A 56,030-nucleotide genomic window follows, 5' to 3' on the forward strand; every position below is an offset into this window, starting at 1 on the left:
CGGCGGCAGCAGGAGCAGCCGGCTTCGGCGCGGGCGTCACCGGCGAATGAACCTGCTTCTCGTCTTCCGGACGCATGGGGCGACGCTTGCGTGTTTCCACGACAACCGCGTTCGTGCGACCTCGACCCATATCCTGCCGCACGGTGCCCTGATTCATCCCGCCCGGCTTGAGGGTGAGAGTCTTCTTAGGCTGTGCGTTAAGTGTCTTGTCGTCGTTGTTGTCGGTCATTCCGTTCCCGTTCCTTCGGACGAGAACCGGATGACGTCCATCAGGTCTCGTCGTTCAATTGCTGCATCGGAACGCGGCGACCGTACATTTCAGTCGACCGCGTCATTGTTCTGTCCGGGCAGCGTCGCGTTCCGCCTGAGGTTGGCCGCCAAGGCGGTACCGCTCAAGCATCGTTGCGCGCTTCACTACACCCTCACCCGCCTGCCCTGCAAGCGCGCAGGCATGGATAAAAGCATTCTGGCCCATCAACTCGTCCATTTCGGCTTCGCTAAAGAGCCGGAAGGACGGAATTTCGTTGCTGGCATCGCTGCCGAGTGCCCAGGCCTTGCGGGCCTGGTCCAATTTTCTGACGCCATCGGCCGCAGCATCGGTTGCGTGGAACACGGCGATCGCGTGTCCCGAACGGACAGCAGCATCGACCTTCGTCGCGCCGCTGATGAACTGGCCCGCCTTGCGCGCCATGTTCATCATACCAGCCACATGCTGCGCCATCAGCCGGTCGAGAAGAGCGAGAAGCTCCGGCCCGGCCTTGACGTCGCGTTTGAGAGCCCGCGCGAAGAGCTTCTTCGCGATGGCCTTCTCGATCAGGGCGCGCTCGGGTGTCACCCAGCAACCGCGCCCTGGCAATTGGCGTTTCAGGTCCGGAACGACGTTGCCGTCCGGGCCTGCGACGAAGCGGATCAGCTCATCCGGCGATCCGCTCTGCCGTGTCACAATGCACATACGTCCATTGACGTCGCCCTTGATCCGCCCGTCATCGTCAGTCTCGGGCAGATCGTCCGGCTCATGCGCCTGCGATGTCATTCCTGTTCGGCGGTATCCGCCTCCTCGGCAGCTTCCGCATGGGTTTCCTGTTCGGAAGCGAGCTCTTCGGCGGTGATCCAGCCTGCCAGAAGGCGAGCCTGCACCACCATATTCTCGGCCTCGACGCGCGAAACATCGAGCTTGGAGAAGATGCCTTCGAACTTCTTCGTCTCGCCGTCCTTGCGCTCGCTCCAGCCAACGAGATCGTCTGCTGCACAGCCGGCAAAGTCCTCGATGGTCTTGATGCCGTCTTCGCCCAGCGCAACCATCATCTGCGAGGTGAGGCCGTCGATCTGGCGCAGCTCGTCGGAAACGCCGAGTTCCTTGCGCTTGGCATCCATTTCGGCTTCCAGGCGTTCCAGATATTCGCGGGCGCGGGTCTGGATTTCATCGGCGGTGTCTTCGTCGAAGCCATCGATCGAGGAGATTTCGTCGAGATCGACATAGGCGAGTTCTTCAACCTGCGCGAAGCCTTCCGAAGCAAGAACCTGACCGACCATTTCGTCGACGTCGAGCGCTTCCATGAAGAGGGCCGTGCGCTCGTTGAATTCCTTCTGGCGACGCTCGGATTCTTCCTGCTCGGTCATGATGTCGATATCCCAGCCGGTCAGCTGCGATGCCAGACGCACGTTCTGACCGCGGCGGCCGATGGCGAGAGACAGCTGCTCGTCGGGAACAACCACTTCGATACGCTCGGATTCTTCATCCAGAACGACCTTGGCGACTTCCGCCGGCTGCAGGGCGTTGACGATGAAGGACGCCGGCTCCTGGCTCCACGGAATGATGTCGATCTTCTCGCCCTGCAATTCGCCGACAACGGCCTGCACGCGCGAACCGCGCATACCGACGCAGGCGCCGACCGGGTCGATCGAGCTGTCGTTCGAGATAACGGCGATCTTGGCGCGCGAACCGGGGTCACGCGCAACCGACTTGATCTGGATGATGCCGTCGTAAATTTCCGGAACTTCCATGGTGAACAGCTTCACCATGAACTGAGGATGGGTACGCGACAGGAAAATCTGCGGGCCACGCTGTTCGCGGCGAACGTCATAGACGTAGGCGCGCACGCGATCACCGTAACGCATGTTTTCGCGCGGGATCATCTCATCACGACGGATAATGCCTTCGCCACGGCCGAGATCGACGATGACATTGCCGTATTCGACGCGCTTGACGGTGCCGTTGACGATCTCGCCGATGCGGTCCTTGAACTCGTCATACTGGCGGTCACGCTCGGCTTCACGCACCTTCTGGACGATCACCTGCTTGGCGGACTGGGCGGCAATACGCCCGAAATCCATCGGCGGCAGTGGGTCGGCAATGAAATCGCCGAGCTTGGCGTCCGGGTTGCGGTCGCGGGCCAGCTCCAGCGGGATCTGGGTCGAATAGTCCTCAGCGGCCTCGACAACTTCCAGAAGACGCTGCAGGCGGATTTCGCCGGTCTTGGAGTTGATGTCGGCGCGGATGTTGGTCTCCGAACCATAGCGCGAGCGGGCGGCTTTCTGGATAGCGTCGGCCATTGCGGCAAGCACGATTTCGCGGTCGATGACCTTTTCGCGCGCCACAGCATCGGCGATCTGCAGAAGCTCAAGCCGGTTAGCACTCACTGCCATTTTTTTATCTCCGTAAGTCGCATAATTGCGGGGATCGCCCGTTTTCCGGGCTTTACGTTGGAATTAGTCTTCGTCTGCTTCGTTTTCGTCGTTCTGGTTTGCGGCAGCAGCCTTGGCCGCCTTGTCTGCCCGCAGCGCATCACGAATAAGGTCGTCCGTCAGAATGAGCTTCGCATCCGAAAGCGCAGTGAACGGAACGATGACTGTCGGCTCTTCGCCATAAGCGATCTGGTCGCGTTCCAGCTTGAAACCGTCAGCATCAACCTCAACGATCTTGCCGCGAAACCGCTTGCGGTTCTCGACCAGAATGGAGGTTTCGACCTTCACCAGATGGCCCTGCCAGCGGGTGAAATCCGATTTGCGAACCATCGGCCGGTCGATGCCGGGCGAGGAAACTTCGAGATGATACGCCTTATCGACGGGATCTTCCACATCAAGAACCGGTGAAATGGCCATGGAGATGGCTTCACAGTCCTCAACGGTCATCGTGCCGTCTTCCCGCTCCGCCATCACCTGCAGGGTCATGCCGTTCTGGTTGGAAAGCCGCACGCGTACCAGAACATAGCCCATACCTGCCAGAACAGGCTCGATGATTTCGGCAATACGCTGGTCGATGCCGGTTTCGGTTATCAGTCGCGGTTCATGTGCGGTGTCTGCCATATGGCCTTCCGGTCTCTCTTTTTCATCAGGCGATGCGCCCGCCGTTTCCGGCTCGCCTAACGAAAAAGAGCGGAGCCTTGCGGCCCCACTCTTCATCAAGCGATCAAGAATTTCAGGGGTCATATAGACCCATCGGGGCAGGATTGCAAGGTTTTCGCCAAAATCGACGACACTGGAGGCAATCGTCACATTTTCACCCCGACGATGGCGCAGGGGGTGGATTGATTTTCGGCACTGTCTATAGTTGCCGTTTGATAAATCGCAGTTGCATCAAGTGGACAGATCGTGCCTGACCGTAAATCGCCACTCGCGCCTTTAAGGCATTTGACCTACAGACGAATCTGGTTTGCGAGCATCGCCTCGAATTTCGGCGGGCTGATCCAGGCGGTGGGTGCGGCCTGGATGATGACCTCGCTGTCGAGTTCGGAAAACATGATCGCGTTGGTGCAGGCCTCCACCTCGCTGCCGATCATGCTGTTCTCGCTGATTTCAGGCGCGCTCGCCGACAGTTTCGACCGCCGACGCATCATGATTTCGGCGCAGATACTGATGCTGACGGCCTCCGTGCTGCTCACCGTCTTTGCCTGGTCGGGATGGCTCACGCCCTGGCTGCTGCTTTTTTTCACCTTCATGATCGGTTGCGGCACGGCGCTCAACAACCCATCGTGGCAGGCATCCGTCGGCGAAATGGTGCCGCGAGAGGATTTGCCGGCTGCGGTGACATTGAACAGCGTCGGCTTCAACATTACCCGCAGCGTCGGACCGGCCATTGGCGGTATCATCGTCGCCGCCGCCGGTGCCGCCGCCGCCTTTTTTGTCAATGCGCTGAGCTACTTCACGCTCATCTACGCCCTGTTTCGCTGGCAGCCGCCGAAATATGCCTCGAGCCTGCCGCGTGAGCAGCTGCTGGCGGCCATCTCGGCTGGCATGCGTTATGTGGCGATGTCGCCCAACATCGGCAAGGTGCTGGTGCGAGGCTTTCTTTTCGGCCTTTCCGCCAGCGCCATCCTTGCCCTGATGCCCATCGTCGCCCGCGATCTGGTGGAGGGCGGCCCCTTGACTTACGGCGTCATGCTGGGTGCATTCGGCGTTGGCGCCATCGGCGGCGCGCTGGTCAGCGCGCGCCTGCGGGAGATCATGTCGAGCGAATGGATCGTTCGCGTGGCTTTTCTCGGCTTTGCTTTCAGTGCCGGAGTGACTGCAATCAGCACCAATGCCATCATTACGTCCCTGGTGCTTACGATCGCCGGCGCCTGCTGGGTTCTGGCGTTGTCGCTCTTCAACACCATCGTTCAGCTTTCCACGCCGCGCTGGGTGGTGGGCCGGGCGCTTTCGCTTTACCAGACGCTGACCTTCGGCGGTATCGCCGTCGGCAGCTGGCTATGGGGTGAACTTGCCGAGGACTTCGGCATTTCCTATTCCCTGCTGGGCTCCTGTCTCCTGATGCTGCTCGGCGTTGTCGTGGGCTTCAAACTTGCCATGCCGGCCTTCGCCTCGCTCAATCTCGATCCGCTCAACCGGTTCGTGGAGCCGCCGCTCAGGCTCGATATCAAGCCGCGCAGTGGTCCCATCGCTATCCTTATCGACTATGAAATCCACGACGAGGACCTTGGTGAATTCCTGCCGCTGATGGCGGAGCGTCGCCGTATCCGTATCCGCGATGGCGCCCGCAACTGGAACCTGATGCGCGATCTCGAAAACCCTGATATCTGGACGGAAAGTTACCATGTGCCGACTTGGGTGGAATATGTCCGCCATAACCACCGCCGCACCCAGGCGGATGCGGAAGCCTGGGACCGGCTGCTGGAGCTTCATCGCGGTAAGACGCGCCCCCGGGTGCATCGGATGATCGAGCGGCAAACCATTCCACCGACCGACGACATCTTTCACAAGCCGCACACCGATCAGCATTGAGAGACAATGTTAAGTGAGTGGCGATGCCCTTCCCGCACTCTCCCGTCATCCTCGGGCCTGTCCCGAGGATCCAAACACCTGTCGTTCAATCAATCGGTTGCAGATGCTCGGGACGGGCGCGAGCATGACGGAGGAGAGGTTTTCACACGTTGCCAGCAACCGCTACTTCAGCTTCGTCTTCAGCGTGGCGTCTGGAAAACACGTTGGGGCCAAGCCGTTTTTCGCCTGCCAGTCGCCGAGTGAGCGACGCGTCTTGAAACCGGCCAGCCCGTCCGCCTTTCCCACATCGTAACCCTTGGCGACCAGCGCCTTCTGCATGGTGAGGACATCCGAGCGCAGCATAGAGCCGACATTGCCCCATTCCCCCTTGAACGGTCCTGCGCCATGGGCGATGCGGTCGGCGAGATTGCCGATGAAAAGGGCGTAGAGATCGGAATTGTTATATTCCTTGATGACGTAGAAATTCGGTGTCACCACGAATTCCGGCCCGTGTCTCCCGGCAGGCACCAGCATCATGCCGTCGGCAGTCAGGTCATTGGCAGGAAAGGCTTTTCCGGAGATGCGGGTAATGCCCATCTTCGCCCAGTCGGCCACCGGCCGGGCGAGGTCGGGGCCTTCCTGCGCGCAGGAGACATTGGCCGGGATGGATACTTCGAAACCCCAGTCACGACCGCGTTGCCAGCCGCGCGCAGAAAGATAGTTCGCTATGGATGCCAGAGCGTCGGGCACGGAGTTCCAGATGTCGCGCTGACCGTCGCCATCGAAGTCCACGGCATATTTCAGATAGCTCGACGGCATGAATTGCGGCTGGCCGAGCGCACCGGCCCAGGAACCCATCATGCGCGAGGCAGCGATATCACCGCTTTCGACGATCTTCAGCGCATCGAGCAGCTCGGTGCGGAACATCTCCCGGCGGGTCGACATATAGGCCTTCGTGGCCAAGACATCGATCACGGAATGGGGAAGTTTTGCCCGACCGAAACCGGATTCGCGGCCCCATATGGCAACGACGATATCGCCGGGCACACCATATTTGGCTTCTATCCGGCGTAGCGTCGCCGCGTGGGTGGAGGCAAGCGAACGCCCGGTGGCCGCCAGCCCCTGTAGCCGCTTTTCGGAGAAATAGGGGCCTGGAGAGGAAAATTCCGCCTGACTCTGGCTCTGTTCCTTCGGCGGTTTCTGGCCCGGAATGATGAGATCGGGCAGGTTCCAGTTGATGGACAGACCGCTCAGCGTGGCCTCAAGCGTCTTTTGCGAAATGCCGGCCTTGCGGGCTTCCGGCCAGATCTCTTTTTTCAGCCAGGCATGAAATTCGACATCATATCGGGCTGCCGCAGCTCCTGTCGGTGCCGATTGCGCCAACGCCGTCGTTGCTGAAAAAACGGAAAGAAGGCCAGCCAGTGCCTTCGTGGCAAAACGGTTTCGCATTCGGTCTCCTCTTTGAATGACGGGGAGGGAGGGGCGCTTTAGATTGTCGTGCGCGCCCGAAGCGCCGCCGTCAATGTCCCCTCATCGAGATAGTCAAGTTCGCCGCCCACCGGCACGCCGTGCGCAAGCCGGGTGATCTTGATGTCGAGACCGGAGAGGCGGTCAGTGATGTAATGGGCGGTTGCCTGCCCTTCCACAGTCGCATTGACGGCGATGATGAGTTCGCGAATGCCGCCGGCGCTCACACGGTCGATCAGGCCCTTGATGTTCAGGTCCTCCGGTCCAACGCCGTCCAGCGGCGACAGCGTGCCACCCAGAACATGATAGGCGGTGTTCATCGCGCCTGTCCGCTCCAGCGCCCACAAATCCGACACGTCTTCCACCACGATGATGACCGACTGATCGCGCCGGTCGTCGGTGCAGACGGTGCAGGGATCGATCGTGTCGACATTGCCGCAGCAGGAGCAGATCTTCACCTTGTCATAGGCTTCGCCCATGGCTTGTCCCAAAGGCCCGAGAAGCTGCTCCTTCTTCTTGATGAGATGCAGCGCCGCCCGGCGCGCAGAGCGGGGGCCAAGCCCCGGCACTTTTGCCAGAAGCTGGATCAGTTTTTCGATTTCGGGGCCAGTGACTCGTTTTGCCATGAGCGCTTTCTACTGCATAAATTAGGAAACGGGAATCATGAAGCGCGAAGGGCAGTCCATGAAAATACGGGCGGTGTGCCGGGGCGAGGCAAGAAGCCTGCCAGGAAAGACGACGAAGACGGGTATCTTCAAGCACGCGGTGCAGGGGCCGGTGATGGTCGATGCCCAGGGCATCGTCAGCGACGCCGTTTGCAATCGCAAACATCACGGCGGGCCGGACCAGGCGATCTACGTCATGGGTTCGGCCGATCTCGACTTCTGGTCCCATTCTCTTGGCTATGCGGTTGAACCGGGTTTTTTCGGCGAAAATCTGGTCATCGATGATGTCGACAGCGCAGAGCTGCATGTTGGCGACAGGTTCAAGGCAAATGAAGTCGTGCTGGAAGTGACCGCCGCGCGCATTCCCTGCGCCACGCTGTCGGCCCGGATCGGCGATACCGATTTCGCGCCTCGCTTCCGGCATGCGGGCCATCCGGGTTTTTATTGCCGCGTATTGAGCGGTGGAATGCTCGCTGCCGGGGAGGAGATCGCCTTTGAAGCCTATCAGGGAACGAAGCTGGCGATACCAACCATTTTGCAACGATTTCGTCCATTGCGGCTGAGCGTGTCGGAACGTGCGGCCTATCTCGAAACACCGCTTGCAAGCCGGTTTCGGGCGATGCTGGAAGTCTGAAAATAGGTGACCGCCAAACCGGCTGAAGGCCGGAATGGCGGACAGATCATCAAATCAGAATGGCAGCTTCATGCCGGGGGGCAGCGGCAGACCGGCGGTCAGGCCAGCCATCTTTTCCTGGGCCTGCGCCTCGCCCTTACCCTTCGCGTCCTTGTGGGCCGCAACGATGAGGTCTTCGAGGATTTCGACTTCGTCTTCCTTGAGCAGCGACGGATCGATCTTCAGACCACGCATTTCGCCCTTGCCGTTCAGAATAACGGTGACAAGACCGCCGCCGGCACGTCCTTCGATTTCAAGCGCAGCAATTTCTTCCTGCACCTTCTCCATCTTGGACTGCATTTCCTTGACCTTGCCCATCATGCCCATGATGTCGCGCATATGCCAATCTCCTGTTCTTCTTGTTTAAAACTCGATGTCGTCGCCGGGAAGGATGTCGCCTTCGCTCGATTCGGCAACCGATGGCGGGGTGATATCCTCCGCCTCATCCTGTAACGCGGCGCGGATGCGCACGTCGGTGATTTTAGCACCCGGAAACTGCGCCAGAATCGCGGCGACGTCGGGGTCCTGCCGTGCATCGACGAGACGCGCATCGCGGGCGTTGCCTTCCGCTTCGACAAGCGTCGGCTCGCCCTGCTCCTTGCTGAGGCTGACGATCCAGTGGATGCCGGTCCATTCCTTCAGCTTAACGCCCAGTTCGCCGGGAAGTGAGCCGGGTGCGCCCTCGCCGAGGCGCATATCAAGCCGGCCGGGCTCCAGCCGCACCAGCCGCACGAAGTTGCGAACCTTCGCCCGCATGACCGGATCGCGGTTTTTCTGGCAGAGATCGGCTATATCCTGCAGCGAATTAACGGGAACTTTCGGCTCCGGCCGTTCCTCGATCTTCGCGGATGCAACCTGCATTTCCTGCGGCCGACTGTCTGGAACGGCGCGCAGCATGGTGGAGGGCTGCGGACCTGCCTGCCTCTGGGCGGCAAATTCTGCGGGTCTTCCTGCTGCCACAGTCTGCCCCGACGAGTAGGCGCGAGCACCGCCACCATTGCCGCCGCCTGATGGCGCGCCATTGGCATAACCGCCGCCATCGCCATTCGAAAGTTCGAGCAGGCGACGTGCCGCATCCTCAGGTGCGGGTAGATTGGCGGCATGCGAAAGTCGGATCAGCACCATCTCGGCAGCACCGGCGGGGCGAGAAGCGTTTTCCGTTTCCGGAATTCCCTTCAGCAGCATCTGCCAGATGCGCGACAGCGCCGTCACGGCGATGGTGTCGGCAAACTCCGCGCCCCGCACGCGCTCCACTTCGGAGAGCGAGGGGTCTTCCGCCGCATCAGGCACGTATTTCATCCGAGTGACGAGGTGGGTGAAGTCGGCAAGATCGTTCAACACGACGACGGGGTTCGCGCCGGCCTCATATTGCCCGTTGAATTCCGCAAGGGCAGCGGCGACATCACCCTTCACGACATGCTGGAAAAGATCGACGATGCGCGCACGGTCGGCAAGACCCAGCATGCCGCGCACTGCTTCTGCCTCCACACGGCCGCCGCCATGGGCAATCGCCTGATCGAGCAGCGACAGGCCGTCGCGGGCGGAACCTTCGGCCGCACGCGCAATCATGGATAGAGCCTGCGGATCGGCCTCGAAGCCTTCCTTGCCGGCAATGGCGGTAAACAGCCCGACGAGATCAGCAGCGCTGATACGGCGCAGATCGAATCGCTGACAGCGTGACAGAACCGTGATCGGAACCTTGCGGATTTCCGTTGTCGCGAAGATGAACTTCACATGCTCCGGCGGCTCTTCCAGGGTCTTCAAAAGACCGTTGAAAGCCTGTGTCGAGAGCATGTGTACTTCGTCGATGATATAGACCTTGTAACGCGCCGAGACCGGGCGATAGCGCACCTGCTCGATAATCTCGCGAATATCGTCGATACCCGTATGGGAGGCGGCGTCCATCTCGATGACGTCGACATGCCGGCCTTCCATGATCGCCTGGCAATGTTCGCCGGGAATGCGCAGATCGATGGTCGGCTTGTCGATGGTGTCGGTCTTGTAGTTCAGCGCACGGGCGAGAATGCGGGCCGTGGTGGTTTTGCCCACACCGCGAACGCCCGTCAGCATATAGGCCTGCGCGATACGTCCGGTCTCAAACGCATTGGTCAGCGTGCGGACCATCGGCTCCTGGCCGACCATCAGATCGGAAAAATCCTTCGGGCGATATTTGCGTGCCAGTACCCGGTAGCCGGTCCCGACCTGGGATTCGCTCGATGTGGTGGGTACGGTATCGCTCATCGCCTCGCCAGTTTGTTTTGCCAGTTATCTTGGGGCGCAGTTGTCTTGGGGCGCGGAACTGGCCCGGCGAAAGCTGAGCACGGCATTTAAAAAAGGTGGGAGGCTGGCACGGCGACCCGTGCCGGGCTCGTTAGGGCTGCTTCCTTCCGGACCTGACCCGGTTGGCGAGTGGCTCGTCCACCACCAACCTCCCGGGGCCACATATCGGCAATATCGACAGCAAATGCAAGCCAAGCCTTCAAAAAACTGCTATCACGATGAAAACAAACATGGAGGACGCCTTGGAGACATTCCAGCTGGACGAAAGACTGGCGCGCGACAGCGTGCTTGTGACACGTTTGGGTCTTTGCGAGCTGCGCTTGCAAAACGACAGTCGCTGGCCCTGGCTGGTGCTGGTGCCGCAGCGGGATGGCGTCAGCGAATTGTTCGATCTCACTCCGCTCGATCAGGCCGTGCTGACATTCGAGACCAATCTCGTCGCATCCGCCTTGAAGGACATCACCGGAGCCACCAAGATTAATGTCGGCGCTTTGGGCAATATCGTCCGGCAGCTGCATGTCCACATTATCGCCCGCAATGAAGGCGACACCTGCTGGCCCGGTCCCATCTGGGGTCACGGAACGGCGGTACCGTATGCGGCGGGCGAAAAGGAAAGCCTCATGAAAAAAATCTCCGGCGCACTCTGATGATATCAATGAAAATTTTCGAAACCACGGCACCCCATCCAGAAGCAAGCCTGCTGACGGCTTTTTCCAAAAATGCTCTCGACCGTTTCGCCGAAAAGCGCGCCGAGGAGTGCGTTGCCGAGGCGCTGAAAGTCGACGGCACCCATATTTTCGCCTTTTCAGGTAACCGGCTGGTCCTCAAGCATGACGAGCAGGTGATCGACCCCCTGTTTGCCGCCTATGAACTGGCAGAGTTGCAGCCGGATTTCGACAATGCTGTGCTGCTCGGCTATCGCGAAACCGGCGAACCACGAATTGCGGTGCCTGTTGCCATCGCGGAGGACCAGCTGGCAAGCCACTACAAGCTGGCCGATGCCCGCACACTTTACCGCGATCATCTGCTGGATGAAGAGTTGTTGAGCGAGGTGGCCCAAGCCGTCAGCCTGACGCACTGGAACGGCGACAATCGTTTCTGCGGACGATGCGGCGGCACCATGGAGCTGCGGATCGGCGGCTATAAGCGCATCTGTTCGGCTTGCAACCACACGATTTTTCCCCGTACCGATCCCGTCGTCATCATGATGACGATCGACATCGAACGCGATCTTTGCCTGCTTGGCCGCGGCGCGCATTTTGCGCCGGGCATGTATTCATGCCTCGCCGGTTTCGTTGAGCCGGGAGAGACGATCGAACAGGCCGTGCGCCGGGAAACGCATGAGGAATCGGGCGTCGACGTCGGTCGTGTTCGCTACCACGCCTCCCAGCCATGGCCGATGCCGCACACGTTGATGATCGGCTGTTATGCCGAGGCGCTCTCATCCGAAATTGCGCGCGACGAGATAGAGCTTGAGGATTGCCGCTGGTTCACACGAGAAGAGGTGGCGAAGATGCTGGATGCACCGGCGGGGGAAGGTTTCTCGGCTCCGCCGATCGGCGCAATCGCGCATCGGCTGATGCGCGATTGGGTGGAGTGGCCAAAGTGACCTAACGGCCTGTGGCGGGCTCAGCTCTGGTTGAGCTTGCCGCGCATGGGGTGACCCTTGTAAACTCCGAGAATGCGGACCTTCTCGGAAAAGAAGCGCAGTTCATCCAGCGCGTGCCGCACGGATTCGTCTTCGGGATGCCCCTCGATGTCGGCATAAAACTGCGTCGCCACAAACTTGCCGCCCAGCTGATAGCTCTCAAGCTTGGTCATGTTGATGCCATTGGTCGCGAAACCGCCCATGGCTTTGTAAAGCGCGGCGGGAATGTTGCGGACGTTGAAGACAAAGGTCGTGACGAGAATCTCGTCGCTCGTCTGGCGCTTCGCCCAGTTTTCGTCGCGCGACAGCACCACGAATCGGGTGACGTTGTTCTCGGAATCCTCGACATTCTCGGCGAGAATATCGAGGCCGTAGAGGCTCGCGGCAAGGCGCGGCGCAAGGGCTGCCATGCTTCGGTCGCCCGTTTCGGAAACGAGCCTTGCCGAACCCGCGGTATCGCCGGCGATGACAGGCTTCCAGCCGTTGGAGCGAATGATCTTGCGGCACTGGCCAAGCGCATGGATATGGCTGTGCACGGTGCGGATTTCGTCCTTCGTCACACCCGGCATCACCATCAGCTGAAAACGGATCGGCATGAAATATTCGCCGATGATGTGCAGGCGTGATTCGGGCAGCAGATGGTGAATATCCGCCACCCGGCCGGCGAGCGTGTTTTCGATCGGGATCATGCCGAGGTCAGCTTCGCCGTTTTCGATGGCGTTGAAGGCATCCTCGAATGTCGGGCACGGCAGAGGTTCCATATCCGGAAACATGTCGCGGCAGGCCATGTCGGAATTCGCGCCGAATTCGCCCTGGAAGGCAATACGATTGGTGATCAGGCTCATGAAAACTGTCCGTTAATGGGTTCTGCTTGCGAGAATTTTGCGGGCTTTTTCGAGGTCATGCGGCGTGTCGACGCCGAGCGGTACGGAGTGGACGATTTCCGCGTCGATGCGCATGCCGGCCTCGAGTGCCCGCAACTGCTCCAGCCGTTCGCGCTTTTCCAGAGGGGACGGCGGCAGGCTTACGAATGTCTCCAGCGCTGCACGGCGATAGGTGTAGAGACCGATGTGATGATAAAGCGGGCCATCGCCATAGGGCGCGGTGGTGCGCGTAAAATAAAGCGCGCGCAGTCTCGTATCGGAAAGCGGGCTGCCGACGACTTTCACGACGTTGGGATTGGTCTTTTCCTGTTCGTCGGTGATTTCGACCGTCAGCGTCGCAATGTCGACGGCGGAATTTTCCAGTGGGCGCAGCGAGGCGCGAATTGTTTCCGCCTCGATGGTCGGGAGGTCACCCTGGACATTGATGATATAGTCGGCCTTGCCGTAGGGATCGGCCTTTTGCAGCGCTTCGAAAATCCGGTCCGAACCGGATTGATGGTCGTCGCGCGTCATCATCACGTCGAAACCGGCACTTTGAACGGCGGAAAACACCTGTTCGTCATCAACGGCAACAACGATTCGTTCCGCGCCTGCTTCCCGCGCGCGCAGTGCCACCTGCACGATCATCGGCTTGCCGCCGATGTCGGCGAGCGGCTTGCCAGGCAGGCGCGTGGATGCCATCCGCGCCGGTATGAGGACGACAGCTTTCTCGAATTCCCGATTCTTCATCCGACACCCTTCAAATCCCGACCGAAAAGTGTCAAAACGTCACGGTGTGGGGAACATTATTCAAGTTGCGCAGGCTGTGCAAAAGCCATAGCTTTCGAGCAATTTCAAGATGCCCGGTTATATGGAGCGGATGCGAGGGAGCGCATATAGATGAATTCTTATGTTAATATGGGCGTTGGGGCGTTGCTGGGCACGGTTTTCGTTCTGATGTCGGTGTCGATTGCCTCTGAGGGCATTTTCCATGCACCGGCGCCCGAGAAGGAAGGTTTCGCTATTGTTGCCGCCGAAAGCGGTGGCGAAGCCGGTGGCGGAGAAGCTGCTGCAGCCGCGACGCCGATTGCAAAACTGCTTGCGAGCGCCGACGCCGCCAAGGGCGAGGCGGTCTTCAAGAAGTGTACGAGCTGTCATACCGGAGAGAGTGGTGGTCCAAACAAGGTCGGCCCCAATCTCTTCGATGTCGTCAACCGGCCGATCGCCAGCCACGAAGGTTTCAGCTACTCCGCAGCGATGAAGGATTTTTCCAAGGGCGGCTCCGTCCACTGGGATTACGATCACCTCAACTACTTCCTGGAAGCTCCGAAGAAACATGTTCCCGGCACGGCCATGGGCTTTGCAGGCGTGAAGAAGGAAACGGAAAGAGCCGACCTCATCGCTTATCTGCGCTCGCTGTCGGCAAGCCCTGCGCCGCTTCCGGATCCGAATGCGCCGCCCGCACCGATGAACTGATTGTCTTCATGGTGCATGATGAAAGCCAGGCAGCGCTGCCGGGCTTATACATTAAAGGCCGGAACATCGTTATGATGTTCCGGCCTTTTTTGTCTTGAGGGCGATTGCAACACCGTCAAGACGACGCAAGGGCAATCGAAGCGGCGGACGTGAGAATCAGAAGCCCTTGCCGCCGCGCACCTCGGATATCACCGTGCCGACCATGATCTTGATATCCAGCCAAATCGAAAAATTCTCGACGTAATAAAGATCTGAGACGATCCGGGCGCGCGCCTTGTCGCTGCGGTCCGTCGGGCCGCGCAAACCTCGCATCTGCGCAAGGCCGGTAATGCCCGGCCGCACCCGGTGCCGCATGTGATAGTGCGGAACCAGTTCTTCGTAGAGGCGTCCTGCGGCCAGCATCCCGATGGCATGGCAACGCGGCCCGACCAGGGACATATCGCCCTTCAGCACATTCAGAAGCTGCGGCAGTTCATCGATATTGGTGCGGCGAAGAATAGCGCCGACGCGGGTAACGCGGGGATCGTCTTTAACCGTTTGCGCCACACCGGTCGCATCACACAGATCGCTTTTCATGGAGCGGAATTTATAGACACGGATCTTCCGTCCGTTCATGCCCCAACGCACCTGTGAAAACAGGACCGGTCCTTTGCTATCCAGTTTCACCAGCGCTGCTACCGTGATCAACACGGGGGCGAGCGCGACAAGGGCAATGGTTGCCCCCGCTATGTCCATCATTCTTTTCAGCGCGAACTGACTGCGCTTAGACGCCGAGATGCCTTTTTCAAAGGAAGGCTGCGCCTGTGCCGATTCAAAAGTCGCTAATGTAGAATTGGCGGCCCCGTAAAAAGCGGCGGACGACGAGCTTTCAGTACCCAGCATAATATCACGCCCTGAAAAGTTCTTTTGTTGGAAATATTAAAATATATTAATGGTTAACAATTTATTTACCATAGAATACTGCTGAAATGTAGCTTCTTTTTTAGAAAAATCAATCTAAGGTTAATGTGCATGCACGCTTATGTTGCGGACTGGCGCCAGGCATGCCCGGGACTGCGGATGCAGCCGTTTCAACGGGTCTTTGAGCTAAATGCTAAAGGATAAATGTGGCCAGTCCTGAGATCGGGGTTTGCTGCGGCTTTCTGCCGTCAATTCCCCATCAGAATGTCGAGCAGGGTCGTCTGCTTCGGCCTGGATGACGCCTGACCACCGATATCGGCGGGCGGGACGGGACCGTTCTCGGCTGAATAGCCGGGTTCGATATCGCGGGAGGGTAGAGTGGCGGGCGGCATCGGGGCGCCGGGCTGAGGTTGGTTCGCTGGAGCGGGAGCGTCGGGATAGACCCGACTGTCGGTCGATCCACCGCCGAGCGCATTGGAAATGAGGTCGCCAATGGAAGAGGGGGCGTTCTCAGGCGCCGGCTGCTGCATGTCGCCAAGCGGCGGTACACCGCCTGCACCGAGGCCAAATAGCGGCGCGGGCGAAAGTCCGGAGTGGGCAGCAGTCATGAAGTCTTTCCAGGCGCGGGCAGGAAGCCCGCCGCCCGTTACCTTTTTCATCGATGTGCCATCGTCGTTGCCGAACCAGACCCCGGTGGTAAGATTGCTGGTGTAGCCGACAAAAAGGGCGTCGCGGAAGGACTGCGTCGTGCCGGATTTTCCTGCCGCCTGCCAGCCTTGCAGGCGCGCGGCCTTGCCGGTGCCTTCAGTGATGACGCGGGACAACATGCCGTTCATGGTTGCGGCAATCTCTTCGCTCAGCACGCGCGGCGGATTGTCGTATTTGTTTTCATAAAGCACCTTGCCGTCGGCATCGGTGATGCGTTTGACGATGTGCGGCGTCGCCTTGTAACCGCCGTTCATGAAGGGGGCGTAAGAGGCGGTCAGCTCCATCAGCGATACTTCCGACGTGCCAAGCGCGATGGAGGCATTGTTCTGGAGCTCGGATTCAATGCCCATACGATGCGCCACCTGGGTTACCCGCTCGGGTCCGACTTCCATGACCAGTTGCGCGGCAATCGTGTTCAGTGAATTGGCGAGAGCGGTTGCGAGCGTGACTTCGCCTCGATATTTCTTCTCGTAATTTTCCGGTGTCCAGTTGCCGATGCGTACAGGCCCGTCGTTACGGATGGTGTATGGGGTCAACCCCGATTCGAGGGCTGCGACGTATACGAAGGGCTTGAAAGCCGAACCGGGCTGCCTTTTTGCTTTCACGGCGCGGTTAAACTGGCTTTGGGCGTAATCTGCCCCGCCAACGACGGCGCGGATCGCGCCCGTCCCGTCAATGGAAACCAGCGCTGCCTGTGAAGCGCCCTGTTTCTTGCCGTCACCCTGGAGGACGTGGGACAGCGCCTTTTCGGCATCGCGTTCGAGATTGGGATCGATCGTCGTGTCGACGACAATGTCCTGCTTGACGTCGCCGACGAGATTGCGAACCTCCTCCAGCACCATATCGGCGGCATAATGCTCGGCACCTGACCAGAAACGTTTCGCCTTGGTCGGCGGCTGCGACATGGCAGTCTTGATCTCGTCGTCGGTGATGAAACCGACATCGCGCATGGATTGCAGCACGACCTGCGCCCGTTCCTCCGCCGCCTGCGGATCGCGCGCGGGTGAAAGACGCGAGGGGGCTTTCAGAAGTCCGGCGAGCATGGCTGCCTCGCCCAGATTGACGTCCCGGGCCGACTTGTTGAAATACCGCCGCGAGGCCGCCTCGACGCCATAGGCATTGGAGCCAAAATAGACGCGGTTAAGATACATCGCCAGGATTTGGTCCTTGGTGAACTTGTGCTCCAGCCAGAAGGACAGCAGAACTTCCTGAACCTTTCGCTCCAGCGTGCGATCCGGGGAAAGGAAGAGATTTTTTGCCAGCTGTTGCGTCAGCGTCGAGCCACCCTGAACGGTGCGCCCCGTCAACAGGTTCGTAACGATGGCGCGTCCGAGGCCGAGCGGATCGACCCCGAAATGCGAATAGAACCGGCGGTCCTCGATCGCCATCACGGCCTGCGGGATGTAGGGCGACATGTCTTCCAGCGCCAGCGCCTCACCGCCGGTGGTGCCGCGATTGGCAAGTACACTGCCATCGACGGAAACGATCTTCACATTCGGCGGGCGTTCGGGAATGGACCAGCTGCTGGCGCTCGGCATCCGCGCGCCGTAATAAAGGACAAGCCCGGCAACGCCGATGCCGCCCCATATGCCGAGTACGATGCACCAGTAGAACAGTGAGCGGATGAACCCCGTGACGCCACGGCCTGAACTGCGGTTGCGGTTCTGGCTTTTTCCAGATTTTCTGCGGCTTGCTGGCGACTTTGCTTTTTTGGCTTCCTGCTTTGCGGTTCCGCTGATGCGCTCGCTGGCATCAAGACGCAGGTCATCACCGGACTCGTGGAAATCCCCGAAGGAAGGTTCTACCCGTTCGCGTGATTTTCCCTTGCCTGCCATACAGCCTAAATCGCTCCTTTTGCAAAACCGCACACCCGTCGGGGTTAAGCTTCTATGCCTGCGCGATCCTTAATCCAGGATGAAGAGTTTAAATGCGGCAATTTAAGGCGGGGTTAAGTCTTTAAGGGATCACATCGGCGTCATTGGCAGACGTCGATCCACGCGGCACCCGTCAGTTCGGCCATCACGTCGGGCGAAATCTTGACGGCAGCATTGGTGGCGCCGGCAGCAGGCACCACTTCGCCATATTGTTTCAGCGACAGGTCACAATAGACCGGCAGGGCCGAGGGCAGGCCGAATGGGCATACACCGCCTACCGGGTGACTGGTCACCGCAACAACTTCCTCTGGCCCAAGCATGCGCGGTTTCGTTCCAAAATGATCCCTGAATTTGCGGTTATCCAGCCGTTTTGTCCCGGCGGTAACGACGAGAAGAACGACGTCACCCGCCTTCAGGCAGATCGTTTTTGCAATCTGGTCGGGGTCAACGCCATGCGCCTCGGACGCGAGTGCGACGGTTGCCGAACTGGCTTCCGTCTCGATCACGGTGATTTCGGGCGACTTCTCGGCAAAAAAGGCTCTGACGGATTCAATAGACATGCGTATTTCTTAGGCGTTACGACGAGTCGCTTCAAGGTGCCGCGCGCAAGCTATGCGTTTTCCGCAATGCTGCGCTGCGATGAAGCGTCTGTTTTTTAAGCTGATATGCTGTATCTTCAAATCATCGAAGCGACGCACTCCTCCTCCCAGCGTCGCCCGATTGGACTGACAATACTCCTCCTCCCAATTGTCAGTCAGTTTCAAGAACCCGGCGCACCTCCTCCCGCGCCGGGTTTTTGCTGTCTGGAGCCTCCAATTCCTCTCGCCTGGCATAGCCTAACGTGATCGTTTCGTTCAAAGAAACTTGACTTTCTGCGACTTGCGACCTAGGTACTTCGCCATCGATATTTGTTTGACGACCAGAGCTTCGGCGTCTTTTTTGACGCTCACGACGATCTTTTCCTTCAAATTCGACCCAAGTCCGCACTGCTCGCAGTGCAAATACAAAATTGCCAACGGAAGGAAATCGTTATGGCGACTGGTACAGTAAAGTGGTTCAACGCAACCAAGGGCTACGGCTTCATTCAGCCGGACGACGGTTCGCAGGACGTATTCGTTCACATCTCTGCTGTTGAGCGTGCAGGCCTGACCGCCCTCAACGACGGCCAGAAGCTCTCCTACGAGCTGATGCAGGATCGTCGCTCGGGCAAGATGTCCGCAGGCAACCTCGTTGCTGCCTGATAAGCGCTTTGGCCCGAAAGGGTCACATGCATGAATGGGAAGGCCGGATTTTTCCGGCCTTTTTCCTTTGCGGGCAGCGCTTTTCGCAGTCGCCCTTGAAAAGGCAAGGCCGGATGACAATATAGGGTTCAACGGTGCTCCAGGCCCGAACCTCCGGGAATGGCGCTTTTATAGAGTGCCGCTGCTGTTGCGTTAGCCAAAGATTAACCAAAGCAGCCGATCCTGAGCCGGAAAGCAGCGTCGAGTCATTCGACGCGCTCTGGAGCATCAGACCGTTTGAACGCTTTGACCACGGATGTACTGGCATTGACGCAAAAACGGATAGAAAGGTCGGGCTCGCCCGGCCTTTTTGTTTTTATGGAATGAGAAGGCGCCGAGCTTCCGGCACCTTCTCATTTTTGCATCATTTCGAAGCCAGCGCGTCGAGGATGCGGACCCAGGAGCGGATGCCCTTGTGGAAGGACTGCAGGTCGTATTTCTCGTTCGGGGAGTGAATACGGTCATCGGTCAGTCCGAAGCCGACCAGCAGGGAGTCCATGCCCAGCATCTTCTGGAAATCACCAACGATCGGGATCGAGCCTCCCATGCCGATGACGACAGCCGGTTTTGGCCATTCCTCAGAAAGCGCGTTCCTGGCCTTGGTCAAAACGGGCGAATCATAAGACAGCTGAATAGCCGGAGAGCCGCCATGCTCGTGAAATTCCACCGAGCAATCGGCGGGAATCTTCGAGCGCACATAGGCCCGGAAGCTTTCGCGAATGGCTACGGGGTCCTGCTGGCCGACGAGGCGGAAAGACACCTTGGCAGAGGCCTTCGCGGCAATCACGGTTTTGAAACCATCGCCGGTATAGCCGCCGATGATGCCGTTGACTTCGGCCGTGGGTCGCGCCCAGGTCTGCTCCAGCACGGAGCGACCTTTTTCGCCTGATGGGATCGAGAGACCGACTTCGCCGAGAAAGGCTTCCGCAGTCCGGCCCAGCGTTTCCCAGGAGGCCTTGATGTTGGCTGGCGTCTCTTCCACGCCATCGTAAAAGCCGGGAAGCGTAACGCGACCGGTCTCATCGTGAAGGCCGGCAAGAATATCGGTGAGGATGTGGATCGGGTTCGCAGCCGCACCACCAAACAGACCGGAATGCAGGTCGCGGTCGGCGGCGGTGATGACGATCTCTTCGCCGACGAGACCACGAAGCGCGGCAGCAATGGCAGGTGTGTCACGGTCCCACATGCCGGTATCGCAGACCAGCGCGTAATCGGCTTTCAGCTCCTCTGCATTAGCCTCGAGGAAAGGCTTGAGCGATGGCGAGCCGGACTCCTCTTCGCCTTCGAAAAGAATGGTGACACGCACCGGCAGGCCGCCATTCACCGCCTTATAGGCGCGGCATGCCTCCACGAAGGTCATCAGCTGACCTTTGTCGTCTGCCGTGCCGCGCCCCGTGATCACCTGCCGGCCGGCACCGATATCCTTGACGCCGGGCTCGAAGGGATCGTTTTCCCAGAGATCGAGCGGATCAACCGGCTGCACGTCATAATGGCCGTAGAAAAGGACGTGCGGGGCGTCCTCGGTGGCTGCGTCATGATGCGCCACCACCATGGGATGGCCGGCCGTATCGCGCACGGATGCCGTGAAGCCGAGCGAGGTAAGCGTTCTTACCAGCCACTCGGCCGCCTTGCGGCACTCCGCCTTGTAGGCTGGGTCTGTGGAAATTGAGGGAATGCGCACCAGCTCAAACAGCCGCTCCAGGCTGGATGTGAGATTATCGTCGGCGGTGGAAAGAATGGGGGAAACGTCTGTCATCGCTGATCCTGTCATGTCTGTCGTGACCCGGCGAGAAACAAAACATCCGGGCATCGCGCATCGCGGGAAACATGCCCGGGTCGTCGTGAATCGACGAGCCCGCGGCGGCCGGAACGATAGAGCAGATCATGGAAACTGCGAAGCGCTTTCGCCCTGCAATGACTATTTTGCTTTTTTAGCGCTGTCGATCGCCCGGCGCATATATTCCAGCAGGAGTTGCCGTTCGAAGCGCCGGAAATCGGCAAGCAGACTGTCTTCGGTTGCCTCCGATGCGGCAATCGCATTGGCTTCCAGATCACGCCCGCGCTGAGTCAGTTCGATAATCTGGGCGCGGCGATCATTGGGGTGAGCCTTTCGAACGATCAACCCGTCTCGCTCCATCCGCGACAGCGTGTTGGCAAGGGTCGCCTGTTCAATGTCTATCCTATCCAGCAACTGCCGCTGGGTCAGACCCTCTTCGTGCCATAGCTCGATGAGGATAGGGAACTGGCCGGGCGAGAAGCCAAGCGCAGCTGCCCTTTTCTGCAACGCCATGGTGAATTCGCGCGCCATCCGCGAGGCAAGATAGATCACTGATTCATCGCGGGAAAAGCTCATTCGTCCGTGCCTGAGAGATAGCTGCCGACAACCCGGCAATATTGATAGCACGATATATATCGCAGGATATGTTTAAGCCAAGTACGAACGGGGCGCAAAATAAAACCGCCACGGCCGGGAGGGGTCGGCCATGGCGGTCATATTGGAGGACAAAGGCCCGGAGAGGGGGAAAGGCCTTTGTCCGGTCTGACGCGGCGGGGGACGAGCCAGCTATCAGACTACGGCGTGATCAGGCGCCGTCCTCTAAGAAATGTGTCTGCAAATGCGGCTTTTCAAGGGAAGCCTGGATTACAAATCGGTAAGGTGCGTCGACCGTTTACCGTGGTGCCTGATTTTGCGTTTCGCTCGCATGGCGAGGAGGAATTTCGCACTCCCCACCAGTAAAACAAAGACTGCAAAGAAAGTCAGTTGCTGCCCTAGGTCACCCAGAGGGTGGAGCACCAGCAATAGGAACGCCGCGAGCACCGCGGCTTCGAGAAGGTGAAATTCAGCAGTTGCGAGGGTGCCGCGCGTCGCGTCAAAACGCTCAGGAAAAAAGGCACGCAAGCCCGTGCCCGCCAGCAGAAAAAGCGGCGCCACGAGAGATTTCTGAAAGATTGTCGTTGCCGGCTCGTGCTGAAGCCATGAGGCGATGACAACGATAGCGGTGAGAAGAACGGCTCCGAAATAGGCATTGACTATGGAACTTTTTGACATCGGCTTTTCCCTAGAAATCATCAAAGATATAGCCTCGCATCTGATCTCCACGATAGACCTTTCGCCTCTGGCACGCTATCCATGCTACCCATGAAAAAAGGCGATCATCTCTTCCTCGTTGACGGTTCCGGTTTCATTTTCCGGGCCTTCCATGCCATCCCGCCGCTGAACCGCAAGTCGGACGGGCTGCCGGTCAACGCCGTCTCGGGCTTCTGCAACATGTTGTGGAAGCTTCTGAAGGATGCCCGTAACACCGATGTCGGTGTGACGCCGACGCACTTCGCGGTGATTTTCGATTATTCGTCGAAGACATTCCGCAACGAGCTCTACGACCTCTACAAGGCAAATCGCACTGCGCCGCCGGAAGATCTGGTGCCGCAATTCGGACTGATCCGGGAGGCGACGCGCGCCTTTAATCTTCCCTGCATCGAAACCGAGGGGTTCGAGGCCGACGATATCATCGCCACCTACGCCCGGCAGGCCGAGGCGATCGGCGCTGACGTCACCATCATCTCTTCCGACAAGGATCTGATGCAACTCGTGACAGCCAATGTGCATATGTACGATGCCATGAAGGACAAGCAGATCGGCGTTCCCGATGTCATCGAAAAATGGGGCGTCGGCCCCGAAAAGATGATCGATCTGCAGGCGATGACGGGCGATTCCACCGACAATGTTCCGGGTATCCCCGGCATTGGCCCGAAGACGGCGGCGCAGTTGCTGGAAGAATATGGCGACCTTGAAACGCTTCTGGCGCGCGCCGGCGAGATCAAGCAGCAGAAACGTCGCGAGAACATCATTGCCAATGCCGATCTGGCCCGCATTTCGAGGCAGCTCGTGGCGCTGAGGACCGACGTGCCGTTGCAGCAGTCGCTTGAGGAGCTGGTGCTGGAGCCGCAGAACGGCCCGAAGCTGATCGCCTTCCTGAAGGCAATGGAATTCACGACCCTGACCCGCCGCGTTGCGGAAGCGACGGATACCGATGCCTCCGCCGTCGATGCCGCCACCGTGCCGGTGCAATGGGGCGCCGATGCCCATGGGCCGGACCTTGACCTGCCGGCCGATACTGTCAGCGCAGGCGGTACGATAGCTGCCGGAACGAATGCTGCGGTTACCGGGGCTGCGCCTGCAAGAAAGGCATCTGGCGAAGGCAACGCCCCCGCCGATCTTGCGGCAGCACGACAGGCGCTTTTCGCCGCCGCCAAGATCGATACGACTGCGTATACGACGATCCGTGATCTTCAGACCCTTGACCTCTGGATTGCCGCGGCCCGCGAAACCGGCATTGTCGCCTTCGACACGGAGACAACCTCGCTCGACCCGATGCTTGCGGAACTTGTCGGCTTTTCGCTTGCCATCGCGGATAACAGCAAGGATGCCTCGGGGACCGATATCCGTGCCGCTTACATTCCCCTGACCCACAAAACGGGCTCGGGCGGCGATCTCTTCAGCGATGGTATCAGGCTTGCGGAAGGCCAGATTCCCTTTGCCGAGGCCTTGGCCCGACTTAAGGACCTGCTGGAAGACCCAACTGTCCTCAAGGTCGCGCAAAACCTCAAATACGATTATCTGTTAATGAAACGCCACGGCGTCGTCATGCAGAGTTTTGACGACACGATGCTGATTTCCTACGTGCTCGAGGCCGGCAAGGCGACGCACGGCATGGATTCCCTCTCGGAGCGCTGGCTCGGCCACACGCCGATCCCCTATAAGGACGTGGCGGGCTCAGGCAAGTCGAGCGTTACCTTCGATTTCGTCGATATCGACAGGGCAACCGCCTATGCTGCCGAAGATGCCGATGTGACCCTCCGGCTCTGGACGGCCTTGAAGCCAAGGCTTGTTTCGGAGCGTTTGACCCGGGTTTACGAGCGGCTGGAGCGCCCCCTTGTCCCGGTTCTGGCGCATATGGAAGAGCGCGGTATCACTGTCGACCGGCAAATCCTCTCACGGCTTTCCGGCGAGCTCGCACAGAAGGCAGCCGCGTTCGAAGAGGAAATCTACGAACTGGCGGGCGAACGTTTCAACATCGGATCGCCTAAACAGCTTGGCGATATCCTGTTCGGCAAGATGGGCCTGCCAGGCGGGTCAAAAACCAAGACCGGCCAGTGGTCGACGTCGGCGCAGGTTCTCGAAGATCTCGCGGCAGAAGGTGTCGAACTCCCGCGCAAGATTGTCGACTGGCGACAGCTGACAAAGCTCAAATCCACCTATACGGATGCGCTGCCCGGCTATATCCATCCCGAGACGAAACGGGTGCACACCTCCTATGCGCTCGCCTCGACAACGACAGGTCGCCTGTCATCGTCGGAGCCGAACCTACAGAATATTCCGGTGCGCACGGCTGAAGGCCGCAAGATCCGCACGGCTTTCATTTCCACGCCCGGCCACAAGCTTCTGTCGGCAGATTATAGCCAGATCGAACTGCGCGTGCTTGCCCATGTCGCCGACATTCCGCAGCTTCGAAACGCCTTTGAAAATGGTATCGACATTCATGCGATGACGGCATCGGAAATGTTCGGTGTGCCAGTTGAAGGCATGCCGTCGGAAGTACGCCGCCGCGCCAAGGCGATCAATTTCGGCATCATCTACGGCATATCGGCCTTCGGTCTCGCTAACCAGCTCGGCATCGCCCGGTCGGAGGCTGGGGACTATATCAAGAAATATTTCGAGCGTTTTCCCGGCATCCGCGACTATATGGAGGCGACCAAGGCCTTCGCCCGTGAGAATGGCTATGTCGAAACCATATTTGGTCGCCGTTCCCATTATCCAGAAATCCGCTCCTCCAATCCCTCGGTGAAGGCCTTCAACGAGCGTGCCGCCATCAATGCGCCCATTCAGGGGTCGGCTGCCGATATCATCCGGCGCGCCATGATCCGCATCGAGCCGGTGCTGGAGGCCGAAAAGCTTTCCGCCCGCATGCTTTTGCAGGTGCACGACGAACTCATCTTCGAAGTCGAGGAAGCGGAGATCGAAAAGACACTGCCGGTCGTCGTCTCTGTCATGGAAAATGCGGCCATGCCGGCGATCTCCATGAGAGTGCCGCTGAAAGTGGATGCGCGCGCGGCCGACAATTGGGATGAGGCACATTGACCCCCTCTTGAGCCGGCGGCGTCATGATCCTGTCGCGTGCAGAGCCTAGGGAAAACTTCTGACAAGGAGTTTCCCCATGCACGCCCCGCTCGTCTCGAATGATCTCGACTATATTTCCGCCGCCACGCACGATCAGCCGCCGCGCCATCTGGGCACGCGCTTCAATGCGGGCGGCGAGTTTCTGCCAGAGCCTGGCAATACTGTCGTAAGCCATCTTGTCAGTGGCTCGCAGACGGAGAAAGCCATCAACGCGACTCGCCAGCGCTTTATGGACATGGCCGAAGCGTCGCAACTTGCCTTCACGCCCGTTTCCAGCCTCCATATGACCGTGTTTCAGGGCATCATCGAGTTTCGTCGTGGTTTGCCCTATTGGCCGGAAAACATGCCTCTCGATACGCCGATAGACGCGATGACGGACTATTATCGTGATCGGCTCTCCGCGTTTCCGGCCCTGCCGGCATTCAACATGCAGGTGACGGGTCTGCGTCCGACAGGCCTTGTCATGAAGGGTGCAACGGTAGAGGATGACCGGATCGTGGCTGTCTGGCGGGATGAATTTGCCAAGCTGTTCGGCTATCGCCACCCGGATCATGACACCTACGAATTTCACATCACGCTGTCTTACATCATCCGCTGGTTCGAGCCGGAATCCTTGCCGCGCTGGCAGGCCATGCTGGATGAGGAACTTGAAAAACTGCGCGCCGCCGCGCCTGTCATCGAGATGCGCCCCCCAGCTTTCTGTGAATTCAAGGATATGAACCACTTCAAGGAACTCCTTGTCTTCGATAAACCCGCGCCTGTGATTCCGATTTCTGAGACAGGCCCGCGGCGCTGATTTCCCTGAATCGGAAAAAATGCGCATCAGGGCTGGTCAAAGCCCGTTTGGGCATGTATAAGCGCGCCAAATTTCCGATATCGAGACATCCGACATTCGGCCTTTGGTTCTGGCCGGTTCCGTTGTTTCGCCGCTTAAGTGGAGTAACAAAAATGGCTGTACCAAAAAGAAAAACAAGCCCGTCCAAGCGTGGCATGCGCCGCTCGGCTGACGGTCTCAAGTCTGCGACCTATGTTGAAGACAAGAACTCCGGCGAACTGCGCCGTCCGCACCATATCGATCTGAAGACCGGTATGTATCGCGGCCGCCAGGTTCTGACGCCGAAGGAAAGCGCATAAGCTTTTCTGGCATGACTTTGCGAAAACCGGCCCTCGTGGCCGGTTTTTTGTTTTAAGCGATCTCTAACGGTGTCCAGCGCTCACTTGGAAAATGTTCTCACTCCTCCTACACTCGCTTCGGGAGAGCGGGTTAGCTGCCTGCGGCGTGAGGGGAGTTTCGGTGAAATATCGCTTTATTTTGTTGATGATGCTCTGTCTGGGCCTCGGTTATGGCGCCGTGACGAGAGGAAGCGGCATCATTGCAGAGAGCTATTTCGGTGAAATGTCCGAGCAGGGGCGAACGACGCTCCGGCTTGCCGTCTCCGCCCTGGGCGGCCTTCTGAACCGCTACGAGCCGCTTCCGGCCTTGATTGCAGATCATGATGACATTGAGGAACTGGTGGCCCATCCCAAAGATGAAGCCCTGCGCCAGCGCGCCAATGTCTACCTCAAATCCATCAACACTCTGCTGGAATCTTCCGATATCTACATCATCACGCTGGATGGCGAGACTATCGCGGCCAGCAACTACGATGGTCCGACAAGCTTTGTCGGCGAGAACTTCAGCTACCGTCCCTATTTTCAGGATGCGGCGAAGGGCCTGCAGTCGCGATTCTTCGCGCTCGGCACGACCTCGCACAAGCGCGGATATTATTTCTCCGCGCCCATTCTCTTCAATGCGGAAATAAAGGGGGTTATCGTCTTCAAGGTCGATATCGAAGGCATCGAGGCCTCTTTCGGCGATGGGGAGAACCGTATTCTCGTATCGGACCCCGAGGGCATCATCTTCATGACGGGAACACCGCAATGGCTTTATTCCAGCCTGATGCCGCTGACGCCGGAGAGGCTGGCCCGCACCGAGGCCTCACGCCGTTACGCCAATGCCACGCTGAAGGAACTGCCGCTGAAACACGGCAATTTCGGCTCGCATCAGTTGATGACGATTAGCCAAAACGAGGGGGACAGGGAATATATGGTTCTGTCGCAGCCGATGGCGGATGCGGGATGGACCGTCAGCGTGCTCATGGACACGGGTTCGCTTCGGACGCAGGTGAAGACGGCGATGATTGCGATCATACTCTGCCTGTGTCTTGCGGCAGCGTTGATTGCCGCCATGTTGCAGAGGCGGCGGCGGCTGCGTGAACGCCTGATCCATCAGGCCGAAGCCCAGGCAGAACTGGAGCGTCGGGTCGAGGAACGCACGGCGGACCTTGCCCGCGTCAATCGGGAGATCGAACACGAGATCGCCGAACGTCGCCAGACGGAAAAACAGTTGCGCAAGATGCAGAACGATCTGGTGCAGGCCGGAAAGCTGGCGGCTCTCGGGCAGATGTCGGCGGCCCTGTCGCACGAGTTCAACCAGCCGCTGGCCGCCGCCAAGAATTACGCCGAAAATGCCTCGCTTCTGGTGGAGCGCGGGCGCTTGGAGGACGTGACGGAAAACCTCAGGCGCATATCGGGGCTGATCGATCGTATGGCGTCAATCAGCAAGCACCTGCGCAACTTTGCCCGCAAGCCGAATGAGAAGATGGCGGCAGTGGGCCTGGAAACGGTGCTTCGCGATACGCTTGAAATCGTCGGGCCGCGGCTCAAGGCCGCCAATGCGGTGCTGGAGGTTGATCTTGGCCCGGTCCCGCTCGCCGTAAAGGCAGGGCCGGTGCGGCTGCAGCAGGTGCTCGTCAACATCATCTCCAATGCCGCTGATGCCGTCGAAGGGCGGGAGGACCGCCGGATTGCGCTTCAGGCGGCGCAGCAAGGCCAGATCGTTTCCGTCATCATCCGCGACCGCGGTCCGGGCGTACCGGCGGCGATTTCGGAGCGCATTTTCGATCCCTTCTTCACCACCAAGGGTGTGGGCCGCGGTCTGGGCCTCGGCCTCTCGATCTCCTATAACATCATCAAGGACTTCGGCGGCCAGCTCCGCGTCAGAAATCATGAAGACGGCGGAGCGGAGTTCGCAATTGAATTGCCGGCTGCTGTCTGGCGCATGGAGGTGGCGGCGGAATGACCACTTCGCGGGTGCTTTTGATCGACGACGAAGAGGAGCTGCGCTTTTCGACCGCGCAGGCGCTCGAGCTTTCGGGTTTCGCCGTCACCATGCTGGCGAGCGCCGAACATGCGCTGGAGCTCATCGGTTATAGTTTTGACGGTGTTGTGGTCAGCGATATCCGCATGCCCGGCATGGACGGCATGACGCTGCTGCAAAAAGTGCGGGAGCTTGACCCGGAAATACCGGTCATCCTGATGACCGGCCACGGTGATGTGCAGCTTGCCGTCAACGCCATGCGCAACGGCGCTTATGACTTCATCGAGAAGCCCTTCACCCCGCAATATCTCGCCGGCATCATCAAGAGAGCCAATGACCGGCGGGCGCTGGTGCTGGAAAACCGCCGCCTGAAAGCAGTAGCCGGCAAGCACGATGATCTCGAAACGCGTCTGCCCGGCCGAACACCGGTCATGGTCGATCTGCGATACCGCATCCGCGCGATCGGTGCGACCGATGCCGACACGCTGATCGTCGGCGATACGGGGGCGGGAAAGGAGGTCGTCGCGCGGGCGCTGCATGATATCAGCGCCAGGGCCAACCGGCCCTTCGTCGCGATCAATTGCGCCGCCCTTCCGCAGACGTTGATCGAGAGTGAATTGTTTGGGCATGAGGCTGGTGCGTTTCCGGGTGCGCTTCGTGCGCGTTATGGCAAGTTCGAACATGCACGTGGCGGCACCATTCTTCTGGACGAGATCGGCTCCATGCCATCAGAATTGCAGGGACGTTTCCTGCGGGTATTGCAGGAGCGGGTGATTACCCGCCTCGGCTCCAACGAAACCGTCGAGCTTGATGTCCGCTTCATCGCCACCAGCAAGGTTGATCTTGAGCAGGAGGTTGCGGCAGGCCGGTTCCGAGCCGATCTCCTGTATCGGCTGAACGTGGCGACACTCCTCGTCCCCGCTTTGGCGCAACGCAGTGCTGACATTCCCTTGCTGTTCCTGCATCTGGTTAGGGAGGCCGCGGCCCGCTACGGCCGCGACGATATGGACGTGCCGCAGCAACTGCTCGCCTCCATCGCACTTCGCGAATGGCCGGGCAATGTGCGCGAATTGCGCAATGCCGCAGACCGATTCGTTCTCGGACTGGAGGACGAGCCATCAGAAACGTCGTTGATCGCCGGAGAAGAGGCCAGGTCGCCTCTCGCTGCTCGCGTGGGCGCCTATGAAAAAAATCTGATCGCTCGCGCCATCGCGGCCAATGGCGGCAATCTCAAATCGGTGTACGAGAACCTCGGTATCTCCCGCAAAACTCTGTATGAAAAAATGCAGAAATATGGCCTGCAAAAGCATATGACGGATGTCTGATGTGTGGATTTCCACCCATGGTTTTCTCGTCATGGGTTGAAATCCACACATCGGAAAGGACAATGGTGACAAAAGTCGACGTGGCTTGGCGAAGCGCGTTGCCGAACAGCAATCCCGGATCGCAAATATGATCACCCCGGCCGCCATGGAGGAGCATGCGCGGCTGAAGTGGCGATCATTTTCATCCGGGAGGAATCGATGAAAATACTGAAGACAGTTTCCGGCCTTGCTGCCGCCGCTGCCGTTTCCCTTTTCGCGCTGGCCGCATCTGCTCAGACCTATCCCGAGCGCAACATCACCATGGTCGTGCCTTTCTCGGCTGGCGGCCCAACGGACACGGTCGCGCGTCTTGTGGCTGAATCCATGTCGAAGGATCTCGGCCAGCAGATCATCGTGGAAAATGTCGGCGGCGCCGGCGGGACGCTTGGCGCCGGCCGCGTCGCCTCCGCTGATCCCGATGGTTACACCATCCTTCTCCACCATATCGGCATGGCAACCAGCGCCACGCTCTATCGTAAGCTTGCTTACGATACGACCAACGCCTTCGAATATGTCGGTCTGGTCACCGAAGTGCCGATGACCATCCTGTCGCGCAAGAACCTCGAGACCACGGACCTCAAGGGGCTGATCGATTACGCCAAGGCGAACAAGGACAAGGTCACCGTTGCCAATGCCGGCATCGGCGCCGCTTCGCATCTGTGCGGCATGCTGTTCATGAGCGCCATCGAGACCCCACTGGTCACCGTTCCCTACAAGGGCACAGGTCCTGCCATGACCGATCTGCTCGGCGGCCAGGTCGATATCATGTGCGACCAGACCACCAACACCACCAAGCAGATCCAGGGCGGCACTGTCAAAGCTTACGCCGTAACGTCGCCGAAGCGGCTCGATGTGCTGAAGGACGTACCGACGGTCGCCGAAGCAGGCTTGCCCAAACTCGAAGTTGGCATCTGGCACGGTATCTACACGCCGAAGGGTACGCCGGCCGAAATCAACGAGAAGCTCTCCAAGTCGCTGCAGGTGGCGCTGAAGGACAAGAACGTCGCGGCCCGCTTTGCCGAGCTCGGCACCACGCCGTCGCCGGAAAGCGATGCGACACCGGCGGCGCTGAAGGCCAAGCTTGAGAGCGAAATAGCTCGCTGGAAGCCGGTTATCGAGTCCGCTGGCCAATATGCCGACTGATGAACGCGGATGGACCGGCGGCGTTTCGTCGCCGGTTGACTGCGATCGTTTCAACCGGTTGGCCGGTCTGGCGCCGGCCGCGATGAAGGGGCATCTTTCATGAAATCGTTATTTAATGACCCTGCCGAAGCCGTCTGCGGGGCAATTTTTATGGGGCTTGGGGTCTTTTTTGCCTTGCAGTCCTACGGTCTGGAAATTGGAACCGCCTTTCGCATGGGGCCGGGCTACTTTCCGCTCGTTCTCGCCATCATCCTGATCCTGCTTGGCGGCGTCATATTCCTTCGCGCAACACGGCCGGCTGGTGAGGGCATCGGCGCAATTGCCTGGCGTGGCATATTTTTCATTCTGCCCGCGCCGATCTTTTTCGGTTTCACTGTTCGGGGTCTTGGCTTTGTGCCGGCACTGTTTTTCAGCGCGCTCATTGCGGCCTTCGCCTCACACAAGATGAGCCCATTGATGGCGGTCGTTCTTTCCGCGGCCATCACGGTCTTTTCCGTCGCAGTTTTCAACTACGGTCTTGGCCTGCCTTTCCAGCGCTTCGGCCCCTGGCTCAACTTCTGAGGTGTAGCGATGGATTTGCTCGATAACCTTGCGCTCGGTTTCGTCACCGCCTCGTCGCTGGCAAACCTCTTTTTCTGCCTTATCGGCGTGCTGCTTGGCACCCTCATCGGCGTTTTGCCCGGCATCGGCGCAACGGCGACCATCGCCATGCTGCTGCCAATCACCTTTCAGCTCGAACCGGTCTCGTCCCTGATCATGCTCGCCGGCATTTATTACGGCGCGCAATATGGCGGCTCGACCACGGCGATCCTGATCAACATGCCCGGTGAATCGTCCTCAGCCGTCACCGCTATCGATGGTTACCAGATGGCACGCAAGGGCAAGGCCGGTGCTGCTCTCGCTATTGCCGCCATCGGCTCGTTCTTCGCCGGCACGGTGTCGACCTTCCTCGTCGCAATCTTCGCGCCGCCGCTCACGGCAATCGCGCTGGAATTCGGCGCAGCCGAATATTTCTCGCTGATGGTCGTTGGCCTCGTCTCGTCCATTGCGCTCGCCCATGGCTCCATCGTCAAGGCGTTGGCCATGGTCGTGCTCGGCCTGCTGCTCGGTCTGGTCGGCACGGATATTTACAGCGGTACCCCGCGCTTCACCCTCGGCATTCGCGAATATGCCGATGGCCTGAATTTCGTGGCCGTCGCTGTGGGTGTGTTCGGCATTGCCGAAATCCTGCGCAATCTTGAGAACGAGCGGACCCGCTCGGTGCTGATCGCCAAGGTCAGCGGCCTGATGCCGACCAAGGATGATTTCAAGCGCATGGTCGGCCCGGTTCTGCGCGGCACGGCGATCGGTTCGGCCCTCGGCATCCTGCCGGGTGGCGGGGCGATCCTTGCCGCCTTTGCCTCCTACACCGTGGAGAAACGTGTCTCCAAGAACCCGGAAGAATTCGGGCACGGCGCGGTTGCCGGTGTGGCCGGTCCGGAATCAGCCAACAATGCCGGCGCCCAGACGTCGTTCATTCCGCTGCTCACGCTCGGCATTCCGGCCAATCCGGTGATGGCGCTGATGATCGGCGCGATGATCATTCAGGGCATCGTTCCCGGTCCGAACGTGGCGACTGAACAGCCCGCGCTGTTCTGGGGCATCATCGCCTCCATGTGGATCGGCAACCTGATGCTGGTCATCCTCAACCTGCCTTTGATCGGGCTGTGGGTGAAGCTGCTGACGGTGCCCTACTATGTGCTCTTCCCGATCATCATGGCCTTCTGCGCCATCGGAGTCTACAGCGTCAATTCCAACGTCTTCGATCTCTATGCCGTCGCCTTCTTTGGCTTCATCGGCTACGTGCTGGTGAAACTGCGCTGCGAGCCTGCGCCGTTGCTACTGGGCTTCGTGCTGGGCCCGCTGCTGGAGGAGAACCTGCGGCGTGCCATGATCCTGTCACGTGGCGATCCGTCGACCTTCGTGACCCGGCCAATCAGCGCCACCCTGCTTTTCATCGCGCTCGCCGTGCTGATCATCGTCTTCCTGCCCAGCGTGAAGAAGAAACGCGAAGAGGTTTTCGTAGAAGAAGACTGAGCGATATCAAACTTCAGATGCCGGCGATGGTGACATCGCCGGTTTTTTTGTGCCGGGATCGACGCACGAATTCTCTTCACGAAGGTGACATATGGTTGACTCACACACTTTTAAGCCCAAGGAAGGGCGGGAAAGAGAGGTCACCATGACGTCGGAAACCGAAAATCGGATCATTGCGCTAGAGGAGACGGTCGCCCATCAGGTGAAGGTGATAGAGGAACTGTCGGACCAGCTGGCGGAACAGTGGAAGGTTGTGGAACAGACCCGCGCCAAGCTCGACCGCCTGACGGAGCGGTTCCTGAGCCTTGAGGAGCAATCGCTGGACGCGCCTGCCATCACAAGGCCGCCGCACTACTGACGGGAGCACACGATGAAGAACGACACCGCCGAGCTTGCCGCTGAGATCGTCGATTTCTGGAAGAAGGCTGGCCCCGACAAATGGTTTGATAAGGATGCCGCCTTCGACAGTGATTTTCACGACCGTTTCCGTAACGCTCATTTCGCTGCCGCAAGGCGGGAACTGGATAGCTGGCTGGAGGGTGCTGAAAGCAGCCTCGCCTTGATGCTGCTGCTGGATCAGTTTCCGCGCAACTGCTTTCGCGACACGGCGCACATGTATGCGACAGATCCTCTGGCGCGTCTTTTGGCCGATGAAGCCATCCGGCGCGGGCATGATCAGGCGGTGAGTGAGGATTTGCGGGTCTTCTTCTATCTGCCCTTTTCTCACGCAGAGGATATGGAGGCGCAGCACCGGGCGTGCCGTCTCAACCTGCCGCTTGGTGGGCTTTATCTGCATCACGCCGAACAACATCGCGAGATCGTCGAACGTTTCGGCCGCTTTCCGCATCGCAATGACATCTTGCTGCGGGAAACGACGCCGGAGGAACGGCAGTATCTTGATGAAGGCGGCTTTTCCGGCTAAGCCCGAAATGAAAACGCCGCCAGTCCCAGAGGATGGCGGCGTTTCTGACGTTGGAGAGCGGCGGCGGTCAGCCGTCGAAGAATTCCTTCATCCGGGCAAAGAAGCCCGTCGATTCCGGATTGTTCTCCTTGGAAGACAGCTGCTCGAATTCCTGCAACAGCTCGCGCTGACGCTTGCTGAGCTTCTGCGGCGTCTCGATCTGAATCTGGATGTAGAGATCACCAGTCTGCGCCGAACGCAGAACCGGCATGCCCTTGCCCTTCAGACGGAACTGCTTGCCCGGTTGGGTGCCTTCGGGAACCGTGACGCGGGATTTGCTGCCGTCGAGCGTCGTAACATCGAAGGTGCCGCCAAGTGCAGCCGTCGTCATCGAGATCGGCACGGTGCAATAAAGATCGGCACCGTCGCGCTGGAAGAACTCATGCGGACGCACGGACAGGAAGATATAAAGATCGCCCGCCGGCCCGCCACGCATGCCGGCTTCGCCTTCGCCCTGCAGGCGAATGCGGGTGCCGTCCTCGATGCCCGAGGGAATGTTGACCGAGAGCGAACGCTCTTCCGTCACGCGGCCCTGGCCATGGCACTTGCCGCACGGGTCGGAAATCGTCTGGCCGCGACCATGGCAAGTGGGGCAGGTACGCTCCACCGAGAAGAAGCCCTGCGCGGCGCGCACGCGGCCTGAACCCTGGCAGGTGGCGCATGTCTTCGGCTGCGTGCCGGGCTTAGCGCCCGAGCCGGAACAGACGTCGCAGGTGATCGAGGTCGGAACCCTGATCTGCGCCGTCTTGCCGGTGAAGGCTTCTTCCAGCGTGATTTCCATGTTGTAGCGAAGATCGGCGCCGCGCTCGCGTCCGCCTGAGGAACGGCGCGCACGGCCGCCACCCATCATCTCGCCGAAGATGTCTTCGAAAATATCCGAGAAGCCGCCATTGGCGAAACCGCCGCCGCCAAAGCCACCGCCGCCGCCCATGCCGCCATTTTCAAAGGCTGCATGGCCGAAACGGTCATAGGCCGCACGCTTCTGCGGGTCCTTCAACGTCTCGTATGCTTCGTTGATTTCTTTGAATTTCCGTTCGGAATCGGCATCATCAGGGTTTTTGTCCGGATGGTACTTCATCGCGAGTTTGCGGAAGGCGCTTTTCAGCTCTTTTTCGTCCGCAGTCTTGCTGACGCCGAGTGTTTCGTAAAAGTCTGCTTTCGCCATTCAGTTAACAAGCCCCGCAAATGGATTTCCGGCTGCACGCGGCAGCCGGATGTCTTGCATAAATTGTCAGGAGACAGAAAGTCACGCGGTTATGCGGACTTCTTGTCGTCCTTGATTTCTTCATAGTCGGCGTCGACAACGTCATCCTTGCCGCCTTCGGAAGCGTCGCCAGCCTCGGCCTGCTGCGCTTCATAGATGGCCTGACCGAGCTTCATGGAGACTTCCATGAGGGTCTGGGTCTTCGCCTGGATGTCGTCGGCGTCAGGCTCGGAGGCCTCAACCGCAGTTTTCAGGCTGGCAATGGCGTCCTCGATCGCCTTGCGGTCGGTTTCGGAAACCTTGTCACCATATTCCTTCACCGACTTCTCGGTGGAGTGGATGAGGCTTTCGGCCTGGTTCTTGGCTTCCACGCCCGCACGACGCTTCTTGTCGGCCTCGGCATTGGCTTCTGCGTCCTTGACCATCTTTTCGATGTCGGCGTCAGAAAGACCACCGGAGGCCTGGATGCGGATCTGCTGTTCCTTGCCGGTGCCCTTGTCCTTTGCCGAAACCTGCACGATACCGTTCGCGTCGATATCGAATGTGACTTCGATCTGCGGAACACCGCGCGGTGCCGGCGGCAGGCCAACGAGGTCGAACTGACCAAGCAGCTTGTTGTCCTGCGCCATTTCGCGCTCGCCCTGCGAGACACGGATCGTCACGGCCGACTGATTGTCCTCAGCGGTCGAGAAGGTCTGGCTCTTCTTCGTCGGGATCGTCGTGTTGCGATCGATCAGACGCGTGAAGACACCACCCAGCGTTTCGATGCCGAGCGACAGCGGGGTCACGTCGAGCAGCAGAACGTCCTTGACGTCGCCCTGCAGAACGCCAGCCTGGATGGCTGCGCCCATGGCAACAACTTCATCCGGGTTCACGCCCTTGTGCGGCTCCTTGCCGAACAGCTGCTTGACGACTTCCTGCACCTTGGGCATGCGGCTCATGCCACCGACCAGAACGACTTCGTCGATCTCGGAAGCGGAGACGCCGGCATCCTTGAGCGCTGCCTTGCAAGGCGCAACGGTGCGCTGCACGAGGTCGTCGACCAGGCTTTCGAATTTTGCACGGGTCAGCTTCAGCGTCAGGTGCTTCGGACCGGAAGCATCGGCCGTGATGAACGGCAGGTTGATTTCGGTCTGCTGCGAGGACGACAGTTCGATCTTCGCCTTTTCGGCAGCTTCCTTGAGGCGCTGCAGAGCGAGCTTGTCGTTCTTCAGGTCAATGCCCTGATCCTTTTTGAACTCGCCAGCCAGATATTCGACCAGACGCATGTCGAAGTCTTCACCGCCAAGGAAGGTATCGCCATTGGTGGACTTCACTTCGAAGACGCCGTCGCCGATTTCCAGAACGGAAATATCGAAGGTACCGCCGCCAAGGTCATAAACGGCGATCGTCTTGCCGTCCTTCTTGTCGAGGCCGTAAGCAAGCGCTGCCGCAGTGGGCTCGTTGATGATGCGCAGAACGTCAAGACCGGCGATGCGGCCGGCATCCTTGGTTGCCTGGCGCTGCGCGTCGTTGAAGTAAGCCGGAACGGTGATGACGGCCTTTTCGACCTTTTCGCCGAGATAGGCTTCAGCCGTTTCCTTCATCTTCTGAAGGATCATCGCGGAAATCTGCGATGGCGAATAATTCTTGTCCTGCGCCTTCACCCAGGCGTCGCCATTGTCGCCCTTGACGATCTCGAACGGAACAAGAGCCTTGTCCTTCTCGACGGTCGGGTCTTCATAACGGCGGCCGATCAGGCGCTTGACCGCAAACAGGGTGTTGGTCGGGTTGGTGACCGCCTGGCGCTTGGCCGGCTGACCGACAAGGCGTTCGCCATCGTCGGAAAATGCCACCATGGACGGCGTCGTGCGTGCGCCTTCCGCGTTCTCAATAACTTTCGTGTCCTTGCCATCCATCACTGCAACGCAGGAGTTGGTCGTGCCAAGGTCGATACCGATTACTTTTGCCATGCTCTTCTCTCCTTGAAGCGCGCTGTCTGAACCCCGTGAGGCATTCCTGTGACAGCACCTTGACTTGGATTTGCAGCCTTCGCTGCTGTTATGCGGCGTATATAAGGAGCGATTTTTGCCGCTGCAAGGCGCAAGAGAGGGGGAAGCGCAGCAAAAATCACGAGAAAGCCTGGAGTGGGCAGAAGCGGAGCCGTCACCGCGCACGGATACCCTTACACGGCGTCCTGTGACGTTAAAAGCCGTCGTTCAGCGCTGGCTTAAATCGAACGATCCACTGACATTAAGGGCGAAATGGCGGACAGGGTGGGATTCGAACCCACGGTACGCTTTCACGCACACACGCGTTCCAGGCGTGCGCCTTAAACCACTCGGCCACCTGTCCTTTTTCAAGTCTGCATGTCATGAAGAATGCAAATCACTGGAACGGCGCGATATATACCGATGAATTCGCAGGGATCAACACGAATCTGACAGTTTTTTGAAATGTCGGCAATTTCCTTGCATCCGGTACGATTGCAAACCCGTTTTGCGGCCTTTATCCATGCATTATTGTTTTTTATAATGTGCTGTCTGACTGGCAGGGCCTGAGCGAGGTACATCCGATGAAAGCTTTTATGCGGTTCTTGAGCTTTCTTTTCCTCGTTGTGGCGGTTTGTCTGGGCGTTTTCGATTCGATCCGCTCGGTTTCCACGTCCTCTGTCAGCATTACCGGCATCCTGTCAGCATGGAACTACCTTCTTCCTGCCTCGCGGACCATGGCAGAAGCGGCTATGGCTCACTATATTCACCCTGAAGCGTGGCGCTTCGTTGAAAATGCCCTGTCGGCGGTGCCTGCATCTGCCATTTGCCTGGCAATCTCTCTCCTCTGCTGGATGGCGGGGTACAGGAAACGCCGGGTTATGCGGCGTCTGTCAGTTTAACATCCTGTCTTTCAAATTGCGCCCGCGGATGTGAACCCTGAACAGCGGCGGAGCTCGCCGCATGGAGGACTGAATGTTCCTGTTCGATACGCTTTCAAAAAAGACAACGATGCCGACGCCGGAGACCGCTTTGCCCGGTCGCGAAGAAGCGCTCTTCGTGCCGGAGGCCCACTTCGTCAACGGCCGGCCTTTGAAAGGGCCATACCCCGAAGGTCTTGAAGTCATTTATCTGGGCATGGGCTGCTTCTGGGGTGCGGAGCGCCTCTTCTGGAAAACGCCGGGCGTGTGGGTCACGGCGGTGGGGTATGCCGGCGGTTTCACCCGCAACCCCACCTATCACGAGACGACGACCGGCCAGACTGGCCACGCCGAGGTGGTGAAGGTCGTCTATGATCCTGCCATCATATCGCTCTCGGGCCTCCTGAAGATTTTCTTTGAGGAGCACGATCCGACGCAGGGTATGCGCCAGGGCAACGATGTCGGCACGACCTATCGTTCCGCGATTTACGCGACGACGGAAGGGCAACTGCAGCAGGCGCAGAAAGCGCGGGATGCGTTTCAAGACGCTTTGAAAGATGCTGGCCATGGTGCTGCCATCACCACCGAGATCGGGCCGCTCGAAACATTTTATTACGCTGAGGACTATCACCAGCAATATCTTGCCAAGAATCCGGGCGGGTACTGCGGCCTCAGGGGAACCGGCGTAAGCTGCAATATCGACTAGTTTTTTTGCAGTTCTGCCCGGTGGAAAGACTAAAAAATCGTCAGATCAAAGTTTTTCCACCGGGTCAAAAAAACCGGATGAATTTTTCATTGAGCCATGCAAGGATATGAGGCAAGCACAGCCGGTATAACGGCTGGCGGTTCCGCAGACATTCCCGGAAAACGGGATTGCGGGAGGACCCTTACAATATCAATTGCAACAACAGGGCTGCACAATGAAAAAATCCCTTCTGACGCTTTTTGCGCTTGCCGCAATGTCGGCTTCCGCGCTTGCCGCGGATATCAAGCCTGCGCTGGTCTATGGCACGGGCGGCAAGTTCGACAAGTCGTTCAACGAGGCCGCTGCGGCCGGCGCTGAAAAGTTCAAGGCGGAAACGGGCATCGAGTTCCGCGACTTCGAGCCGACCAGCGACACGCAGGGCGAACAGGCCATCCGCAACTTCGCCAGCAAGGGTTTCAACCCCGTCGTCGCCGTGTCCTTTGCCTGGACCTCGGCCATGGAAAAGGTTGCCGCCGAATTCCCTGACACCAAATTTGTGATCGTCGATTCCGTCGTTGAACTGCCGAACGTTCGCTCGGTCGTCTACAAGGAGCACGAAGGGTCTTACCTCGTCGGTCTGCTGGCCGGCATGGCCTCCAAGACGGGCAAGGTTGGCTTCATCGGCGGTATGGATATTCCGCTGATCCGCAAATTCGCCTGTGGCTATGCGCAGGGCGCGAAGGCCGCCAACGACAAGATCGAAGTCTTCCAGAACATGACCGGCACCACGGGTGCGGCCTGGAATGATCCGGTGCGCGGTGGCGAACTCACCAAGAACCAGATCGACCAGGGCGCTGACGTGATCTACGCGGCAGCCGGTGCGACAGGTATCGGCGTGCTCCAGACTGCCGCCGACAACAAGAAGTATTCGATCGGCGTCGACTCCAACCAGAACCACCTGCATCCGGGTTCGGTGTTGACCTCGATGGTCAAGCGCGTCGATCTGGCTGTCTACAATGCCTACAAGGACGCCAAGGACGACAAGTTCACTCCTGGCATCGTCGCTCTCGGCGTCAAGGAAGATGGCGTCGCCTATGCGCTCGACGATAACAACAAGGCGCTTATCACGCCTGAAATGATCGCGGCGGTAGACAAGGCAAAGGCCGACATCATTGCCGGCACCGTCAAGGTCCATGACTATATGGCGGATAATTCCTGCCCGAAATGATATGATATCTGACTGGGGCGCATGGTGATTTTCACCTTGCGCCCTTTTCATATCCAGCCTTCGGAAAGGTTTCGGTTTGAGTATGGACCCAGCAATCGAGCTCGTGGGCATCGACAAGAAATTCGGTGCCGTTCACGCCAATAAAAATATCAATCTGACCGTTGCCAAGGGCACGATCCACGGCATCATCGGCGAAAACGGTGCCGGAAAATCGACGCTCATGTCGATCCTTTACGGGTTTTACCAGGCGGATGCCGGAGAAATCCGGGTGAATGGTTCGCCCGTTGCGATCCGGGACAGTCAGGCGGCCATCAATGCCGGCATCGGCATGGTGCATCAGCACTTCATGCTGGTCGAAAACTTCTCCGTGCTGGAAAATGTCATGCTCGGGGCCGAAGGCGGTGCGCTGCTGGCCAATGGCCGGGCCGGTGCACGCAAGGAGCTGAAGCGCCTGGAAGACGATTATGGGCTGGAAGTAGATCCAGACGCGATTATCGAGGAATTGCCTGTCGGCCTGCAGCAGCGCGTCGAAATTCTCAAAGCCATGTATCGTGGAGCGGAAATCCTGATCCTCGATGAGCCCACCGGCGTTCTGACGCCGGCAGAGGCCGATCATCTGTTCAAGATCCTCGGCGTTCTGCGCGATCAGGGCAAGACAGTCATTCTCATTACCCACAAGCTGCGCGAGATCATGGCGATCACGGACTCCGTCTCCGTCATGCGCCGCGGCGAAATGGTGGCGACCCGGAAAACCTCCGAAACCAGCGTCGAGGAGTTGGCCGAACTGATGGTTGGCCGCCGGGTACTGCTGCGGGTGGAAAAGGGCGAAACGACGCCTGGCGACATTCTTCTGTCGATCCGCAATCTCACCGTTAAGGATAGCCGCGGCGTCACCATGGTTGACGACGTTTCGCTTGATGTCCGGGCCGGTGAAATCGTCGGCATAGCCGGTGTCGCAGGCAACGGCCAGTCGGAGCTGCTGGAAGCCATCGCCGGCATCCGCAAACCCTATTCCGGCGAAATCTGGGTGGATGGTCAGAAGGTGGATCGCCCGGATCCCGCTATTTTACGCAGGCTTGGCCTCGCCCATATCCCGGAAGACCGCCACCATATGGGGCTGGTGCTGAAATTCGAGGAGTATGAAAATTCCATCCTCGGATATCATCACGATGAACGGTATGGCAAAGGGCCGTTCCTCAACCCCGAGGCCATCCGCAAGGATGCGGTCGAAAAGATCGAGAAATACGATATCCGCCCGCCGAACCCGCAGCTGAAGACCGCCAATTTTTCCGGCGGCAACCAGCAGAAGATCGTTGTCGCCCGCGAAATCGAGCGTGACCCCAAGATGCTGATCATCGGCCAGCCGACCCGCGGCGTGGACATTGGTGCCATCGAATTCATTCATCGCCGCATCATCGAAATGCGCGATGCTGGCAAGGCGATTTTGCTGGTTTCGGTCGAACTCGATGAAATCCGTTCCCTTTCGGACCGGATCATGGTCATGTTCGCAGGCCGTGTCGTTGGAGAGAAAACGGCGGAAGCCGAAGAACAGACGCTGGGCCTTATGATGGCCGGCATCGCCGCATGAGGCATGAATGAGCACCGCTTCCGTACCGCTGCCAAACTGGATTACCTACGGCCTCCTGCCGTTTCTCAATGTCGTTACCGCCTTTCTGATTTCCGGCCTCGTTGTCTGGTCCATCGGTGAAAACCCGCTGGCGGCGTTGCGCCTGCTGATCGAAGGGGCGCTCGGACGAGGTGACGCCATCGGCTTCACGCTGTTCTATACGACGAGTTTCATCTTCACTGGCCTTTCTGTCGCCGTCGCCTTCCATGCCGGGCTCTTCAACATCGGCTCCGAAGGTCAGGCCTATGTCGGTGGCCTTGGCGCGGCGCTGGTGGCGCTGGCGCTCGATCGTTATGTGCCATGGTATGTGACGATGCCCTTCGCCGTCATCGGCGCTGCTGTTTTTGGCGCCGCCTGGGCCTTTATTCCGGCATGGCTGCAGGCAAAACGCGGCAGTCACGTGGTCATCACCACCATCATGTTCAACTTCATTGCCGCGGCCCTGATGGTTTATCTGCTGGTGAACGTGCTGATCGTGCCCGGCAAGATGGCGCCGGAAACCCGCACCTTTCTGCCTGGTGGCCAATTGCCAAAACTCGACTGGTTGATGGCACTCTTTGGCCTCAAGCTCGGTCCGGCACCGTTCAACGTCTCCTTCCTGATTGCACTGGTGATGTGTTTCCTGGTCTGGGTCCTGATCTGGCGCACCAAGCTCGGTTATGAGATGCGTACGCTCGGCATCAGCCCCTCCGCCGCCATTTATGCCGGCATTCCCTATGCGCGCACCGTCATCATCGCCATGCTCATATCGGGCGGTCTGGCGGGCATGATGGCGCTGAACCCTGTCATGGGCGCGTCGGCCCGCCTGCAGGTGGAATTCGTCGCGGGTGCGGGCTTCGTCGGCATCGCCGTGTCGCTGATGGGCCGAAGTCATCCGCTCGGCATCATCTTCTCCGCCTTGCTGTTCGGTATTCTTTATCAGGGCGGCGCAGACCTTTCCTTCGAGATGCCCAACATTACCCGCGAGATGATCGTGGTCATCCAGGGCCTGGTGATCCTCTTCGCCGGCGCGCTGGAATACATGTACCGGCCCGCGATCGTCCGCATTTACCAGCGTCTGGCTAAGGGGTGAGCTGATATGGATTTCTTCGATATGCTGGTCAGCATTCTTGGCTCGACCGTCCGTCTCACCATCCCGTTGCTCTTCACCGCCCTTGCGGGGCTTTTTTCCGAGCGCGCCGGTGTGTTCGACATCGGACTTGAAGGCAAGATGCTGGCAGCGGCCTTTGCCTCGGCCTGCGTTGCCTATCTCACGGCGAACCCGTGGGCGGGCCTTATGGCCGGTATTGCGGTCTCCATCCTTTTTTCGCTGGTCCATGGCTTTGCCGTCATTACCAATCGCGGCAATCAGATCGTATCGGGCGTGGCACTGAACTTCATTGCCGCGGGCCTGACCGTGGTGCTGGGGCAGGCCTGGTTCGGCCAAGGCGGCCGCACGCCCCAGCTTCCGGGTGAGGGGCGTTTCGCTCCCATCATTCTGCCCGGCGCGGATGCGATGCGGGAGGTGCCCTACATCGGTCCGCTTTATGCGAACGTCATTTCCGGCAACAATATCCTCACCTATCTCGCCTTTCTGGCGGTGCCGCTGTCCTGGTGGGTGCTTTATCGCACCCGCTTCGGCCTACGCCTGCGCGCCGTTGGCGAAAATCCGGGCGCCGTCGATACCGCCGGTATTTCGGTGACGTGGATGCGTTACCGGGCTGTCATCGTCGCCGGTTTTCTCTGCGGCTTTTCCGGCGCCTATCTTGCCGTCGCGCAGTCTGCCGCCTTCATTGCAAACATGTCGGCCGGTAAGGGCTATATCGCGCTTGCCGCCCTGATCTTCGCAAAATGGAAGCCGGTGCCGGTCATGTTCGCCTGCCTGCTGTTCGGTTTTCTGGACGCTGTCGCGAACTTCATGCAGGGCAAGTCCGTGCCTGGCATCGGCGAGGTTCCGGTGCAGATCTTCCAAGCCATGCCCTATATCCTGACCTGCATTCTGCTTGCCGGTTTCATCGGCGTCGCCAAGCCACCGAAGGCCGGCGGCGTTGCCTATGCCAAGGAGCGTTAAGCCCATGTCTTCCGATCCGAAATCTCACGCCCTGTTTGAGGCGGCGGTGGAGGCCATGGCCTTTGCCCATGCTCCCTATTCGAAATTCCCGGTTGGTGCTGCTATCCGCGCGGAAGACGGCAAGATCTACAAGGGCGCCAATATCGAGAACCTCTCTTTTCCGCAGGGTTGGTGCGCCGAACCTTCGGCGATCAGCGCCATGATCATGGGCGGCGCAAAGAAAATCAGCGAGATCGCCGTCATTGCGGAAAAGCTGGCTCTCTGCCCGCCTTGCGGTGGCTGCCGGCAGAAGATTGCCGAATTTGCCACGCCGGATACGAAAATCTTTCTCTGCGATGAGACAGGCGTTCAGAAAGTGATGACGATGGAAGAGCTGTTGCCCTTCAGCTTCAACACAGAGCTGCCCTGATGACGGAAGCCCTGATCGATATCCTGGTGGAGCGCCTGAGCGGCCTGATGCCGCGCGTCGCCATCGTTCTCGGCTCTGGCCTCGGCTCTCTGGTGGATGAGGTTAGCGATCCGATCCGGGTTCCCTATGCCGATCTTCCGGGCTTCCCGGCCAGTGGTGTTTCCGGCCACGCGGGCGAGCTTGTTGCCGGATATATGGGTGGCGAGCCTGTCATGATGCTGTCGGGCCGGGTGCATTATTACGAGAAGGGCGATCCGGCGGCCATGCGCGCGGTCATCGAGGCGCTTGCCGGCCTCGGCGTACAGTCGCTTATCCTCACAAACTCGGCTGGCTCGGTCAGGCAGGACATGCCGCCCGGCTCGGTCATGCAGATCACCGATCACATCAATTATTCCGGCTTGAACCCGCTGATCGGCGAGGAAAGTGACCGCCGTTTCGTCGGCATGACCACCGCTTACGATCCTGAGTTGATGCTTGCCATGCGCAACGCCGCCATCCGCGCGACGGTGCCTTTGTTTGGCGGTGTCTATATGTGGTTCTCCGGTCCCAGCTTCGAAACGCCGGCGGAAATTCGCATGGCGCGGGTTCTGGGGGCCGATGCGGTCGGCATGTCCACGGTACCGGAAGTCATTCTTGCCCGCTTTTTCGGGATGCGTGTTGCCGCTGCATCGGTTATTACGAACTACGGTGCCGGCATGACTGGTGCGGAACTGAGCCATGAAGAGACCAAGGATATGGCTCCCGTGGGTGGCAAAAGGCTTGCCGCCATCTTGAAGGAAATGATCGCAGGAGGAGCGTGACCATGGAACTCCAGCGTCCGCGCGAAGCGGCTGCCCTCACTTTGTCCTTGCTGGACCTCACCAACCTCAAGGAAGACTGCACGCCACAGCAGATCGCCGCGCTCTGCCAGCGGGCGCATACGGAGTTTGGCAATACGGCCGCAATCTGCATCTGGCCGCGCTTCGTGGCGCAGGCGCGCGCCGCGTTCGGAAAAGACCATGCGATCCGCATTGCAACGGTCGTCAATTTTCCGTCGGGCGATCTCGACGTGGCAACCGTTGTTGCGGAAACCGAAGCGGCGATCCGTGATGGCGCCGACGAAATCGACCTCGTCATTCCCTATCGCAAATTCATAGCCGGCGATGAAACCGCCGTTTCGCAGATGGTCGCTGCCGTGCGCAAGGTCTGCGTTGCTCCCGTTCTTCTCAAGGTCATCCTCGAAACCGGCGAGTTGAAGGACAAGGCGCTGATCCGCCGTGCATCGGAACTCGCCATTGCCGAAGGGGCCGATTTCATCAAAACTTCGACCGGAAAGGTTGCCGTGAATGCCACGCTGGAGGCGGCTGACATCATGTTGCAGGCGATCCGTGACAGCCGCCAAAAGGTGGGTTTCAAACCCGCCGGGGGCATAGGCACCGTGGAGGATGCGACACTATATCTGCGGCTGGCCGAAACCATCATGGCGCCGAACTGGGCCATGCCTTCCACCTTCCGTTTTGGAGCCTCCGGCATTCTTGATGATGTCTTGAATGTGCTGGCCGGTGGTGAACCGGCCAAGGCCGCCAGCGGGTATTGAGCTTGATCCCGCAGGAAATCATCCGCCGTAAACGCGATGGACTGCCGCTGGAACCGCAGGAGATCGCCGCTTTCATCGAAGCGCTGTCGAAAAACGGCATCTCTGAAGGGCAGGCGGCTGCTTTTGCCATGGCGGTGTTCTTTCGCGGCATGAGCCGGGATGAGATGGTGGCGCTGACGCTCGCGATGCGCGACAGCGGTGATGTCCTGTCTTGGACCGATCTCGCCAAGCCTGTCGCGGATAAGCATTCGACTGGCGGCGTCGGCGACAATGTGTCTCTGATGCTTGCCCCCATCGTTGCCGCCTGTGGTCTCGCTGTCCCGATGATATCAGGCCGGGGGCTCGGTCATACCGGGGGCACGCTCGACAAGCTTGAAGCGATTCCCGGTTATAATGTCATGCCGGACGAGACGTTGCTTCGCCGGACGGTGCGGTCCGTCGGCTGCGCCATTATCGGCCAGACGGGCGATCTTGCGCCCGCCGACAGACGTCTTTATGCCATCAGGGACGTAACTGCGACGGTGGATTCCATTCCCCTGATTACTGCTTCCATCCTCTCGAAAAAACTGGCCGCGGGACTGCAGACACTCGTTCTCGACGTGAAGGTCGGCAACGGTGCATTCATGCAAAGTCTCGATGAGGCGCGCAGCCTGGCCCATGCGCTGGTCGAAGTGGCAAACGGCGCAGGCCTGCCGACCACGGCGCTGATCACCGACATGAACGAACCGCTAGGCGATGCCGCAGGCAACGCCGTGGAAATCGTCAACTGTCTCGACTTCCTTGCCGGCAGAAAAGCTGGCACACGTCTCGAAAAGGTCGTGCTTTGCTTTGCAGCAGAGATGCTGGTGCAGACGCAAAAAGCGTCAACACTTGAGGAAGGACACGCCCTGGCGTCGTCCGCTTTGACGTCGGGCAAGGCGCTTGAAACCTTCGCGCGGATGGTTTCTGCTCTCGGTGGTCCGTCAGACTTTGTCGAACATCCGTCCCGCTACCTGCAGTCCGCACCGTTCATTTTTCCGGTGCTGGCGGAGCGGAACGGCACGCTTGCCGCCTGCGCCACCCGCGACCTTGGGATGGTTGTCGTTGAACTCGGCGGCGGCAGAAGAACGCCGGCGGACAGGATCAATCCTGCCGTGGGTATTGCGGATATGATGCCGCTCGGCACGCCCGTCGAAAAGGGCCAGCCGATTGCCACGATTCATGCGTCTTCAAGGGAAGATGCGGAGCGTGCCGCCAAAAAAATAATGTCCTGTTATGTCATCGCTGACAGCGCGCCGGACGTTCGCGATCCCGTCATAGAGCGGATCACCTGACCAGCCGCAATTCGCCGCCCGACACTTTGAACGACGACAATTGCTTCAGGAAGCTCATACCCACAAGCATGTTGCCCAGCGCATTGTCCTTCAGAACCATGGCGTCGACACCCTGAACACGGATAGCGCCGATTTCGACCCGGTCCAGTTTCACATAGGCGGCCATTGTCCGCCCGTTGGCGGTTGAGATCGCATATTTGAAATCGAGGCTATTGGCGCCGTAACCGAGGCGTCTGGCGATCGTTTCGTTGATTGCGACCATGGAAGCACCCGTATCCACCAACCCATCCACGGACTTTCCGTTGATGCGAAAAGTCGCGTTGAAGTGACCGCGGTCATCCGCTTTCAGGCTCACGGTGCCCAGCGAGACCGGTTGGGGGCGGGAGACTTCAGGCGATGCCGGGGGGTGATCCATAGATGTTTCCGGACGCGGCTGAATTTTTTCCATCAGTGCCGGAATTTGGGTCGCGCCGGCTGAAAGAGCGACAAACAATAAAATGGCGCGGGGCAGCAAATTCATGCTCCTGAGGAAATGGGGTTGTCCCCACCAGCATAGGCGCAAAACATGCTGAAATCGTAAAACAATAAGCCACCCGCGAGGCCGCGCGCCGCGAATGGCTGAAATAGTTAAGCGATGATGAACGGCCGTTATTTGGTACCGTACATGCGATCGCCGGCATCGCCGAGACCGGGCACGATATAGCCCTTTTCGTTGAGGTGACGATCGATCGCCGCGGTGAAGATCGGCACGTCGGGATGGGCTTCGCGGAAATTCTTGATGCCTTCCGGAGCTGCCAGCAGACATAGGAAGCGGATGTTCTTCGCACCGCGCTCCTTCAGCTTCTCAACGGCAGCGATGGAGGAGTTGCCGGTTGCCAGCATGGGATCGACGACGATGACCAGACGGGCATCGAGGCTTTCGGGCGCTTTGAAGTAATATTCGACGGCTTCCAGTGTGTCATGATCGCGATAAACGCCGACATGGGCGACGCGCGCCGAAGGCACAAGTTCCAGCATGCCTTCCAGAAGGCCATTGCCGGCACGAAGGATGGAGGCAAAAACAAGTTTTTTTCCCTCGAGAACGGGTGCCTCGATGGTTTCAAGCGGCGTGTCGATGGTCTCCATCGTCATTTCAAGATCACGCGTCACTTCATAGCAGAGCAGCGTCGAGATTTCGCGCAGCAGGCGGCGGAAGCCGGCCGTGGAGGTTTCCTTCTTGCGCATGATTGTGAGTTTGTGCCGCACCAGCGGATGTTCGATGACTGTGACGCCGTCCATGAAACTGGCCTTTCTTTATCTCATGCCCTGTAATTCACCGAAAGCGTGCTTTTCGCAAGCCTTCTTCGTGTTTTTACCCCGTCAACAACAACTCACGCCTGCTCGAGTCTGGCGAGCAGCGTTGCACGGGTGGCGTCGTCCACGAAGGCGCTCTCCAGTGCGGTGCGCGTCATGGCGTTGATCTCGGCCTCGGTGAAACCAAACGCGTCCGCCGCCAGCGCATATTCCCGCGCCAGTGAGGTAAAGAAGAATGGCGGGTCGTCGGAACTGACGCAGACGCGCACGCCAGCATCGCTAAGAGCTCTGAGCGGATGGCTGGCAAAATCGGGATAGACCTTGAGAGCAATATTGGAGCCGGGACAAACTTCAAGAACAGTCCCGGTTTCGGCAAGCCGGGCGACGAGGCCCGCATCTTCGATGGCGCGCACGCCATGCCCGATACGCGCCGGCCTGACGAGATCGAGCGCATCGGCAACGCTTTCCGGACCACAGACTTCGCCCGCGTGAATGGTCAGCCCAAGACCGGCGTCTCGCGCGATGTCAAAGGCACGGGCGTAATCCGCGACCCGTCCCATGCGCTCCTCACCCGCCATGTTAAAGCCTGATATAAGCGGATGCCGCACTCGCGCCGCATAGTCGGCAGCCGCGATGACCCGCTCTGGACCGAAATGCCGCTCGCCGGTGACGATGATGCGCGTCTCGATGCCGGTTTTCTCCTTTGCGATGCGGATCCCTTCTGCAACACCTGCCAGATAGGCATCTGCCCCCAGCCCGATGCGGTCACCGTGATCGGGCGAAATGATCAGCTCGCTATAGATGGTATTGGCCGCTGCAAGTTCGGCGAGATAGGTCTCGGTGAGAAGGGCATAATCTTCGTCGGTCTTGAACACCTGCGCCACTGCATCATAACAGCGGATGAACTCGGCGAAATCCGACCAGACATAGTTGCCATCACGCAGAAAACTGCTGGTGTCGATGCCATATTTGTCCGCCTGTTTCGCAACGAGTGAAGGCGGAGCAGCGCCTTCGAGATGGCAGTGAATTTCGGCTTTCAGCAAATGCGATGTCAAATAAAGCTCCTGCCATGGGGACCGGCATCAATGCCGAGATGATGGGCGATGCTTTCACCGATATCGGCGTAGCTCGTGCGGATGCCGACATCGCGGGAACGGATGCCCGGGCCGAATGCCATGATTGGCACCCTTTCGCGTGTATGGTCCGTGCCTCGCCAGGTGGGATCGCAACCATGGTCGGCGGTGAGAAGCGCTATATCGCCAGGCGCCATCTTACGGTGGATTTCGGGAATCCGCGCATCGAAGGCCTCAAGGGCGGCGGCATAACCGGCAACGTCCCGGCGATGGCCATAAAGCATGTCGAAATCGACGAAATTGGTAAAGACGAGATCGCCGTTTTCCGCCTCGTCGATAGCCTGCAACGTCGCATCCATCAAGGCGGCGTTGCCATTTGCCTTGATGACGCGCGAGACGCCCTGATGGGCATAGATGTCACCGATCTTGCCGATCGCATGCACCTTTCGCCCCGCTTCCACCAGCCGGTCGAGCAGGGTGGGCTCGGGCGGCAGAACGGAAAAATCGCGGCGATTGCCGGTGCGCTCAAAGGTCGCGACCGTTTCGCCGATGAAGGGCCTCGCGATGACGCGGCCTATGTTCAGTGGATCGAGCAGCTTGCGCACGGTCTCGCACATCGCGATGAGCCGCGGAAGGCCGAAATGCGTTTCATGCGCTGCGATCTGGAACACGGAATCCGAAGAGGTGTAACAGATGGGCTTGCCGCTCCGGATATGTTCTTCGCCGAACCTGGCGATGATCTCGGTGCCGGAAGCATGGCAATTGCCGAGGATGCCAGGGATATCGGCCGCGTTGCAGATGGCGTCAACCAACTCCGGCGAAAAGGCGTCGCCTTCGCTCGGGAAATATCCCCAGTCGAAGGTTACAGGCGTGCCGGCGATCTCCCAGTGGCCTGAAGGGGTGTCTTTGCCCTTGGAGATTTCGCTGGCAGAGCCGTGCAGACCGAAAATCCGCTCGGGCGGCTCCATGCTGGCGGGAATGTCGCCGCTTGCCTGTCGTGCGATCTCGATGAGGCCGAGCGAACACATGTTCGGCAGCTTCAGCGGCCCGGAGCGAAGGCCTGTCCTGTCTGCAGCCCCTGCTGCGCAGAACTCTGCGATATGGCCGAGCGTATTGGCGCCAAGGTCGCCATAGCGTTCCGCATCAGGCGCGCCGCCTACCCCGAAGGAATCCAGAACGAGAAGAAATGCTCTTGCCATAACTCTCCGCAACGAAAATATGCCGACGGGTAACGTCAGGTCTATCCGTGGTTATAGATCAGCAATTCGTGAAGAAGGAAGCGCTTTTATGAACCATCCGGTAAAACCGGGTGCTCAGTCCTCATCGCGCTTGGATTTCGGCGCGTTGAGATTGCGCAGGACATACCATCCGGCCGCGATAACCATAGCCGCCAGGATATACCATGTGATGGCGTAGGAGAGATGGTTGTTCGGGAATGTGAGCAGGGTCTTGCCGCCGACCGGCAGGCCACCTGGATTGGGTGCGGCGTCTGCGTCGACATAAAAGGGTGCGACATCGGACAGGCCGGAGGCCTCAGAGATTTGCGGAATATTCCGGGAATACCAGCGGCCATTCGTCGGATCGTTGGTGCGCAGGAAAAGCCCGCCTGTTTCCGGGCCGCGCATCAGGCCAACGACCTCGACGCGTCCGGCCGGTTGACCTTCCGCGCGGGAGGCCGGGTCACGCTTATCGGAGGGCACGAAACCGCGATTGATGATGATGCTGGACCCGTCGTCGCGCTTCAGTGGTGTCATCACCCAATAGCCCGGTCCCAGATCGGTGACGGTGTAGACCTGAACCTCTTTGTCGTTAAGAAAGACACCTGTCAATTTGACGCGGCGATATTCATAATCGGCGGGATCGGTGAGAGCGGGCCATTCGCCGGTTGCCGGTGCATCGACGGGCTGCGCATGGACCCGCGCTTCGACGCGCTCGATGAGGTCGAGCTTCCAGTACAGGCGCTGGACCTGCCATGTTCCGAGAGCAACAAGGCAGGACGTCAGGACAACGGTCAGGAACAGCACGACGATGGCCGCGGGGCGGACGCGGCGGTTTTCGGATGTGATTTCACTCATCTCAAGTCCTTGCGAGGCGGTTTTTGCCGACGGTTTGTCCGCATCGGGCCATTGGCGCCGCACCAGCCTCGTCCAGCAAATAACCCCATAAATCGCGCCACGATTCATGGGGTTATATGTTGGCGCGGAGGGTGGCCCGCCGGAGAAGCCCGGCGGGCGAAACATCAAATCTGCTCAGGGCAGGTTCTTCACATCTTCGATATGCAGCGGCATCATGTTTTTGTTCATGTTGTACATGACCCAGAGCGAGCCGGAGAGCGTGATCAGGAGGACCACGACGGTGAAGATCAGCGCCATGAAGGTCCAGCCGCCTTCGGATTTGGTGTCCATGTGCAGGAAGTAGATCATGTGCACGAAGATCTGGATGACGCCAAGACCCATAATTGCGATGACAAGCACGGTCTTGTTTTGAACGACGTCACCCATGACCAGCCAGAACGGGATCGCCGTCAGGATGACCGACAGGACGAAGCCGATCATGTAGCTTTTGAACGTACCGTGGCTGGCGCCATCATGGTGGTGATGGTCGTCGCCATGCGCGTGGTGATGTGCGTGTGCTTCGGAACTCATCAAAGAACTCCCATGAGGTAAACGAAGGAGAAGACGCCGATCCAGATGACGTCGAGGAAGTGCCAGAACATCGAAAGGCACATCAGGCGGCGCTTGTTGGCGGCGATCAGGCCGTGCTTGCCGACCTGAACCATCAGCGTCACGAGCCAGATGATGCCGAAGGTCACGTGCAGGCCGTGCGTGCCGACCAGCGCGAAGAAGGACGACAGGAACGCCGAGCGATGCGGGCCGGCACCTTCCTCGATCAGGTGGTGGAACTCGTAGAGTTCGACGGCAAGGAAGGCGAGACCGAAGAGACCGGTGATGCCGAGCCAGACTAGCGTCGTCTTCACCTTCTGCTTTTCCATTTCCAGCATGGCGAAGCCATAGGTGATGGAGGAGAAAAGCAGGAAGCCGGTGTTGATGGCGACGAGCTTGAGATCGAAGAGATCCGCGCCCGAAGGACCGGCCGCATAGCTGCGGCCGAGAACGGCATAGGTGGCGAAGAGCACGGCAAAGATCAGGCAGTCGCTCATCAGATAGAGCCAGAAGCCGATAGACGTACCGTTTTCCGGATGGTGGTCTTCCTTCAGGTAGAAGACCGGTGGTTCAGCGCCGTCGACGCTGTGTGCAGGTGTATGAGCCATGTTTCGTTACGCCTGTTTCGCGAGCAGCTTCGTACGTTCCGCCTCGACGGTCGAAACGTCAGCGGCGGGAATGTAGTATTCGCGATTGTAGTTGAAGGTATGGGCGATCGAGACTGCGATGATGCCGATGAAGGACAGCGCTGCAAGCCACCAGATATGCCACACCAAGGCGAAGCCGAGCACCACGCTGATGCCGCTGATGATCACGCCAGCACCGGTATTCTTCGGCATATGGATCGGGATGAAACCTTCCAGCGGCCGGCTGTAACCGCGCTTCTTCATGTCCGTCCAGGCATCCACATCGTGAATGACGGGCGTGAAGGCGAAGTTGTACTGCGGCGGCGGCGAAGACGTCGACCATTCCAGCGTGCGGCCATTATAGGGGTCGCCGGTCACGTCACGCAGCTGCTCGCGCTTCAGGAAGCTGACGATGAGCTGGATGATGAAGGAGGCAATGCCGAGCGCTATCAGGAACGCGCCGAAGGCAGCGATCACGAACCAGATCTGCAGCGAGTTGTCTTCAAACTGGCTGAGGCGGCGGGTGATACCCATCAGGCCGAGGATGTAGAGCGGCATGAAGGCGAAGTAGAAGCCGACGAACCAGAACCAGAAGGACAGCTTGCCCCAGAACGGATCGAGACGGTAACCGAAAGCCTTCGGGAACCAGTAGACGATACCTGCCAGAACGCCGAAGACCACGCCGCCGATGATCGTGTTGTGGAAGTGGGCGATCAGGAACAGCGAGTTGTGCAGCACGAAGTCAGCAGGGGGAACGGCGAGAAGAACGCCGGTCATGCCGCCGATGACGAAGGTGATCATGAAGCCGATCGTCCAAAGCATCGGCACGTCGAACTTGATGCGGCCCTTATACATGGTGAAGAGCCAGTTGAAGATCTTCGCACCCGTCGGGATCGAGATGATCATCGTCGTGATGCCGAAGAAGGCATTGACGTTGGCGCCCGAACCCATGGTGAAGAAGTGGTGCAGCCACACGAGGTAGGACAGGATGGTGATGACGGCGGTGGCGTAAACCATCGAGGCATAACCGAAGAGACGCTTGCCCGAGAAGGTGGCGACGATTTCGGAGAAGATACCGAAAGCCGGCAGCACCAGAATATAAACTTCGGGATGGCCCCAGATCCAGATGAGGTTGACATACATCATCGGATTGCCGCCGAGGTCGTTGGTGAAGAAATTCGTGCCAGCGTAGCGGTCAAGGGTCAGAAGCGCGAGCGTTGCGGTCAGGATCGGGAAGGAGGCCACGATCAGGATGTTCGAACACAGCGACGTCCAGACAAAGATCGGCATGCGCATCATGGTCATGCCCGGCGCACGCATCTTGATGATGGTCACGATCAGGTTGATGCCCGATAGTGTCGTTCCGACACCGGCGATCTGCAGGCCCCAGATATAATAATCGACCCCGACCCCCGGGCTTCCGTCGATGCCCGACAGCGGCGGGTAGGCGAGCCAGCCTGTCTGCGCATATTCACCGATGAACAGCGAGATCATGGTGATGACGGCGCCGGCCGTGGTCATCCAGAAGGAGAAGTTGTTGAGGAAGGGGAACGACACGTCGCGGGCGCCGATCTGAAGCGGCACGACGAAGTTCATCAGACCTGTGATCATGGGCATGGCCATGAAGAAGATCATGATGACGCCATGGGCCGTGAAAATCTGGTCGTAGTGATGCGGCGGAAGGTAACCTTCCGATCCGCCGGAGGCGATCGCCTGCTGAACGCGCATCATGATGGCGTCGGCAAAGCCGCGCAGAAGCATGACGAGCGCCAGAATGATGTACATGATACCGATCTTTTTGTGATCGATACTCGTAAACCACTCATTCCACAGATAGCCCCACATGCGGAAATAGGTGATGGCGCCGATAACGGCGATGCCGCCCAGAGCCACGGCCGCGAAGGTGGCGACAAGAATGGGCTCGTGAAGCGGGATTGACTCCCAGGTTAGCCGTCCGAACAGGAACGACGTTTGATCGGAGTTGACGACCATTTTAGCCTCTTGCGATTCAAAAACGTATGATCGGCGCGGACTGGCCGCGCCGCAGAATGCCGGGACGGATCGTCAGCCAGCGACTTGTTTCGTTTCCGGCAGCGCCGCGGGTTCGAAAGTCTGACCTTCGATCACAGCCGGGGTAGATTGCGGGCCATTGGCGACGCCGTAAGGTGCAAGCGGTGTGCAGACCACGGAGTTGAGAGCCTTGGCCATGTCGATGCCTTCCTTGCCGCCGCCGCCATTGGCGTCGATATGCATCATGTCGCGCATGCAGAGCTTGTTCGGCTCGACGCAGCGGTTGAGGATGGCGTTGTAGAGTTCCGGATCGACAGAAGCGAAATACTGCACCGGCTCACGCTCGGAAGGCTTGGCGAATTCGAGATATTCCTGACGGCCGAAGCCCTTGCCGCCTTCCTTTGCCTTGGCCACCCACTGGTCGAAGCCCTGCTGGCTGAGACCATGGAACTTGAAGCGCATATGCGAGAAGCCGGGACCGGAGAAGTTTGCCGAGAAGCCGTCATAGACGCCTTCCTTGTTGATCACCGCGTGCAGCTTGGTCTGCATGCCGCCCATCGCGTAGATCTGGCCGGCCAGTGCGGGCACGAAGAACGAATTCATCGCGGTCGTTCCGGTGATCTTGAAGTTTATCGGGACATCGACGGGCGCGGCAAATTCATTGACGCTGCCAATGCCGAGTTCCGGATAGAAGAACAGCCACTTCCAGTCCATCGCCACGACCTCGACCGTCAGCGGTTTGACATCGGCCGTCACCTGACGGTTCTCATCGATCCGCTCCAGCGGGCGATAGGGGTCGAGGCGGTGGGTGGAAATCCAGGTTACCGTGCCGAGCATCAGGATGATGGCGACCGGCGCAGACCAGATCACCATTTCAAGCCGCGTGGAATGATGCCACTCGGGGTCGTAATCTTCCGCTTTCGCCGATTCACGGTACTTCCATGCGAAGAACAGCGTGAGGACGATGACCGGAACGATGATCAGCAGCATCAAGACAGTGGACGTGATGATAAGATCGCGCTGCTGGATGGCGACGTCGCCCGATGGATTCATGACAACGAGGTTGCAGCCGCTGAGCAGCAACAGAGCCGGGATCGCCAGAAGGGCGGATGGGAGTTTTTTGATCATGCGCACGTTCTTTGAACTCGTACAGTTTGGATTAGGCTGCGGAATAATTGCCAAACATCATTTCTGGAATGAGGTATATTGTCGCGGTGCAGCGAAAGCGTTGCGATGCACCATAAGCGGCAGTTCTGCTCAAAGGCGGAGTGGCTGCATTATCGCACGCTGGGCCTGACCGGCAACCCTTTATTTTCAAACTTCAATTGACGTTACGTAGGGTGCGTGTGACAATCCGCCGCATAGTAACGCAACGGAAGAGGAGCCGGCGCGTTACAGGGAATGGTTCGTCCATGACGCAGGAGGGATATTATGAGTTATACCAATGCTGCTCCATCCTTTGGGCAGGCACCGGAAGCAAACGGGGCTG

54 protein-coding genes, 1 tRNA gene and 1 other RNA gene (1 of these 56 running past the window's edge) are annotated in these 56,030 nt (G+C 59.1%); 27 read left to right on the top strand and 29 right to left on the bottom strand.

Features of this window, described 5'->3' with window-relative positions; translation table 11 throughout:
* The 4 genes from ACUTJJ_RS08465 to rimP form a co-directional block, all read right to left on the bottom strand.
* On the bottom strand, window positions 1-229 hold a 229-nt coding region (locus ACUTJJ_RS08465), incomplete at its 3' end, for a translation initiation factor IF-2 associated domain-containing protein (protein WP_445541873.1).
* Window positions 230-331: 102 nt separating this feature from the next.
* Window positions 332-1,033: an RNA-binding protein gene (locus ACUTJJ_RS08470; protein WP_063949333.1), complete on the bottom strand. Its 702-nt coding sequence runs from the start codon at window positions 1,031-1,033 to the stop codon at window positions 332-334.
* The gene (gene nusA / locus ACUTJJ_RS08475; protein WP_445541874.1) at window positions 1,030-2,646 is read right to left on the bottom strand and encodes a transcription termination factor NusA; all 1,617 of its coding nucleotides are present in this window, start codon (window positions 2,644-2,646) and stop codon (window positions 1,030-1,032) included. The genes ACUTJJ_RS08470 and nusA overlap by 4 nt, the downstream gene beginning before the upstream one ends.
* A 63-nt stretch (window positions 2,647-2,709) precedes the next feature.
* A complete protein-coding gene (rimP, locus tag ACUTJJ_RS08480; protein WP_144576252.1) occupies window positions 2,710-3,306 on the bottom strand; it encodes a ribosome maturation factor RimP in 597 nt (198 codons plus the stop codon).
* A 285-nt stretch (window positions 3,307-3,591) separates the two neighbouring features.
* Here rimP and ACUTJJ_RS08485 point away from each other — a divergent pair, with 285 nt between their 5' ends.
* Window positions 3,592-5,220 carry an MFS transporter gene (locus ACUTJJ_RS08485; protein WP_445541875.1) on the top strand — a complete coding sequence of 543 codons (1,629 nt, stop codon included), beginning with the start codon at window positions 3,592-3,594 and terminating at the stop codon, window positions 5,218-5,220.
* Window positions 5,221-5,382: 162 nt separating this feature from the next.
* Here the strand turns inward: ACUTJJ_RS08485 and ACUTJJ_RS08490 are convergent, their stop codons facing one another.
* Together ACUTJJ_RS08490 and recR are read right to left on the bottom strand one after the other, a co-directional pair.
* The gene (locus tag ACUTJJ_RS08490; protein WP_445541876.1) at window positions 5,383-6,648 is read right to left on the bottom strand and encodes a lytic murein transglycosylase; all 1,266 of its coding nucleotides are present in this window, start codon (window positions 6,646-6,648) and stop codon (window positions 5,383-5,385) included.
* Between the two features lie 38 nt (window positions 6,649-6,686).
* Window positions 6,687-7,292, bottom strand: a complete 606-nt coding sequence (recR, locus tag ACUTJJ_RS08495) for a recombination mediator RecR (RefSeq protein WP_445541877.1) — start codon at window positions 7,290-7,292, stop codon at window positions 6,687-6,689.
* Between the two features lie 37 nt (window positions 7,293-7,329).
* Between recR and ACUTJJ_RS08500 the strand changes: the two genes are divergently transcribed.
* Complete coding sequence (locus ACUTJJ_RS08500; protein ID WP_445541878.1) at window positions 7,330-7,965, top strand: MOSC domain-containing protein; 636 nt, start codon at window positions 7,330-7,332, stop codon at window positions 7,963-7,965.
* Between the two features lie 54 nt (window positions 7,966-8,019).
* Here the strand turns inward: ACUTJJ_RS08500 and ACUTJJ_RS08505 are convergent, their stop codons facing one another.
* The 3 genes from ACUTJJ_RS08505 to ffs form a co-directional block, all read right to left on the bottom strand.
* On the bottom strand, window positions 8,020-8,343 hold the full coding sequence (locus ACUTJJ_RS08505; RefSeq protein WP_063949339.1) for a YbaB/EbfC family nucleoid-associated protein: 324 nt from the start codon (window positions 8,341-8,343) through the stop codon (window positions 8,020-8,022).
* Between the two features lie 24 nt (window positions 8,344-8,367).
* Window positions 8,368-10,245 carry a DNA polymerase III subunit gamma/tau gene (locus ACUTJJ_RS08510; protein ID WP_404494381.1) on the bottom strand — a complete coding sequence of 626 codons (1,878 nt, stop codon included), beginning with the start codon at window positions 10,243-10,245 and terminating at the stop codon, window positions 8,368-8,370.
* Window positions 10,246-10,340: 95 nt separating this feature from the next.
* Window positions 10,341-10,437, bottom strand: an RNA gene (gene ffs, locus ACUTJJ_RS08515) — signal recognition particle sRNA small type.
* Between the two features lie 65 nt (window positions 10,438-10,502).
* Between ffs and ACUTJJ_RS08520 the strand changes: the two genes are divergently transcribed.
* On the top strand, window positions 10,503-10,931 hold the full coding sequence (locus ACUTJJ_RS08520) for an HIT domain-containing protein (protein ID WP_063949788.1): 429 nt from the start codon (window positions 10,503-10,505) through the stop codon (window positions 10,929-10,931).
* The gene (nudC, locus tag ACUTJJ_RS08525) at window positions 10,931-11,893 is read left to right on the top strand and encodes an NAD(+) diphosphatase (protein ID WP_445541879.1); all 963 of its coding nucleotides are present in this window, start codon (window positions 10,931-10,933) and stop codon (window positions 11,891-11,893) included. Before ACUTJJ_RS08520 ends, nudC begins: the two co-directional genes overlap by 1 nt.
* Window positions 11,894-11,913: 20 nt before the next feature.
* On the opposite strand, the gene ACUTJJ_RS08530 is transcribed toward nudC, so the two are convergent.
* Window positions 11,914-12,777: a prephenate dehydratase gene (locus ACUTJJ_RS08530; RefSeq protein WP_063949341.1), complete on the bottom strand. Its 864-nt coding sequence runs from the start codon at window positions 12,775-12,777 to the stop codon at window positions 11,914-11,916.
* Between the two features lie 12 nt (window positions 12,778-12,789).
* A complete protein-coding gene (locus ACUTJJ_RS08535; protein WP_063949342.1) occupies window positions 12,790-13,545 on the bottom strand; it encodes a 3-deoxy-manno-octulosonate cytidylyltransferase in 756 nt (251 codons plus the stop codon).
* A gap of 150 nt (window positions 13,546-13,695) precedes the next feature.
* On the opposite strand from ACUTJJ_RS08535, the gene ACUTJJ_RS08540 reads away from it, so the two are divergent.
* Complete coding sequence (locus ACUTJJ_RS08540; protein ID WP_063949343.1) at window positions 13,696-14,271, top strand: c-type cytochrome; 576 nt, start codon at window positions 13,696-13,698, stop codon at window positions 14,269-14,271.
* A gap of 156 nt (window positions 14,272-14,427) precedes the next feature.
* Here ACUTJJ_RS08540 and ACUTJJ_RS08545 read toward each other — a convergent pair whose 3' ends face one another.
* From ACUTJJ_RS08545 to ACUTJJ_RS08555, 3 genes are all read right to left on the bottom strand, one after another.
* Window positions 14,428-15,153 carry a sugar transferase gene (locus ACUTJJ_RS08545; RefSeq protein ID WP_445541880.1) on the bottom strand — a complete coding sequence of 242 codons (726 nt, stop codon included), beginning with the start codon at window positions 15,151-15,153 and terminating at the stop codon, window positions 14,428-14,430.
* Between the two features lie 266 nt (window positions 15,154-15,419).
* Window positions 15,420-17,714: a transglycosylase domain-containing protein gene (locus tag ACUTJJ_RS08550; RefSeq protein WP_445541881.1), complete on the bottom strand. Its 2,295-nt coding sequence runs from the start codon at window positions 17,712-17,714 to the stop codon at window positions 15,420-15,422.
* 140 nt (window positions 17,715-17,854) lie between these two features.
* On the bottom strand, window positions 17,855-18,313 hold the full coding sequence (locus tag ACUTJJ_RS08555; protein ID WP_296066335.1) for a YbaK/EbsC family protein: 459 nt from the start codon (window positions 18,311-18,313) through the stop codon (window positions 17,855-17,857).
* A 471-nt stretch (window positions 18,314-18,784) separates the two neighbouring features.
* Here ACUTJJ_RS08555 and ACUTJJ_RS08560 point away from each other — a divergent pair, with 471 nt between their 5' ends.
* Window positions 18,785-18,994 (top strand): cold-shock protein, encoded by a 210-nt coding sequence (locus ACUTJJ_RS08560; RefSeq protein ID WP_003492998.1) that lies wholly within the window; start codon window positions 18,785-18,787, stop codon window positions 18,992-18,994.
* 403 nt (window positions 18,995-19,397) lie between these two features.
* Here ACUTJJ_RS08560 and ACUTJJ_RS08565 read toward each other — a convergent pair whose 3' ends face one another.
* The 3 genes from ACUTJJ_RS08565 to ACUTJJ_RS08575 all read right to left on the bottom strand — a co-directional run bounded on the left by ACUTJJ_RS08565 (window position 19,398) and on the right by ACUTJJ_RS08575 (window position 22,082).
* Window positions 19,398-20,789, bottom strand: a complete 1,392-nt coding sequence (locus ACUTJJ_RS08565; protein ID WP_445541882.1) for a dipeptidase — start codon at window positions 20,787-20,789, stop codon at window positions 19,398-19,400.
* Window positions 20,790-20,951: 162 nt separating this feature from the next.
* On the bottom strand, window positions 20,952-21,386 hold the full coding sequence (locus ACUTJJ_RS08570) for a MarR family winged helix-turn-helix transcriptional regulator (protein WP_063949348.1): 435 nt from the start codon (window positions 21,384-21,386) through the stop codon (window positions 20,952-20,954).
* Window positions 21,387-21,674: 288 nt separating this feature from the next.
* Window positions 21,675-22,082, bottom strand: coding sequence for a hypothetical protein (locus ACUTJJ_RS08575; RefSeq protein ID WP_445541883.1), 408 nt, complete (start codon window positions 22,080-22,082; stop codon window positions 21,675-21,677).
* 90 nt (window positions 22,083-22,172) lie between these two features.
* Between ACUTJJ_RS08575 and polA the strand changes: the two genes are divergently transcribed.
* The 10 genes from polA to ACUTJJ_RS08625 all read left to right on the top strand — a co-directional run bounded on the left by polA (window position 22,173) and on the right by ACUTJJ_RS08625 (window position 33,855).
* Window positions 22,173-25,172 (top strand): DNA polymerase I, encoded by a 3,000-nt coding sequence (gene polA / locus ACUTJJ_RS08580; RefSeq protein WP_445541895.1) that lies wholly within the window; start codon window positions 22,173-22,175, stop codon window positions 25,170-25,172.
* 76 nt (window positions 25,173-25,248) lie between these two features.
* A complete protein-coding gene (locus tag ACUTJJ_RS08585) occupies window positions 25,249-26,007 on the top strand; it encodes a DUF1868 domain-containing protein (protein ID WP_445541884.1) in 759 nt (252 codons plus the stop codon).
* A 152-nt stretch (window positions 26,008-26,159) separates the two neighbouring features.
* On the top strand, window positions 26,160-26,345 hold the full coding sequence (rpmF, locus tag ACUTJJ_RS08590; RefSeq protein WP_003507205.1) for a 50S ribosomal protein L32: 186 nt from the start codon (window positions 26,160-26,162) through the stop codon (window positions 26,343-26,345).
* A 184-nt stretch (window positions 26,346-26,529) separates the two neighbouring features.
* A complete protein-coding gene (locus tag ACUTJJ_RS08595; RefSeq protein ID WP_445541896.1) occupies window positions 26,530-28,332 on the top strand; it encodes a sensor histidine kinase in 1,803 nt (600 codons plus the stop codon).
* Complete coding sequence (locus tag ACUTJJ_RS08600; protein ID WP_209086160.1) at window positions 28,329-29,675, top strand: sigma-54-dependent transcriptional regulator; 1,347 nt, start codon at window positions 28,329-28,331, stop codon at window positions 29,673-29,675. The genes ACUTJJ_RS08595 and ACUTJJ_RS08600 overlap by 4 nt, the downstream gene beginning before the upstream one ends.
* Before the next feature lie 198 nt (window positions 29,676-29,873).
* A complete protein-coding gene (locus tag ACUTJJ_RS08605) occupies window positions 29,874-30,857 on the top strand; it encodes a tripartite tricarboxylate transporter substrate-binding protein (RefSeq protein ID WP_063949790.1) in 984 nt (327 codons plus the stop codon).
* A gap of 99 nt (window positions 30,858-30,956) precedes the next feature.
* Entirely contained in the window at window positions 30,957-31,418 is a 462-nt protein-coding gene (locus ACUTJJ_RS08610; protein ID WP_445541885.1) for a tripartite tricarboxylate transporter TctB family protein, read from the top strand.
* Window positions 31,419-31,427: 9 nt separating this feature from the next.
* On the top strand, window positions 31,428-32,933 hold the full coding sequence (locus ACUTJJ_RS08615; protein ID WP_004439149.1) for a tripartite tricarboxylate transporter permease: 1,506 nt from the start codon (window positions 31,428-31,430) through the stop codon (window positions 32,931-32,933).
* Window positions 32,934-33,078: 145 nt separating this feature from the next.
* On the top strand, window positions 33,079-33,291 hold the full coding sequence (locus tag ACUTJJ_RS08620) for a SlyX family protein (protein WP_144576237.1): 213 nt from the start codon (window positions 33,079-33,081) through the stop codon (window positions 33,289-33,291).
* Window positions 33,292-33,303: 12 nt separating this feature from the next.
* Window positions 33,304-33,855 (top strand): DUF924 family protein, encoded by a 552-nt coding sequence (locus ACUTJJ_RS08625; RefSeq protein ID WP_445541886.1) that lies wholly within the window; start codon window positions 33,304-33,306, stop codon window positions 33,853-33,855.
* Window positions 33,856-33,922: 67 nt separating this feature from the next.
* Here the strand turns inward: ACUTJJ_RS08625 and dnaJ are convergent, their stop codons facing one another.
* The 3 genes from dnaJ to ACUTJJ_RS08640 form a co-directional block, all read right to left on the bottom strand.
* Window positions 33,923-35,059: a molecular chaperone DnaJ gene (dnaJ, locus tag ACUTJJ_RS08630; protein ID WP_063949357.1), complete on the bottom strand. Its 1,137-nt coding sequence runs from the start codon at window positions 35,057-35,059 to the stop codon at window positions 33,923-33,925.
* A gap of 89 nt (window positions 35,060-35,148) precedes the next feature.
* Entirely contained in the window at window positions 35,149-37,050 is a 1,902-nt protein-coding gene (gene dnaK / locus ACUTJJ_RS08635) for a molecular chaperone DnaK (protein WP_063949358.1), read from the bottom strand.
* 292 nt (window positions 37,051-37,342) lie between these two features.
* A tRNA-Ser gene (locus tag ACUTJJ_RS08640) sits at window positions 37,343-37,432 on the bottom strand.
* A 220-nt stretch (window positions 37,433-37,652) separates the two neighbouring features.
* Between ACUTJJ_RS08640 and ACUTJJ_RS08645 the strand changes: the two genes are divergently transcribed.
* The 10 genes from ACUTJJ_RS08645 (at window position 37,653) to deoA (ending at window position 46,876) form a co-directional block, all read left to right on the top strand.
* Window positions 37,653-37,970, top strand: a complete 318-nt coding sequence (locus ACUTJJ_RS08645; RefSeq protein ID WP_445541887.1) for a hypothetical protein — start codon at window positions 37,653-37,655, stop codon at window positions 37,968-37,970.
* Between the two features lie 73 nt (window positions 37,971-38,043).
* Entirely contained in the window at window positions 38,044-38,694 is a 651-nt protein-coding gene (msrA, locus tag ACUTJJ_RS08650; RefSeq protein ID WP_445541888.1) for a peptide-methionine (S)-S-oxide reductase MsrA, read from the top strand.
* A 214-nt stretch (window positions 38,695-38,908) separates the two neighbouring features.
* Window positions 38,909-39,901, top strand: coding sequence for a BMP family lipoprotein (locus ACUTJJ_RS08655; protein ID WP_045015424.1), 993 nt, complete (start codon window positions 38,909-38,911; stop codon window positions 39,899-39,901).
* An 82-nt stretch (window positions 39,902-39,983) separates the two neighbouring features.
* A complete protein-coding gene (locus ACUTJJ_RS08660; RefSeq protein ID WP_077224815.1) occupies window positions 39,984-41,489 on the top strand; it encodes an ABC transporter ATP-binding protein in 1,506 nt (501 codons plus the stop codon).
* Between the two features lie 7 nt (window positions 41,490-41,496).
* The gene (locus ACUTJJ_RS08665; RefSeq protein ID WP_063949363.1) at window positions 41,497-42,600 is read left to right on the top strand and encodes an ABC transporter permease; all 1,104 of its coding nucleotides are present in this window, start codon (window positions 41,497-41,499) and stop codon (window positions 42,598-42,600) included.
* A 6-nt stretch (window positions 42,601-42,606) separates the two neighbouring features.
* The gene (locus tag ACUTJJ_RS08670) at window positions 42,607-43,578 is read left to right on the top strand and encodes an ABC transporter permease (protein WP_296066279.1); all 972 of its coding nucleotides are present in this window, start codon (window positions 42,607-42,609) and stop codon (window positions 43,576-43,578) included.
* A 4-nt stretch (window positions 43,579-43,582) separates the two neighbouring features.
* Complete coding sequence (locus tag ACUTJJ_RS08675) at window positions 43,583-43,987, top strand: cytidine deaminase (protein ID WP_063949365.1); 405 nt, start codon at window positions 43,583-43,585, stop codon at window positions 43,985-43,987.
* Entirely contained in the window at window positions 43,987-44,787 is an 801-nt protein-coding gene (locus ACUTJJ_RS08680; protein ID WP_445541889.1) for a purine-nucleoside phosphorylase, read from the top strand. Before ACUTJJ_RS08675 ends, ACUTJJ_RS08680 begins: the two co-directional genes overlap by 1 nt.
* A gap of 2 nt (window positions 44,788-44,789) precedes the next feature.
* Window positions 44,790-45,563, top strand: coding sequence for a deoxyribose-phosphate aldolase (gene deoC, locus ACUTJJ_RS08685; RefSeq protein ID WP_296066275.1), 774 nt, complete (start codon window positions 44,790-44,792; stop codon window positions 45,561-45,563).
* Window positions 45,560-46,876, top strand: coding sequence for a thymidine phosphorylase (deoA, locus tag ACUTJJ_RS08690; RefSeq protein WP_445541890.1), 1,317 nt, complete (start codon window positions 45,560-45,562; stop codon window positions 46,874-46,876). The genes deoC and deoA overlap by 4 nt, the downstream gene beginning before the upstream one ends.
* Here deoA and ACUTJJ_RS08695 read toward each other — a convergent pair.
* The 9 genes from ACUTJJ_RS08695 to cyoA form a co-directional block, all read right to left on the bottom strand.
* On the bottom strand, window positions 46,869-47,390 hold the full coding sequence (locus ACUTJJ_RS08695) for a TIGR02281 family clan AA aspartic protease (protein WP_296066559.1): 522 nt from the start codon (window positions 47,388-47,390) through the stop codon (window positions 46,869-46,871). The genes deoA and ACUTJJ_RS08695 overlap by 8 nt on opposite strands.
* A 134-nt stretch (window positions 47,391-47,524) precedes the next feature.
* Window positions 47,525-48,154, bottom strand: coding sequence for a uracil phosphoribosyltransferase (gene upp, locus ACUTJJ_RS08700; RefSeq protein ID WP_063949369.1), 630 nt, complete (start codon window positions 48,152-48,154; stop codon window positions 47,525-47,527).
* Window positions 48,155-48,246: 92 nt separating this feature from the next.
* Window positions 48,247-49,224 carry an adenosine deaminase gene (locus ACUTJJ_RS08705; RefSeq protein ID WP_445541891.1) on the bottom strand — a complete coding sequence of 326 codons (978 nt, stop codon included), beginning with the start codon at window positions 49,222-49,224 and terminating at the stop codon, window positions 48,247-48,249.
* On the bottom strand, window positions 49,221-50,441 hold the full coding sequence (locus ACUTJJ_RS08710; protein WP_445541892.1) for a phosphopentomutase: 1,221 nt from the start codon (window positions 50,439-50,441) through the stop codon (window positions 49,221-49,223). The genes ACUTJJ_RS08705 and ACUTJJ_RS08710 overlap by 4 nt, the downstream gene beginning before the upstream one ends.
* A gap of 114 nt (window positions 50,442-50,555) precedes the next feature.
* A complete protein-coding gene (locus tag ACUTJJ_RS08715; RefSeq protein ID WP_445541893.1) occupies window positions 50,556-51,317 on the bottom strand; it encodes an SURF1 family protein in 762 nt (253 codons plus the stop codon).
* A gap of 174 nt (window positions 51,318-51,491) precedes the next feature.
* A complete protein-coding gene (gene cyoD / locus ACUTJJ_RS08720) occupies window positions 51,492-51,887 on the bottom strand; it encodes a cytochrome o ubiquinol oxidase subunit IV (protein ID WP_063949372.1) in 396 nt (131 codons plus the stop codon).
* Window positions 51,887-52,513 carry a cytochrome o ubiquinol oxidase subunit III gene (gene cyoC, locus ACUTJJ_RS08725; RefSeq protein ID WP_144576227.1) on the bottom strand — a complete coding sequence of 209 codons (627 nt, stop codon included), beginning with the start codon at window positions 52,511-52,513 and terminating at the stop codon, window positions 51,887-51,889. Before cyoC ends, cyoD begins: the two co-directional genes overlap by 1 nt.
* A gap of 6 nt (window positions 52,514-52,519) precedes the next feature.
* Entirely contained in the window at window positions 52,520-54,523 is a 2,004-nt protein-coding gene (gene cyoB / locus ACUTJJ_RS08730) for a cytochrome o ubiquinol oxidase subunit I (RefSeq protein WP_144576226.1), read from the bottom strand.
* Between the two features lie 72 nt (window positions 54,524-54,595).
* Window positions 54,596-55,669: a ubiquinol oxidase subunit II gene (gene cyoA, locus ACUTJJ_RS08735; RefSeq protein ID WP_445541894.1), complete on the bottom strand. Its 1,074-nt coding sequence runs from the start codon at window positions 55,667-55,669 to the stop codon at window positions 54,596-54,598.
* A gap of 303 nt (window positions 55,670-55,972) precedes the next feature.
* On the opposite strand from cyoA, the gene ACUTJJ_RS08740 reads away from it, so the two are divergent.
* On the top strand, window positions 55,973-56,030 hold the start of the coding sequence (locus ACUTJJ_RS08740; protein ID WP_063949376.1) for an MFS transporter. 1,265 nt of this gene lie beyond the right edge of the window; 58 of the gene's 1,323 nt are visible here — the first part of the coding sequence; it begins with the start codon at window positions 55,973-55,975; its stop codon lies off the right edge, out of view.

Source organism: Agrobacterium sp. DKPNP3, from assembly GCF_052686535.1.

What these genes read in the sequence shown, in the direction of transcription:
- ACUTJJ_RS08470 (WP_063949333.1), bottom strand. Translation starts at nt 1,033, where the DNA reads ATGACATCGCAGGCGCATGAGCCGGACGATCTGCCCGAGACTGACGAT.
- nusA (WP_445541874.1), bottom strand. Translation starts at nt 2,646, where the DNA reads ATGGCAGTGAGTGCTAACCGGCTTGAGCTTCTGCAGATCGCCGATGCT.
- rimP (WP_144576252.1), bottom strand. Translation starts at nt 3,306, where the DNA reads ATGGCAGACACCGCACATGAACCGCGACTGATAACCGAAACCGGCATC.
- ACUTJJ_RS08490 (WP_445541876.1), bottom strand. Translation starts at nt 6,648, where the DNA reads ATGCGAAACCGTTTTGCCACGAAGGCACTGGCTGGCCTTCTTTCCGTT.
- recR (WP_445541877.1), bottom strand. Translation starts at nt 7,292, where the DNA reads ATGGCAAAACGAGTCACTGGCCCCGAAATCGAAAAACTGATCCAGCTT.
- ACUTJJ_RS08500 (WP_445541878.1), top strand. Translation starts at nt 7,330, where the DNA reads ATGAAGCGCGAAGGGCAGTCCATGAAAATACGGGCGGTGTGCCGGGGC.
- ACUTJJ_RS08505 (WP_063949339.1), bottom strand. Translation starts at nt 8,343, where the DNA reads ATGCGCGACATCATGGGCATGATGGGCAAGGTCAAGGAAATGCAGTCC.
- ACUTJJ_RS08510 (WP_404494381.1), bottom strand. Translation starts at nt 10,245, where the DNA reads ATGAGCGATACCGTACCCACCACATCGAGCGAATCCCAGGTCGGGACC.
- ACUTJJ_RS08520 (WP_063949788.1), top strand. Translation starts at nt 10,503, where the DNA reads ATGAAAACAAACATGGAGGACGCCTTGGAGACATTCCAGCTGGACGAA.
- nudC (WP_445541879.1), top strand. Translation starts at nt 10,931, where the DNA reads ATGATATCAATGAAAATTTTCGAAACCACGGCACCCCATCCAGAAGCA.
- ACUTJJ_RS08530 (WP_063949341.1), bottom strand. Translation starts at nt 12,777, where the DNA reads ATGAGCCTGATCACCAATCGTATTGCCTTCCAGGGCGAATTCGGCGCG.
- ACUTJJ_RS08535 (WP_063949342.1), bottom strand. Translation starts at nt 13,545, where the DNA reads ATGAAGAATCGGGAATTCGAGAAAGCTGTCGTCCTCATACCGGCGCGG.
- ACUTJJ_RS08540 (WP_063949343.1), top strand. Translation starts at nt 13,696, where the DNA reads ATGAATTCTTATGTTAATATGGGCGTTGGGGCGTTGCTGGGCACGGTT.
- ACUTJJ_RS08545 (WP_445541880.1), bottom strand. Translation starts at nt 15,153, where the DNA reads ATGCTGGGTACTGAAAGCTCGTCGTCCGCCGCTTTTTACGGGGCCGCC.
- ACUTJJ_RS08550 (WP_445541881.1), bottom strand. Translation starts at nt 17,714, where the DNA reads ATGGCAGGCAAGGGAAAATCACGCGAACGGGTAGAACCTTCCTTCGGG.
- ACUTJJ_RS08555 (WP_296066335.1), bottom strand. Translation starts at nt 18,313, where the DNA reads ATGTCTATTGAATCCGTCAGAGCCTTTTTTGCCGAGAAGTCGCCCGAA.
- ACUTJJ_RS08560 (WP_003492998.1), top strand. Translation starts at nt 18,785, where the DNA reads ATGGCGACTGGTACAGTAAAGTGGTTCAACGCAACCAAGGGCTACGGC.
- ACUTJJ_RS08565 (WP_445541882.1), bottom strand. Translation starts at nt 20,789, where the DNA reads ATGACAGACGTTTCCCCCATTCTTTCCACCGCCGACGATAATCTCACA.
- ACUTJJ_RS08570 (WP_063949348.1), bottom strand. Translation starts at nt 21,386, where the DNA reads ATGAGCTTTTCCCGCGATGAATCAGTGATCTATCTTGCCTCGCGGATG.
- ACUTJJ_RS08575 (WP_445541883.1), bottom strand. Translation starts at nt 22,082, where the DNA reads ATGTCAAAAAGTTCCATAGTCAATGCCTATTTCGGAGCCGTTCTTCTC.
- polA (WP_445541895.1), top strand. Translation starts at nt 22,173, where the DNA reads ATGAAAAAAGGCGATCATCTCTTCCTCGTTGACGGTTCCGGTTTCATT.
- ACUTJJ_RS08585 (WP_445541884.1), top strand. Translation starts at nt 25,249, where the DNA reads ATGCACGCCCCGCTCGTCTCGAATGATCTCGACTATATTTCCGCCGCC.
- rpmF (WP_003507205.1), top strand. Translation starts at nt 26,160, where the DNA reads ATGGCTGTACCAAAAAGAAAAACAAGCCCGTCCAAGCGTGGCATGCGC.
- ACUTJJ_RS08595 (WP_445541896.1), top strand. Translation starts at nt 26,530, where the DNA reads ATGATGCTCTGTCTGGGCCTCGGTTATGGCGCCGTGACGAGAGGAAGC.
- ACUTJJ_RS08600 (WP_209086160.1), top strand. Translation starts at nt 28,329, where the DNA reads ATGACCACTTCGCGGGTGCTTTTGATCGACGACGAAGAGGAGCTGCGC.
- ACUTJJ_RS08605 (WP_063949790.1), top strand. Translation starts at nt 29,874, where the DNA reads ATGAAAATACTGAAGACAGTTTCCGGCCTTGCTGCCGCCGCTGCCGTT.
- ACUTJJ_RS08610 (WP_445541885.1), top strand. Translation starts at nt 30,957, where the DNA reads ATGAAATCGTTATTTAATGACCCTGCCGAAGCCGTCTGCGGGGCAATT.
- ACUTJJ_RS08615 (WP_004439149.1), top strand. Translation starts at nt 31,428, where the DNA reads ATGGATTTGCTCGATAACCTTGCGCTCGGTTTCGTCACCGCCTCGTCG.
- ACUTJJ_RS08620 (WP_144576237.1), top strand. Translation starts at nt 33,079, where the DNA reads ATGACGTCGGAAACCGAAAATCGGATCATTGCGCTAGAGGAGACGGTC.
- ACUTJJ_RS08625 (WP_445541886.1), top strand. Translation starts at nt 33,304, where the DNA reads ATGAAGAACGACACCGCCGAGCTTGCCGCTGAGATCGTCGATTTCTGG.
- dnaJ (WP_063949357.1), bottom strand. Translation starts at nt 35,059, where the DNA reads ATGGCGAAAGCAGACTTTTACGAAACACTCGGCGTCAGCAAGACTGCG.
- dnaK (WP_063949358.1), bottom strand. Translation starts at nt 37,050, where the DNA reads ATGGCAAAAGTAATCGGTATCGACCTTGGCACGACCAACTCCTGCGTT.
- ACUTJJ_RS08645 (WP_445541887.1), top strand. Translation starts at nt 37,653, where the DNA reads ATGAAAGCTTTTATGCGGTTCTTGAGCTTTCTTTTCCTCGTTGTGGCG.
- msrA (WP_445541888.1), top strand. Translation starts at nt 38,044, where the DNA reads ATGTTCCTGTTCGATACGCTTTCAAAAAAGACAACGATGCCGACGCCG.
- ACUTJJ_RS08655 (WP_045015424.1), top strand. Translation starts at nt 38,909, where the DNA reads ATGAAAAAATCCCTTCTGACGCTTTTTGCGCTTGCCGCAATGTCGGCT.
- ACUTJJ_RS08660 (WP_077224815.1), top strand. Translation starts at nt 39,984, where the DNA reads ATGGACCCAGCAATCGAGCTCGTGGGCATCGACAAGAAATTCGGTGCC.
- ACUTJJ_RS08665 (WP_063949363.1), top strand. Translation starts at nt 41,497, where the DNA reads ATGAGCACCGCTTCCGTACCGCTGCCAAACTGGATTACCTACGGCCTC.
- ACUTJJ_RS08670 (WP_296066279.1), top strand. Translation starts at nt 42,607, where the DNA reads ATGGATTTCTTCGATATGCTGGTCAGCATTCTTGGCTCGACCGTCCGT.
- ACUTJJ_RS08675 (WP_063949365.1), top strand. Translation starts at nt 43,583, where the DNA reads ATGTCTTCCGATCCGAAATCTCACGCCCTGTTTGAGGCGGCGGTGGAG.
- ACUTJJ_RS08680 (WP_445541889.1), top strand. Translation starts at nt 43,987, where the DNA reads ATGACGGAAGCCCTGATCGATATCCTGGTGGAGCGCCTGAGCGGCCTG.
- deoC (WP_296066275.1), top strand. Translation starts at nt 44,790, where the DNA reads ATGGAACTCCAGCGTCCGCGCGAAGCGGCTGCCCTCACTTTGTCCTTG.
- upp (WP_063949369.1), bottom strand. Translation starts at nt 48,154, where the DNA reads ATGGACGGCGTCACAGTCATCGAACATCCGCTGGTGCGGCACAAACTC.
- ACUTJJ_RS08710 (WP_445541892.1), bottom strand. Translation starts at nt 50,441, where the DNA reads ATGGCAAGAGCATTTCTTCTCGTTCTGGATTCCTTCGGGGTAGGCGGC.
- ACUTJJ_RS08715 (WP_445541893.1), bottom strand. Translation starts at nt 51,317, where the DNA reads ATGAGTGAAATCACATCCGAAAACCGCCGCGTCCGCCCCGCGGCCATC.
- cyoD (WP_063949372.1), bottom strand. Translation starts at nt 51,887, where the DNA reads ATGAGTTCCGAAGCACACGCACATCACCACGCGCATGGCGACGACCAT.
- cyoC (WP_144576227.1), bottom strand. Translation starts at nt 52,513, where the DNA reads ATGGCTCATACACCTGCACACAGCGTCGACGGCGCTGAACCACCGGTC.
- cyoB (WP_144576226.1), bottom strand. Translation starts at nt 54,523, where the DNA reads ATGGTCGTCAACTCCGATCAAACGTCGTTCCTGTTCGGACGGCTAACC.
- cyoA (WP_445541894.1), bottom strand. Translation starts at nt 55,669, where the DNA reads ATGATCAAAAAACTCCCATCCGCCCTTCTGGCGATCCCGGCTCTGTTG.